Here is a 57,671-nt window from a genome sequence, read left to right as displayed (position 1 = left end):
GGGAATTATTGATTCTTCTCTGCAGGCCCACCTTACGACAGCAAAGAAGAACGGGGTGACACGCGCAGAGATGGCGGAGCTTCTGACTCATATCGCCTTCTACGCAGGCTGGCCCAATGCCTGGGGCGCGTTCCGTCTGGCAAAAGAGGTCTATGGGGATGACAATGAGGCAGAGGAGCATGGAGGCTTCTTCGGTATGGGCGAGCCGAACACCGCGTTTGCCCGGTATTTTATCGGCCAGAGCTACTTAAAGCCTCTCACAGACGGCTCCAAGACTGTATTTGTGGCCAACGTAACCTTTGAGCCGGGCTGCCGGAACAACTGGCATATCCATCACGCAAAGAAGGGCGGCGGACAGCTGCTGATCTGCGTGGACGGAGAAGGCTGGTATCAGGAAGAGGGCAAGCCGGCCCAGAGCCTGAAGCCGGGGGATGTAGTTACGATTCCGGCTGAGGTAAAGCACTGGCATGGAGCTAAGAAAGACAGCTGGTTCAGCCATCTGGCTGTCGAGGTTCCGGGCGAGGAGACATCCAATGAGTGGCTGGAAGCTGTAGACGATGAAGCGTACGCAGCCCTTGAAAAATAAGGGAAAATTAAGAGAAAAATAAGTTTTTCCGTCTTAAAACCGGTTGTGGATTCCACAGCCCCTGTGTTAAAATTATTATACAGAAGAGAATGTAGTACAGGGGTGACGGAAGACGCGGAACAGAAGAAAAAACAGAATAGAATCAGATTTTGCGCAGTTCCTGTCCCCTTTACAGGTGATTAAAAGCGTATCCGTTATCCACAGATGTACCTGCTGTATGTCTGTGGATAATGGCGTTTTTGGAGACATTTGCAGAAAAAAGGCCTGATTTCAGGCATCAGGCCGGGATAAACTAAAAAAGGGGGGACCGATATGAGGAACAGAGAAGAATACGGAAAAGACAGGAAATACAAGAAGTACAGGAAAGACAGAAGAAAGCCGGCAGTCTGGCATATGGCAGCGGCCGTGTTATTTGCGGCGGCACTGATTTTGCCTGCGGCTTTGGCAGAGACGGCCAGGGCGGCGGAGCTGGAACGGCCTGGTTCTGCCGTACAGTCAGATTCTGCCGCTCCGGCAGGAAGTGTTATACAGACCGGTACTGCTGTGCCGGTAACAAAGAATCTCAGCTATGGATACAGCGCGGCAGAGGCAGAGATTCCGATTAGCATAACCAATCACACAGAGACTGTCATGGAAATAAATAATATCAGCTGCATACTGACAGATGAAAACAGCTGTTTTTCTGTCCTTTCCGGACAGACCGGAAAGGAAGGGCAGACATTGACGGTTGCGCCCGGTTCCCAGGCGAATCTCTGCCTGGTCAGGTTCCTGACGGGTATGCCCGTCCGGACAGAGCCCTATTCTGCCGGTCTTCAGATAACGTATACAGACGGAAAGAACAGCAGCCAAACACAGAGCTATACGCTGAGCGTGACAGTGGGACAAAAAAGCATAGAAAGCTGCAGGATAGAGAACATTGAAAAACAGTATTATACCGGGGAAGAGATTCAGCCGTCAGTTCTCATATCCAACAATGGACAGGCATTGACAGCCGGACAGGATTATACGGCCGGGTATGTTTCAAACACAGATGTGGGCATGGGGCGGATGATCATAACGGGAAAAGGAAATTACAAGGGAAAGACGGAGAAATCCTTTGAGATTGTCTGGTATGACAAGCCTGTGGATGTCAGATTTAACGGAGAAACTCCTTCAGAAGCCTGGTATGAGGAAGATGTGCGCATTACTGCCAAAGGATGCACTGTTTCAGATTCACTGGCAGGAGCTTATGAGGAGTCTTATCTGATTACGGCGGAAGGAGAGCACAGCCTTTCTCTGTACTGTAAAACGCAGGAGGGTTATCTTACGGACGCGCAGCGCTTTGCAGTCAAAATTGATAAAAATGCTCCGGCTGTAACGAAAATGCAGATTTCCGGCATTACGAACCAGACGGCGTCAGTGAGTGTCACAGCGGAAGACACAGGCAGCGGAGTTTCCTGGTATTATCTGTACTGGTCGCCGGAAAAGCTGGAGACGGTAAATGCGGATACCATAAAAAACAGCAGCGGCACGATGAAGATCAGCGCTTCAGAAGCTGCGGCAGGCACAGCGGTCTTTTCCCTTCAGGGACTTTCCGAAGGAACCGTGTATTATCTTTATGCGGCGGTGGAAGACTCCTCAGGGAAACTCAGTGAGACTGAGACGGGCAGCTTCACCGCAAAGAAAACAGTTCCGGAGGAAGTTCTGGTTCTTAACGCTTCCGCTTCGGCAGATACCATTACAGTGAAAGCACTGGCGGATACAGAAGTATATGGAAGCGCAGCGTACTGCCTGCTGGATGCTTCCGGCCGGAATGTCGTAAGAGACTGGCAGGAGAGCAATGAATTTACCGGACTGACAGAGGGTACAGGCTATTATGTTCATGCGAAATATACAGGCTCAGACGCATATATGGAATCAAAAGCCGTCAGCGCGCAGGTTACGACGAAATACTGGGCTTTTGTGAAGGTTCCGGAAGGGCTTTCCGCCCGGTACGGACAGACTCTTAAGGAGGTGAAGCTTCCTGAGGGCTGGAGCTGGGCAGACAGCTCGGCGCCGGTTACAGTGGCAAACAGCGGGTATGAGGCAAGGTTTCCGGCAGATGCGGCTCAGTATGACTATTCCAGAATCGAAGGTTATGATGCCGATGCCGGATATGTGGCGCGTCTTCTGCCTGTAAAAGTGGAGCCGGCAGCGCCGGTGCTTACCTGGAAGGCAGGGAATACACAGACAGTAGTTTATAACGGAAAGGCAGCTGCGGTTGCGGCGCCTGAAGTGGCTCTGATAAACAATGAAGTCTTCCAGGGATCTGTCAGCTGGTCCTGGCGGAAGGCGTCTGACAGCAGCGGGAACTTTGCAGCGGGGCTCCCCTCAGAGCCCGGAACCTATGTGGTGCGGGCAAGTGTGGAAGCGGCTGGAAATTACAGCGCCGCCAGCGCAGATATGACGCTGATGATAGACTGGCTGCAGGGCGCTCCTGACGCGGTGCTTTCCGATCAAAACGGGAAGACGCTGTCTGCAGGCGCTTGGTGCGGGGAGGCTGTGCTGACAGCGCCGGAGGGATATGAAATCAGTTTCTCACCGTCCGGGCAGTATAGCGGCTCTGTCCGCAGCACAGGGGAGACCGGCAAAGACGGCGCGGCAGCCACCTATTATCTGAGGCAGAAAGCCGGCGGCGGAATCGCGCGGAAGACAGTAAATGTATATATTGACAGGACAGCGCCTGGAGGCAGCATCTCGGTGGGCGGAGCTGCATGGAGCGGAATGGTGCCGGAGGACAAATCCGAGCTTCGGATATCGGAACAGAAAGAGGTTACAATCAGCGCAGAGGATGGCCAGTCCGGTGTGAAGACGGTGGAGTACACCATAAGCGATAAAAAATGCAAAAGCCGGGACGAGATTCAGAAGCTTGGCGGCTGGCTGATTTATAATCCTGACGCAAAGCCGGATATTAAACAGAACGGCGCGAACTATGTCTATGTGAGGATTACGGATCACGCGGGGAATATGACCTGGCTGTCCGCGGGAAAGATTTTGTATGAGACTTCGTCTAAGAATACAGGCTCATCTGCGGGAACGTCTTCCGGAAGTTCTGGTTCCGGCAGTTCCGGAACTGCCGGCCAGTCCGGTCAGACCACTGTTTCCGGAACGGGAAGCGGCGGTTCAAAGAACAGCGGCACGAAAGGAAACACGGCGGTAAAGACACCGGAGAAAGGAACTCCTTATATTCACGGAAGGGAGAGCATAAGCGGCTGGGATGCCATCCGAAAAGAACTGGAGGACGCGAAACCCGGAGATACGGTGATCCTGACCATGAACGGAACGTCAACGGTTCCGGGAAATGTTCTATCAGTCATTAAGGGAAGAGACATCAGGCTGGTCCTGAATATGGAAGAGGAGATTGTCTGGACGATTGACGGGCGAAGCTTCACTACAGGAGAGATAGATGATATAGACTTCGCAGTGGATAGGGAGGCAGAGGCGATTCCGGCGGATTTGATTCAGGAGCTGGCCGGAGAGCGTGATACGCGTCAGCTAAGCCTGGCTTACGATGGAGAGTTTGGGTTTACCGCCGTCCTGACCATTCATTTGGACGAGAAAGATGCCGGACGTTACGCTAATCTGTTCAGCTTTCAGGAACAGAGCGGAGAACTGAAGTATCTGGACAGCGCAGAAATCGGAGAGAGCGGGGAGACAGAGTTTTCCTTTACTCATGCTTCCGATTACGCGATTGTTCTGGATGAAGAGCCCTTTGACGGCACGGCGCAGGAGACAGAGGAAGAAGAGGAGCTGATACTTCCCGAGAGAGAAGAGGAAAAAGGAAAGGAAAAGGATGTCCGGACAACAGTTCTTACTCTGGTGATTTGTGTGATTGCATTGGCAGCCGGAATCGGGATCTGCGTATGGCTGGTGCGAAAGTATAAAAAAGAAGAAACGGAGTAGAGCGGAAGCTTGTGGAAGGGCGCTGAAGGGAAAGGAAAGACTTTCTTAATATTTCTTAAAAGAATGTAATTCGCTGGACAGGGGAATGCTGTTTTTGATAGAATAAAGCAGCGCCGGGAGAACCGGCCCTAAAAGGAGGAGATTATGAGATTAAGAAAGCTTATCTGTATTCTTGGACTTGGCACTGTTCTTATGCTGGCTGCGGCCTGCGGAAGCAGTGATTCCGCAGACAGCGGCCAGACGCAGGAGAATGCAGCCACAGAGGAAAACACAGAAGGACAGGAAACCGCAGACACTACGGCGGAAGAAAGCGCCGGACAGGAGGAAGGCGCAGAACAGGAGACGGACGGAGAAGAAGCAGTCAGCGATGCTCCCATCAGAATTTACGGAACGATTACGGAAGCGGGAGAAGACACAATCACGGTAGATAATCAGTCGGACGCTTCCACTTCCGGGGAGATCATTCTGAATATCGATCCGGAAAATACTATTCTGGCAGACGCCCAGACGGGTCTTCCCATGACCCTTTCAGATATGGGGACGGGAAGTTTTGAGGCATATCTTGGACCGGTTATGACCATGTCCATTCCGCCTCACACTACGCCCTATGTAGTGATCGCCAATATTCCGGAGGACGGCACAGCGCCTCAGTACGCAGTGGCAGCCAGCGATCCGGTTCTGGAAGACGGTTCCTATACTCTGGAGGCCACAGACGGCAGAACCTATACGATTCCGGAAAATGTGGAAATCTCTCCCTTCCGTACCAGAAACATTGTGACGATGGCAGACCTGACCCAGGGCAGAGGAGCCTTAATCTGGCTGGATGAAAATGAGACAGCAGTGAGGGTCGTGCTTCTGGAAGGAGAGCCGGCACAGGAGACACAGGAATAAGAGGCGGAAGGAGCCATTACCAATGATACGCGCTGCATTTTTCGACATTGACGGCACGTTGATGGCCCATAATCTTGGGGCTGTCCCGGAGGACACCTTACAGGCGCTTCAGAGCCTGAAGAAAAAAGGAATCTATGTGTTCACCAGCACCGGGCGGCATATTCTGGAGCTGGATGAGCTGGGAATCAGCCCCCTTGGTTTTGACGGCCATGTACTTTTAAACGGGCAGCTCTGCCTGGACGGAGAACGGCGCGTGCTGGCGGCGGCTCCAGTACCGCAGGAAGATATCCGGAATGTACTGCCGTTTTTTGAAAAAAAAGAAATTCCCATGTCCTTTGTGGAAAAGGACATGATTTACGCCAGTTTCATTGACGACAGAGTGCGCACGGCTCAAAAGGCCATTTCCTCTGAGCTTCCCAGGCTTGGAAAGTGGCGGGGAGGCACCGTTTATCTGGTTAATGTCTTTGCGGACGATGACGCGGTGGGCAGGCTGATGGAACAGATGCCTCACTGCCGGGTGACCCGCTGGAACCCTTATGGAGTCGATATCATCGCGAAAGAGGGCGGCAAGGAAAAGGGAATGGAGCAGCTCCTGAAGCATTTTGGAATTTCCAGAGAAGAAACGATTGCCTTTGGAGATGGGGAAAATGATATGGAGATGCTGGAATATGCCGGAATCGGCGTCGCTATGGGAAACGCGGAGGAGAAAGTAAAACAATGCGCGGACTATGTAACAGGCGACACGGACAAAGGAGGAATTCCGTCGGCCCTGCGTCACTACGGAATTTTGTAAAATATCAGCCCTTTATGGACAGGACTAAACCGGTCCCTGTGAAGTAAGGGGAAAGGAACGAGAAAAAGAAAGAGAAAAAGAGGAGGTTCCTTCCGGGGTCTGTACCCTGGAAGGAACCTCCTCTTCGACATGAATTGGAATGAGGGGCATCTGTTCAGCAGGCCTGGATTTCAGAAGCGCCGGAATTTCCAAATGCTTTGACGATTTCCAGGTCAACCTGCTGCTCGCTAAGCTTTTCCGAAGATGAAAGCTCAAAATATACATAGCTTCCATTGGTGGTTTGCGCATAGCCGGCAGCCGTATATACGGTGCCCTCCGGCAGCTCCTTTGTGAAAAAGAGGTAGGTATGAGTGTCACGATCGATCCAGTCGCCGATGGAATATCTGATTCCTCTGTCTGTCAGTTCCACTACGTCTTCTGAAACGTAATCGGAAAGAACCTCATCCAGAATCCAGCGTTCCTTTTCCTCCAGATTCACATAAGTCAGGTTGACATCTGACTTTTCCTTTGCAGGAGCCGCTGTGGTGACAGCGGGTACGGTCATCTCCGCCTCGGGAACGGTGCCGGAAGAAACTTCCGCTTCTGCGGATACGGGATTCAGATACAGGGCCAGTGTAAACAGACCGGCGATAAAGATGATTGATAACTTTTTCATAACTCCACCTCTTTTATTCTGATAAACATTGGAAAATAAAAATCTCCAACGATCAGTTTCCCTTTCTTTTCTCTAAGTATACACAGAAAATGTTACAAAAATGTTTAGAAAAAGTTAGAGTTATATTATAAAATCTAAATTATCATTGAAGAATTCAGATAAATCAATAGATTTCCACAACATTCCCAGAAAGGTGACAAAATCCAACAATTATGGAAGAGAATGTATGACCCGATTACTGCTCTTCCCCTTGTCCTCTCCGGAAAGACAGCAGTCCGGTAAAGAGTATAAGGGCAAAGACACATCTTCGTATACAGGCTGCAGGAGCAAAAAAAGCGCTGGCCATGCCGAAAACGAATGGATGATGATGAAAAGAGAGCATTAGACAGGCGGAAAAGTCCGGTTTATAATAAAACCGGAAATTATCAGAAAGAGGTATTTTTCAGGAAAGGAATGGAGTGAAAAGAAAATGAAAACAACCGTGTTAGGAGTAAAAAGTCCATTGGAAGTCCGTTCTGTCGGGATTGTCGGGGCGGGATATAACGTCCGGCAGGAAAGCCTTTTGGAAAGATGAAAAAGCTTTTGCGTCTGCCTGACACAGGGCATACAGCCGGAAGCAGTGAAAGAGATGGTGTATCAGTCGACCGATTATGTGGGCATGGGACGGATGTGGCCGTTTCTGCAGACGACGAATGAGGTCTTTGCAGAGCGGGGCATCACGCTTCCGGCCAGCGGCAAAGCTGTAACCACCATGGAGGATCGGCTGGAAAAAGGCGCGCAGGCGCAGGCGGACATTTTTGGCCCGCAGATGAAAGAGGCCTGGAAAAACGGCCACATCAACCGCTGGCTCGCCGCCAACTGTTTTGGAGATTACTATACACGGACAGGTCTTGACCTGGCCCAGCGGGAGATGATTACGTTCTGCTTCCTGATGGCCCAGGGCGGCTGTGAACCGCAGCTGACTGCTCATGCTAAGGGAAATATGAATCTGGGAAATGATAAAGAGTTTTTGCTCCGCGTCGTCTCTCAGTGTCTGCCGTATATCGGATATCCGCGCAGCCTGAATGCAGTTACCTGTATCAATAAGGCGGCGGAATAAAACAGGCAGGCAGAAAGCTGGTCATAGAAAAAATGAAACAGAAAACAGAACACGACAGAGTCGATTCTGGGAAATGGAGAGAATAACCGTATGAAGCCAAAAGCAGCAGTAAAAATGATAGTTGATATTTTGATGACAGCAGCGCTCCTTTTCCTGATGGGATATCAGTTCTGGGGCGATGCTGCCCATGAATGGGCGGGAGCAGGAATGTTCGTCCTGTTCATTCTGCATCATATTTTGAACCGCGGCTGGTACAGAGCCCTGACAAAGGGAAGATATTCTCCGGTGCGGGTCTTTCAGCTTGTGATAAATTTGCTGCTGTTATTGGTCATGATGGGACAGATGGTAAGCGGAATCATTCTGTCGCGCTGTGTATTTTCGTTTTTGCCGATCAGCGGCGGAATGTCCTTTGCCCGTCTGCTTCATATGGCGGCCGCGTACTGGGGCTTTGTGCTGATGGCGCTTCATCTGGGGCTGCACTGGAACATGGTGTCCGGAAGACTTGGAAAGGTTCTGGGCCACTCCCGGAGTTCCCGGTGGAGAACCATTGCGGGAAGGACTGCCGGAATCGGACTTGCGGTCTATGGATTTTTCGCATTTATCAGCAGAGATTTACCGGACTATATGTTTCTTCGGACACAGTTCGTATTTATGGATTTCAGCGAACCGGTCGCTCTATTTTACCTGGATTATCTGGCCATGATGGGATTTTTCATTTTTGCCGCCCATTATCTTTCCAGAGGAATGAAGCATTATGAAGAAAAATATTGGGAATTCACTGGCACTGTATCCGACTCCCCTCGTCGTAGTGGGAACCATGGTAGAAGGAAAGCCGAACTGGGTGCTGGTAGGACATATCGGAATCATCGGACATGACAGGGTGATGGTAAGCCTGGCCGGAGCGCATTACAGCAACAGGGGAATCAAGGAGACAAAGAAGCTGTCTATCAATATCGTGGATGAGGCGCTTCTTCCGCTGGCGGACCGGGCCGGCTGCGTCAGCGGCGCAAAGGAAGACAAGTCTGACCTTTTTGACTATACGGTAGGAGATACGGGAGCCCCCTTGATGACTGCCGCTCCGGTGGTGATGGAGTGCAGCGTGGATGACGTCTATGAGACGAAAGGCTTCGAGAGTTTTATCTGTACGATTGATCACACCTTTGCGGAGGAGAGGGTGCTCACGCCGGAGGATAAGATCGATTACCGGGTACTGAAGCCGGTGCTGTTCGAGATGCCTACCTATGAGTATCTGAGGACAGGGGATGTGATTGGAAAATGCATGTCCTGGGGAAAGGGAAAGTAAAGCTGTAATTTTGCGAAAAATTACCTTTGAAAGCGGCTGAAACATTTTTATAAGACAGCTGTTTGCCATTTTCGGCGTACTTCCAGGGAAGTTGGCCGTTGACAACAATTTTTTATTCCGTTACTCTGAATACAGAGCTGCCGGCGGCTCTCATTTTGCAAAAAAGGAGAGCGAAAACATGATACAGGAAAGATTTGTGGGGAACCATTATGAATGCGGCTTCCGCTTTGGCTCCCTGCTGGCAGAGCGCGGAAATTTTATTTTGGAACAGATTCCCTTTTCTATTACGGAGGAGCGGCTGCAGTTCGCGGCAGCCTGCCTTCCGGTCTATAAGAAGTATTTTCCGAAGATTCTGGAGGAGATCCGGGGAATCGCGGAAGGGCAGAGGTGCCCGGCAGAGAGGCTCCAGGCGGTTCTGTTCAGCATGTATGCCATGCCTCCGGCCTGCCGATGCTCCTGCTTTGCGGTGTCGAACGGGGCAGAGATTCTGTTTGGCCGCAACAGCGATTTTCTGACGGAGCTTCAGGACAATAACCGGAATGTGCAGTATTGTTTTTCCGACGGTTCCCACGCTTTTTACGGAAATACCACATCTTTCGTTCAGATGGAGGACGGCGTCAATGAGAAAGGACTGGCCGCAGGCCTTACCTCGGTGTATCCGCCTTCTGGCGCTTCGGGTCCTCTGATTGCGCCGGGCATGAACGCGGGCCTTCTTCTGCGTTTCTTTCTGGAGAGATGCGCGTCGGTGGAAGAGGCGCTGGCCTGGCTGAAGCGGCTTCCGGTAAGCTCTGCCCAGACCTTTACGCTGGCAGATGCCGGAGGGAAGATAGCGGTGGCAGAGTGCTTTGCAGGCGGCCTGAAGGTGATACGTCCGGAAAAAGAAACGATGAGAAAACAGGCTTCTGTCTGCGCCACGAATCTTTTTCATTCCGAAGAATTGAAGCGGTTTAATGAGCCGGGAATCGATACCTGGGAAGCCGGGCCCCGCTATCAGACCATGCAGAGGGCGCTGGAGGCCGAGGCCGGAGAAATGGTACTCTCAGACGCCCTCGATTTACTTTCCGGCAGGAAAGGTTTTCTCTGTCAGTATGACAGGAGAACGGGAAAGGATACGGTCTGGTCGGTGGTGTATGATTTAAAGAGAAGGAAAATCTATGAGGCTTATGGGAATCCTTCCCGGTGTGAGTTCGTGGAAACAGCATTCTGAACAGTATTCAAAACGCAGCGAAGTATATTTCCATGCAGGGCTGTGTTCAGGGAGGATATCTTTATATTCCGGCGGATGAAAGCAGGAAAAGCACTGGGGAGAAATATCCGGCTATCGGAAGGAGCTGTGAAAAAGCGGCTCCTGCTTTTCTGTGTGCCCGGCGGGCACACGTTCTAACGGGTGAAAGTATAAGGCGGAAGCAGTCTCCTTTCTTTTGAATCAGATAAAAGAGAAGTGCCTTCCTTCCGTCATCGGTGATTCCTTTAACGATGTGGGCATGATCTGCCGGTTTCGCGGATATGCAATGACTGCAGCCAGCGAAGAGGTAAAGAAGTATGCGGCGAACAGCTTTGACAGTGTGGCTGATTGCATTGACTGTCTGAGAAGTTTTCCGGATTGACAAACTTTGAAATCTGTGATAGGATGGACACGATTTTAGGCGGAGAACATACGTGAGTACAGAAGAGGTAGTGAGTCAGAGACGGGGTGTCACCGGCTGAGAGCATTCCGCATGAGCCTTCTGGAAGTTTCAGTATGGGAGCCTTTCGGTGAAAAGCATTTACTGTGCGTTAAACCGGATGTCCGTGTAGCAGAAAGAATACACAAAAAGAGTGCAGAGTACAAAGAGAGAAGATACTCTGAAATAGGGTGGTACCGCGATTCACATCGTCCCTTGTTTTATGACAGGAGGACGGTGTTTTTTTATTTCACAGGAAACCTCCTGCAGGATAAGCTCGATTTGGAAAGGAGAATCGTAATGAAGGATAAAATCGAAAGTATTTTATCAGAAGTGAAAACCAGGATTGCTGCAGCGTCCAGCGAGAACGAGCTGCAGAATGTAAAAAGCGCGTACGTGGGAAAGCAGGGTTCTTTGAGCCTTTTAATGAAAGAGCTTCCGAAGCTTGACGTATCCTTACGTCCCGAGATGGGAAAGCTCTTGAATCAGGCCAAGAATGAGGTTACAGAACTGATCGACGCGAAAAGGCTGGAGCTGAAGCTGAAGGCTTCCGAGGTGTCTCCGGACTTCGACTGCTCTGTGCCGGGAATCATGCCTCAGAAAGGCGGACTTCATCCCATTACCCAGATGTGCTACGACTTAAATGACGCATTTCGTTCCATGGGATTTGAGATCTTCCAGGAGGATGACATTACAAGTGAACTGTACGCGTTTGATAAGCTGAATTTCCCGCCGAACCATCCGGCCCGGGAGAGCATGGATACCTACTGGCTGGAGGGGCATGACAGCGGAAGCACCAATGAAAAGCTCTGCCTGCGTCCTCATCTGACAGGTGGCAGCGTGCGCTATATGCAGACGCATAAGCCGCCCTATCGTTTTGTGTATCCGGGACGCGTATACCGTAATGAGACCACGGACGCCCATCATGAGAGAGCATTCTTCCAGTATGAGGCGCTGATCGTGGACAAAGATATCACCTTTACCTCAGGCAAGGTCATGATTAACAGTATCTTAAGCAAGGTATTCGGTACGGATGTGCCGGTCAGAATGCGTTCCGGCTTCTTCCCCTTCGTGGAGCCGGGCTTTGAGATTGATATGCAGTGCCAGGTCTGCGGCGGAAAGGGCTGCAGCGTCTGCAAGCATGTGGGCTGGATTGAGGTTATGCCGGGCGGTTCTCCCCATCCGAACGTACTCAGGGCAGCCGGACTTGACCCGGATGAATACACAGGCTTCTATGTAAACATCGGTCTGGACAGACTGGTCATGATGCGCTATGGTGTTGACGATGTAAGACTGTTTCACAGTGCGGATTTGAGATTCCTGAAGCAGTTCAGATAAGGAGAGAAGAAGATGAAGTTATCATTATCGTGGATAAAGGATTATGTACAGATCCCGGAGGATATGGATCTGAAAAAGCTGGCCTATGATCTGACCATGTCTACCGTAGAGGTGGAGGATGTGGAGTATCTGGCCCGCCGGTTTGACAATATGCTTGTGGGTGTCATCGAGAAAATAGAGCCCCATCCCAATGCGGATAAACTGAGAGTCTGCAAGGTAGATATCGGCGGCGGTGAGATCAAAGACATTGTCTGCGGTGGAATCAATCTGAAGGAAGGCATGCGCGTGGCAGTGTCCTGTCCCGGCGCTGTGGTGCGCTGGCACGGTGAAGGCGAGCCGGTGGTAATCAAGAACTCCAAGCTCCGCGGCGTGGAGTCCTACGGCATGATCTGCGCTTCCGATGAGATTGGGCTGGGCGAACTGTTTCCGGCTTCCCAGGAAGCGGAGATTCTCGACCTGTCCGCTTTCGAAGTTCCGGCAGGCACTTCCCTTGCAGACGCGCTGGATATGAACGACGTTCTGCTGGAGATTGACAACAAGTCCATGACGAACCGTCCGGACCTCTGGGGACATTATGGAATAGCGCGCGAGATTGCAGCTCTGTATGATCTGCCTCTGAAAAAGATCGAGCCCTATACAGCGGATGTGCAGTCAGATTTCAAAGTGGAGATCAATGATCCGGACAGATGCACCCGATACATCGGCGTGGAGATGTCCGGCGTGGAGGTAAAGCCTTCCCCCTATCAGATGCAGAACCGGATCTGGAAGGCAGGCATGCGCCCCATTAATGCGCTGGTAGATATTACAAACTACGTTATGCTGGCTACGGGAAATCCGACCCATGCCTTTGACGCAGACAATATTACCGATCATATCGTGGTGAGACACGCTGTGGAAGGCGAGAAGCTGATTCTCTTAAATGATCATGAGCTGACTCTCTGTGCGGACGATCTGGTTATCACAGATTCTGAGGGACCGGTGGCCCTGGCCGGTGTCATGGGTGGAGCCAAGGATTCCATTCTGCCTAAGACAAGGCGCGTGATTCTGGAGGTGGCCAACTTTGAGTCCACCGGAATCCGCCGGACGGCCCTCCGCTACGATACCCGTACCGAGGCTTCTTCCAGATATGAAAAGGCTGTAGATCCCGAGAGGTGCGAGCAGGCGCTGGCCCTTTCCATGCAGTATTTTCAGGAGCTGTACCCGGAGCTGACGGTAACCGGATTCTGTGACAAGTACGTAAAGAAGCTGGAAAGAGCCCAGATCGATGTAAGTCTGGCCTGGCTTGCGAAGCGCCTTGGAAAGAATTTGTCAAACGAAGTGATTCAGAAGAAGCTGGAGCTGCTGGGCTTTGACGTGGAAATCAGCGGCGATAACATGCATGTGACCGCGCCCACCTGGCGTTCCACCGGCGATATTTCCATCAAGGACGACGTGATGGAAGAGGTAGCCAGACTGTACGGTTATGATAATTTTGAGGCGACTTCCTTCACCACCACCTTTGAGGGAGCCATCAACCAGAAAGACCAGGATTTGCTGAGAAGAATTAAGGAGTATCTGGCGATCCGCTGCGGCATGCAGGAGGTTTATACCTATCCCTGGATGAACGATGTATTTGTGAACGCGGTTCTGCAGAGCACAGAAGGCGTCCTGAGACTGTCTACGCCGCCTGCTCCGGACCTGAGCTATATCCGTTCCTCTCTGCTTCCGAATCTCTGCGAGGCAGTCGTAAAAAACGAGCGCTATTTCAACGATTTCGCAATCTTTGAAGAGGCGCAGGTGTTCTTTGACCGGAACTATACGGCCGCTTATGATGAGACAGAGCTTCTTCCGGAGCAGAAGAGACATATCGGTGCGGCTTTCGCCAGCAGCGTAAAGGACATCACAGAGCTGTTCCGCGAGGCAAAGGGCGTGCTGGAGTATATGCCCCGTTATACCCATATGGAAGGCTTTGAGTTCCGGAAGGAGGAAAAGCCGGTCTGGGCGGACAATGTGGTATGGATGAACATTTTCCGCGGCGGCGAGAAGATTGGAGACATGGGACTGGTGGCAAAGAAGGTTTCCATGGACTGCGGTATCAAGAATCTTTCCGTCATGCTTTTCGAGCTGGATGTGACAAAACTGGTTCCGCTGAAGTCCAGAACGAACAGGTTCACCCATCTTGCAGAGTATCCGGAGACTGATTATGATATTTCCATGCTCTTTGATTCTGACGCCGCATGGGCGGATATCTATGACGCGATCATGGGTCAGAAGAAGGCGAGCGCGCTCCTGAAGGACGCGGCTTTTGTGGATGAATACAGAGGAAAGCAGATCCCGGCGGGCAAAAAATCTGTGACCGTCCGGCTGACCATCGGCTCTTCCGAGAAGACTCTGACTTCTCAGGAGATAGAAAGCGCCGCAAACCAAGTGATGAAGAAGCTTGGAAAGAAGATGGGCGCGGAGCTGAGAACACAGTAAGAAAGAGAAGCGTTTCTCAAAATATGAAATTTCATAGTATGTAATGTTCATAATATGCAATTTCAGATTTGAAAAAATCAGTGCATGTGGAAGTCGTGATTCAGATGATCCTTTGCAGAAATAAGGCAAAAATGTAAGGATAAACCACAAGACCCTGTGGCCTTCCTGCAAAAATCGAGGCAAAAATGGAGCAAAAAACAGCCATTTTTGACCTCGATTTTTTTAAGCTGCTGATATCGATACAGAAAAGCAATATCCATCCATGATAACAATACTTTTGGATATCAGAACAGGAAAATGCTGGATATATCCAAAAACAGCAGCCATCGACCATTTTGTGAAAATTCAAAAAATTATTTAAGAAAACAGGCAGTTTTCAAACACACAGGCTTATGATAGAATGAAAAAAAGAGAAACGATGAAAATCTGGTTACAGAGGGGGGTGCCGGGTTGAAAAGGATCAGATGTTTGGGATGGTATCAAAAAGGAATCTTGCTTCTGATGGCAGTCATGGTTTCAGTATTTGCAGTGGTCTATGCCGTGACCATTGCCAGAGTGGGCTTTGCATATGGGGACACTATTCTTGTTTCCAATCAGGAAAACGACAGTACGATATATTCCGGGAAAATTCATGGAGTGCAGGCCAGTTTTACTGTATATACAGACAAAACGGTGGAGTTCCGCTGCGGAGACAAGTTTTACGGCCCTTATACGGCCAGGGAGGATTCATCTGCCATTCCGGATACCGATGAACGGGGAGAACCGCCAGCCGGAGAGTCTGTAAGCGGTGTGGAGCTTCGCTGCGGAGAGGAAATCATATTCCGCGGATGCGTCGTGGATTACGGAAGCAGCAGCTGGCTGTACAATGAGGATGGAAGCCTGGCGGAGATCGGTATGTTGGCTATAAGTGGCGATGGGGTTATTTGGGATGAAAATGGGAATGTAATCGACGTAATGGAGCCCTCTGTTTCTACCATACTTGACTTGATGGCCGGTCCGGAATTGACCCATAAGGGGGAGTGGCTCCTGTGGTTTGGCGGCACATGTATCTGCATTCTCACTGCGTTTTCTATCTTGTTTGCGGACGAGCTGTTCCGCTGGAATATGGCCTTTCAGATTCGGAATGCAGACCAGGCAGAGCCGTCTGACTGGGAGATTGCAAGCAGGTATATTTTCTGGACAGGGATGCCGCTTTTGGCATTGTTTGTATTTATCGAGGGTCTTCAATGACTCGATTTGAAGATGTATGCGCGCTGTTTATCAGGAAGGAGGAATGGCGGCATTGTTTCGCCAGGGAAGGAGCATGCCATGCTTGAAAGAACACCGGATGCAGAACAGATGACAGCTTTGGTTGGAGTACCTTTATATGAGGTCTGGAATCGGTTATGCGTTTTGATTGATGAAAAATATGATATGGAGCGTCTGTGGAACAACGGCGGCAAAGCATGGACCTATGAATATAAATACCGCCGGGGCGGCAAAACTCTGTGCGCATTATATGCAAGAGAAAACTGCATAGGATTTATGATTATCCTGGGAAAAGAGGAACGTATTAAATTTGAAAAGGACAGAGAAAGCTATTCAAAGGAAGTTCAAATCATTTATGATGAAAGCAGGACCTACCATGACGGAAAATGGATGATGTTTGAACCGGAGGACACGTCTCTGTTCGATGATTTTATCAGACTGCTGAATATTAAAAGAAAGCCGAATCGGAAATAACAGCTTCCATTTGCGCAGTGTTAAAAAATCCAGAAAAATCATTCAAAAGAGTACACAAGCGTACATACAGTGAAGGTAAAACACATGAAGAAAAGAACGGTCATTGGTATTTTGTTATATTTATCTGGCATTGTTTTCTGTTTGCTATTTCTAATTCATCGACGGTGAGTGGGAGTCCCATACACTTGCAGTATGTTCAGCGGGTAATTATTTGCAGCATTGCAGTTGTTTTTATTGGAATGGCGCCGTTTGTCTATAAAAGCAAAACAACTGTTGGAATACTCATCAAGTTCGCAATAGCAGTATTGCTGGTTTATTGCATTTTTGCATTTAAAGGATTTGAGGATAATAGAATTGCCACGCTTCCGGTATTTGGAGGAGAGAACCTAAGCTGTGTCATGGACAGTTTTTATATACGAGGTCTGGAATCGGTTATGCGATTTGATTGCTGAAAAATATATTTAAAAGAGTACGTTTAAAAAGTACATAAGAGTATATACAGGGGGAATATGAGTATGAAAAAAATCAAGAGAAAGCAAGTGGCTATCATCGGCGGAGGACTGTTTATGGTGGGGTTTCTGCTGATTCTGCTGGGAGCCTTGCTGAAGCAGTTTTGGCTGGTTACGATTGCGCTTCTTGTATTGTTGGCGGAAATTATCTTTCTTGTAGTTTTTAACCGCTGTCCGCATTGCGAGCGCTACGTTGGCGCAGGCACTTACTGTCCCTATTGCGGAAAAAGGCTGGATGAATAGCCTTTGCTGTAAAAATACGGCATATGGGAAGTTCCTCCCTGAGATCCCCCTTTACCGCTTATCGGGAAGCCTGCCGGCGCTGCTTCCGGTACTCGGAGGGCAGAACCTGGGCCACATCCCGGAAGGACTTCGTAAATTTTCCCTGGGTCTCATAGCCTACCCGGGCCGCGATCGAGGAGATGCTCTCGTCCGTCTCCCGCAGGAGCCTCATGGCTTCCCGAATCCGGTATTCCTTCATATAGGAAGCAATGGGAAGACCGTAGACGGCCTTGAACACCTCCTTGAGAGAAGAGGTGTTGATCAGATACTGGCGGGACAGCTCCTCAATGGTAAAACGGCAGGACAGATCCTTAGTCAGCTGGTCGTGAATCTGCCGGATCAGTTCTGTCTGCTCTGAATGGTACTTGGTGACGGTCTTCTGATCTGGAACATACCGGCCGAGAAACAGAAGAAGCTCCTGGATCTTCAGCTGGAAATAGGGAAGCCGCAGAGCTTCCGGCAGGTCGTAGAGGGGCAGAAAGATGCCCTCTGTCTCAGGACAGGAGGAGATAAAGATGGATTTCTGCGGCTTGCAGTATGCTTCTCGCAGCTTCCGGATATCAATGACAGTGTCGGAAAGCACTCCGGGAAGGCAGTCAGCCAGCGTCTCCAGGTCCATGGAGACAGAAATTCCTTCATAATATTTCATCGGGTAGGTCATTACGGAATCCGCGCAGCAGACGGCGCTGTGGCAGGAAAGGTCGCCAGAGCCCAGATAGACGGAGGTGCCGTTTTTCATATTCCAGCCCACGCGTCCCGCGCGGCAGTGGCCCACCTCCAGAACGGCGGGAGAGGCGGGATGTCGGAACGCTGCCTGCTCGGAAAGAAAGCAGAGCAGAGAGAGCTGGATACCGGGATAGACCTGATAGACAGAGACCCTTCCCTTCCCGTCTGCGCTGACAGAGAGCGTTCTGGCCAGACGTCCGGATTCCCGGTTCGGGCCGGGATATTCCTTAAGCTCCAGAGAATGATCTGGAATCTCTTTTAAAGCCTGTGCAATTCTGCAGATATCCTCATTTCTCATTTCTGAAAATGCTCCTTTACCCGGTTATTTGGAAGGACAGGTGATCTTCACCAGATCCTCGATGGCGTGATGAAGAAGCTCCACCTGCTCTGTGTCGGCAGCTTTGTAATAGACCTCTTTTCCTTCCCGGCGGCTCACAATAAGCCCTCCGGCCTTCAGCTGCTTCAGATGATGGGATACAGCCGGGCTGCTCATGTCCACAAGGGCGGACAGATTGATGACGCATTCCTCGCAGTGGCAGAGTATCCAGAAAATGCGGATGCGGCTTCCGTCACCCAGCTGCTTGAAAATGTCCGATACGGTCTGAAAATCAGCGATTTCTGGCATATGGTCAAAGCTCTGCAGGGTGTTCTGGCCGTGATCATGGGGCAGAATTTTGTCGCTCATGGTAAATGCCTCCTTTTTCTTGTAAGGGTATTTTATCACGCATTTGTCCAAACGGAAATATTTTTTGTCCATTTGGAAGAAGATGATTTTAGACATTGACTTTCTACGAAAATAAGTATATATTGTAATTAACGATTAAACAATCATTTAATTGATAAAATGATAAAGTGAAAGAGAGGAAATGGGATATGAAAAAGACTTACAAGATCGATGTAGACTGCGCCAACTGTGCAAATAAGATGGAGGAAGCCGCAAAGAAGACTCCTGGTGTAAAGGACGCGACAGTAAACTTTATGGCTTTGAAGATGATTGTGGAGTTTGAGGAAGGCCAGGAGGCAAAGAGCGTCATGCAGGAGGTCCGGAAGAACTGCAAGAAGGTAGAGGACGACTGCGAGATCTTTCTTTAAATACTAATTATTGAATGCAAAAATGAGAAACGCATATGAGTCGGGGAGATTTTTGACTAGAGAGGTGAGACAAGGATGAGCAGGAAGCAAAAAAAGATGCTGATCCGCGTGCTGATAGCTGCGGTTCTGTTGATTGCTCTGCAGTTTATTCCCACAGACGGGGCACTGAGACTGATTTTATATCTGATTCCTTATCTGGTGATTGGCTATGACATACTGCTGAAAGCCCTGAAAGGAATCAAAAACTGTCAGGTCTTCGATGAGAGTTTCCTGATGGCGGTGGCTACGATTGGCGCCATCGCGCTGGCTCTTCATGAGCAGAGCGGTGATTACACGGAAGCGGTGGCCGTTATGCTGTTTTATCAGATTGGCGAGCTGTTCCAGAGCTATGCGGTAGGAAAGAGCCGCCGCAACATCAGCGACCTGATGGATATCCGTCCGGACTACGCCAATGTGGAACGGGACGGCAGGCTGGAGCAGGTGGACCCGGATGAAGTGGAAATCGGCACGGTAATTGTGGTGCAGCCGGGAGAAAAGGTACCCATCGATGGCATTGTGCTGGAGGGTGCTTCGTCGCTGAATACCAGCGCGCTGACAGGCGAGAGCCTTCCGCGGGATGTAAAGGAAGGAGACGAAATCATCAGCGGCTGCATCAATATGAGCGGCCTTTTGAAAATCCGGACTACCAAAGAGTTCGGGGAGTCCACTGTTTCCAAGATTCTGGATCTGGTGGAGAATGCCAGCTCCCGCAAGTCCAAATCAGAGGAATTCATCGCCAAGTTTGCGCGGGTCTATACGCCGGCTGTCTGCTATGCGGCCCTGGCCCTGGCGGTTCTGCCGCCGCTGGTGCGGATGCTTGGCCTGGGACTTCCGGCTGACTGGGACAACTGGATCGGCCGTGCCCTGACCTTCCTGGTTATCAGCTGCCCCTGCGCGCTGGTGATCAGCATTCCCTTAAGCTTTTTCGCAGGTATCGGCGGAGCCAGCGCTGCCGGAGTGCTGGTGAAGGGTTCCAACTATATGGAAACTCTTTCTAAAACAAAGGTTGTGGTGTTTGACAAGACGGGTACGCTGACCCGGGGAGTTTTTGAGGTAAACGGAATTCATCACAGTGAGCTGGAAGACGAAAAGCTTCTGGAGTACGCGGCTCTGGCTGAGAGCGCTTCTTCCCACCCTATCAGCAAAAGTATCCAGAAGGCATATGGTAAGGAAATAGACCGTTCCCGCGTGACGGATATCCGGGAAATCAGCGGAGGCGGCGTGACGGCAAAGGTAGATGGCATCGAAGTGGCAGCCGGCAACGATAAGCTGATGAAGCAGCTGGGAATTGAGTACATTTCCTGCCGCAGCGTGGGGACGATCGTACACATGGCCATAAACGGCTCCTATGCGGGCCATATCGTGATTTCCGATGTGGTAAAACCCCATTCCAGAGAGGCGGTCCAGGCCCTGAAGGCGGCGGGAATTCGAAAAACGGTCATGCTGACCGGAGACAGGCGCCAGGTGGCGGAAAAGGTAGCCGCTGATCTGGGTGTCGACGAGGTCTGCAGCGAGCTGCTGCCTGCCGATAAGGTGGAAAAGGTAGAGGAGCTGATTCAGAAGAAATCTGAGAAAGAAAAGCTGGCCTTTGTAGGCGACGGCATCAATGACGCTCCGGTTCTGAGCCGGGCAGATATCGGTATCGCCATGGGCGCCATGGGTTCTGATGCGGCTATCGAGGCTGCGGATGTGGTTCTGATGGATGACGATCCGCTGAAGATTGCCAAAGCCATTAAGATTTCCCGAAAATGCCTGCGCATCGTGTACCAGAACATTGTGTTTGCCATTGGCATCAAGCTTCTGTTTCTGGCGCTGGGAGCCCTGGGAATCGCGAATATGTGGATGGCGATCTTCGCGGATGTGGGCGTTATGATTATCGCGGTGCTCAATGCGATTCGGGCGCTGTTTGTGAAGAAGCTGTAAGAGCGGAGACTGCATTTCTAGTTTTTGGTGTTTTCCTCTTTTCCGAGCTCTGATAAAAACTGTTCAGGGGAAAAGACGGGAAGGGAGGACAATTTGTAATCCTTCAGATTTCTGGTTACAATACAGTCAGCACCAATGCGGCAGGCGGTCTGCACCATGATGGCATCTTCATAATCCGTCATGGGAGAATCCAGAGCAAGTTCGCAGTCGGCAGAAAAGGTATCCTTTACTTCCAGAAGAGTGAAAAGAATATGAACCAGTCGGCGTACTTCCTCTTCGTTGTGGATACTCCGCCGCAGGATGTAATAAATATCGGTGATGGATTTCGCAGTTAAAAAGCCGGTGCATCTACGGTTGGAGACGGAAAGAAGGATTTCCATGGCTGCCTGATAAAAGGGCTCCCGTTTTTGGAGAATATCCACAATAACACAGGTGTCGATTAAGGCTTTCATATTTTGGAACTCCTTTCTTCCTGTGCTTCTTCTACGGTAATATCAGAAGGAATGACGCCAAGAAGTGATTTTGCCATTTCCACCCGGTCTGCATTGGGGTTGGAAAGTTTTGCTACCACCTTGCCGTTTCGAGTGATAAAGATATCCTCGTTCTCTGCAAGCTTTAAATATTTGCCAAGATTCGATTTTAATTCTGTGGCAGTGATTGACATGGATTGCACCTCCTTATGATTGTGAACGATAAGGTTACAATATTATTGTACTCAAATCGGACGAATTTATCAACTGATTCGTCCGATTTTTTCCCTTGTATAATTGTATAACAGGAACAAATGGATTCCTGCTCCCGGTTTAAAGCGCATAATATTTTCCCAAACCAGCCATACTGTTCCCAAAAAGCAAAGGAGCGGTACAAGAAATGATTGAATCAGACACCATAAAGCTGCTGAGGGAGTGTGACGCAGGAATTAAAATGGGGGTATCGTCCCTGGACGAGGTCCTTGATTACGTTCACGATGAAAAACTGGAAGAGGCGCTGAAGGAATACAGAGAGGAACACAATGAACTACAGAGTGAGATCCTGACTCTTCTGGAAAAATACCAGGATGACGGCAAAGAGCCGAATCCCATCGCAAAAAGCATGTCCTGGGTGAAGACAAACGCAAAGCTGGTGATGGATGAGTCCGATCATACCATTGCCGATTTGGTAACAGATGGCTGCAATATGGGTGTGAAATCCCTGAACCGATATCTGAACCAGTATAAGGCTGCGGATGAAAAGACAAAGAATATTACGAAAAAGCTGATCCGGCTGGAGGAAAAGCTGACAGCAGAGGTTCAGAAGTTTCTATGATTTTATCCTGAATATGTTTTATTTTATAACATATTTCTGAAAAGTGCGGCAGAGCCGAAGTGCGGCAGAGCGGAAAGCTCTGCCGTATTTCTCTTTACAGAGAAGACCTGGGTGATTGCAGCTTTGAATATTTCCAATATGGATACGCAGGAAGACAGACGAAAGAGCATGATTTTGCCGGATTATGCTTTTCAAGCTGCGTACGGATGTGATAAAATGAAAAAAAGCTGTACAGCAGCAAAGCGGGGGGATACACATGAAAAGAAGATGGTTTTTGCTATGCGGTCTGACTGCAGCGGTACTGTCGGCAGCAGCCTGCCAGCCTGAAGAGGACGAAAGCGAAGAAGACACATTTCAGGAGTTCACAGAACAGAAGAGTGCGGAGAAGTCCACAGAAGAGGAGCCCTATGCGTTCTATCTGTTTTCGGAGGAGCTTGCCATGACTGTGGACGGACGCAGCTTTCTGGCGGAGGACGCGCCGGAAAATGCGGCGGAGGAAGCGGTTTTTTCTGAATGGCTTGCAGAGTTTCTGCAAGATCCGAAGCTGTACCTGGAAGGCTGTCCGGAGAGCAGAATAGAGGTTCCGGAGGTAAAGAACAAGCTGGGGAATTATGAGCAAGACCGCTATCAGATCGATGAATTTGTACTGCATGAATTGGAAACGGTTACGGTGGAAGAACTGACTGAGGCAGGAGAGAATGACAGAGTGCACCCGGATGAGACGGCAGAACAGTATGCTCTGACAGAAACCCTGGTGATCCGGGCAGACTGGACAGAAGAGAGGGAAGAACCTGTGAATTATGGAAATGGCTCCCACAGCCGTTATTATGTCTGTGGAAGAACCGAAGAAGATCCGGTGTGGCGGATCTATGAATGGGGATTTATGTAATAAGGAGGGGACAAAAAGATGAAAAGACCGATAAGAGCGGGAATTGTAGGAGCAGGGATGACAGTGCCCTGGTTTCTGGAGGCGGCGGCTCAGATTCCGGAGATGGAAATAGGGGCCCTGTTTGCCAGAAAAGAGGAGAAGCGGAAAGAGCTCTGTGAAAAATACCAGGTTCCGGTGTCCTGCGGCAGCTATGAGAAATTGCTGGCAGATGAATCGCTGGATGTATTGTACCTGCCGCTTCCGAACCATCTGCACTACAGTTTTACAAAACGTGCTCTTGAGGCCGGAAAGCATGTAATTCTGGAGAAACCGTTTACCGTCACTTACGCGGAAGCAAAGGAGCTTGCGGAGCTGGCGGAAGCAAAAAACCTGATTCTTTTTGAGGCGATTACCAATCAGTACAATCCCAATTATGAAAAGGTCCGGGAACTGCTTCCCAAAGTAGGAGATGTCAAAATCGTCCAGCTGAACTACTCCCAGTATTCCAGCCGTTACGATGCATTCAAGCAGGGAATCGTAGCGCCTGTTTTTGATGCGGAAAAGGCGGGCGGAGCGCTGATGGATCTGAATGTTTACAACATCCATTTTGTAACCGGATTGTTTGGAGAGCCGAAAGCGGTTCATTATTACCCGAATATGGAGCGGGGAGTGGACACCTCCGGAATTCTGGTGATGGAATATCCTTCTTTCCAGTGTGTCTGCATCGCTGCAAAGGACTGCGGAGCGCCCCTGTCTGTAAATATTGAAGGTGACAAGGGCTGCATTTTCAGCCATTCCAATGCGGGACGGTTTGAGGAGTTTTCCTTCCAGGAAAACAAAAAAGAGAGCGAACACTTCTCACTGATACAGGAGGATGGCCCCATCTTTTATGATGAACTGCGCGCTTTCACAGACTATTGGGTAAAGGACGACAGAGAAGCCTTTCGTCAGCGTCTCGCGCAGAGCCTGGTCGTCATGAAGGTCCTTGATCAGGCCAGAGGCATCAAGTAGAAAGCGGTTAGAAAGAAGGGCCTTAAATTCAGAGTAGTCAGAAAATCAAAACAGAGACATTCCAGGTAATACGCAAGGAGAAAGCGAACAGCCCCGGGATTTCTGATATTCCAGTGTCCGGCTCTCCGCGTACAGGCGTATGATTCAGACGGACTTTAGTCCGCTCGGAAGCATACGCCTGTACGCGGGGTGTCCGAACACAGAATACAGAAATCCCGGGGCGTCCCTTTCATCCATCCTTTTTACTCTTTTACATTTTTACAATTCCCGGTAATAGGGGCAGATATCTTCATAATGGCCATCCTTCATGAGAAAGCCTCCGGGTATCACGCCGAGCTGTATGAAGCCCAGGCGCTCATAGAGATGTCTTGCGTGGATGTTGGTCCGTACCACGGCGTTGAACTGGAGAATCCGGAAGCCGTGAGCCTTTCCCTGGACCAGGCAGTCCAGCACCAGCTTTTCACCGATATGCAGCCCGCGGGCTTCTCTGCTTACCGCGTAGCTGGCATTGCAGATGTGGCCGCAGCGGCCCACATTATTGGGATGAAGAATATAGAGGCCGAGGACCTGTCCGCTCTCTGTGTCTTCGGCTACGCCGCAATATGTCTGTTCCGCGAAAAATGCGGCGCCGGACGATTTGTCCAGAAGCTCTGTCTGCGGGAAGGCGGCGCCATCCTCCACGACTTCATTCCAGATGCGGTTCATGGTCTTAAGATCTGTTTCCCGGTATGCGCGTATCTGTATTTTCATAATGCTAATCCTTCCTTTTGCCTGGCCAGGCAGTCCGCCTGTGGCTGCCGGTTTTCAGTATAGCGCTGCGAAAAAGAGCCGTCAATGCCGGGAGAAAATCTTTGTGATTTTTTTCTTTACCGCGGCTTCAAAAAGGTATAGAATAAACTCGGAGAAAAAGCGGAAGAGGAGGGCGTTATGTTTTTTTCGATTCACGAGAAAGAGATTCGGGAGATTACATTGGATCAGCTGGAGGAACATGACATCTGCGTCGGTTATCTTACGCTGGACGAGCTGCGGAAATGCTATAAGGAACTGGGCCTTTCAGAGGTGGCTGTGAAGGACTGCATGACTGACTTTACGCATTTTCGAACAAGCATCGACGTGTACGATGAATTCAGCTTCGGCATGATTAATATTGTGGATATTCTTAACTTAAGCAGCAGAAGAAACCGGATCGGATTCTTTATCAAGAAAAACCTGTTTATTGTTGTAAAAATCATAGATAAGGGCGACAGTATCCGTCAGATGTTTCTGGACGCCATTGGAAGATTCCGCCAGAACGCCACGATGGAAAAGGTGATATACGGCGTTCTGGAACGCCTTCTTTCCAGTGGAAACAGGGGACTTGTCATGACAGAACGCCAGATCATTGCCATGGAGCGGGAGGTCGTAGGCGGAAAGACGGACAGAGAACTGAATACAGAGATTTTTGAGCTGCGCAACCGTCTGTCTACGCTGAAGAATTATTATGAGCAGCTGATTGATATCGGGGAGACGCTGCAGGAGAACGAGAACGATCTTTTCGAGGAAGAGGATCTGCGGTACTTCAAGATTTTTACTGATAAGTCAGAGCGTTTGAGCAACAATACCCAGCTTCTCTGCGACAACCTGATCCATCTGAGAGAGGCTCTGGACGCCACCCTGAATTACAATTTGAATAACACTATGAAACTCTTTACAATGGTGACCATTATCTTCCAGCCTCTGACGCTGATTGTAGGCTGGTACGGGATGAATTTTAAAAACATGCCGGAGCTGGGATGGAGATTTGGTTATCTCTATGTAATTATTCTGAGCATTCTGGTGGTAGGAGGAATTCTCTATTATTTTAAGAAAAAGAAATATATGTAAGGAAATGAGAAGAAGATGAAGACGAGTGATTTTTATTATGATCTTCCCCAGGAGCTGATTGCCCAGGACCCTCTGGAGGATCGAAGCAGCTCCAGGCTTCTGGTGCTTGATCGGAAGACGGGAGAGATGGAGCACAGGGTGTTCCGTGATATTACAGAATATCTGAGACCGGGGGACTGCCTGGTGGTCAATAATACGAAGGTGATTCCGGCCAGGCTTTTGGGAGTCAAGGAAGATACGGGAGCGGGAATCGAGATTCTGCTGCTGAAGCGTAAGGCGGATAATGTCTGGGAGACATTGGTGAAACCTGGAAAGAAGGCCAGACCGGGCGCGCGGATTGTGTTTGGAGACGGTATTCTGAAAGGAGAGGTACTGGAAGTCGTGGATGAGGGCAACCGCCTGATTCGCTTTGAATATGAGGGAATTTTTGAGGAAATTCTGGACAGGCTCGGACAGATGCCCCTGCCGCCCTACATTACTCATCAGCTGAAGGATAAGAACCGGTATCAGACGGTCTACGCGGAGCACGATGGTTCTGCGGCCGCGCCCACGGCGGGGCTTCATTTTACGCCGGAGCTTCTGGAAGAAATCCAGGCCAAGGGCGTGAGGCTGGCGCATGTAACCCTCCATGTGGGGCTTGGTACTTTCCGCCCGGTGAAGGTGGAAGATGTGAGCCAGCATCATATGCATTCGGAATATTATGTGGTGGAAGAGGAGCAGGCCAGGCTTATCAATGATACCAGAGCGGCCGGAGGACGGGTGATCTGCGTGGGAACTACCAGCTGCCGCACGCTGGAATCTGCCGCGGATGAAGATGGAATTCTGCGGGCCGGAAGCGGCTGGACAGATATCTTTATCTATCCGGGATACAGGTTTAAGATCATGGACGCTCTGATTACGAACTTTCACCTTCCGGAATCCACGCTGCTGATGCTGGTATCAGCTTTTGCGGACAAAGAGAAGATTATGAAAGCATATGAGGAGGCAGTAAGGCAGAGGTACCGCTTCTTTTCATTTGGCGACGCCATGTTTATAAAGTAGGCGAACTCGGATGGCAGGGAGCGGAAGGGCCGCTGTTTTTGAAAGGTTATAAGGAGGAATGTAAGATGCAGCAGATAAAATTGATTGCCCTCGACCTGGACGGAACTGCTCTGAATGATAAAAGCCATCTTCCGGATTATACGAGGGAGGTGCTGGAGCAGGCCGCGGAGACAGGCATCCGCCTGGTTATTGCCAGCGGCCGGGCCTACAGCTCTCTTCCGGAGGAGGTCCTGAATTTGAAGGGGCTTGCTTATGCAATTACCTCCAATGGGGCGGCCACCTATGACATGAAGAAAAAAGAGAGAAGCTTTGCTTTTCCCATGGAAGAGAATAAAGTGGAAGCACTGCTGGACCTCCTGAACGAAGAGCCTGAGACAGCCATAGAAGTATTCTGGGAAGGAAATCCGTATGCCTCCCGTGATTTTCTGGATCATCCGACGGCATATGGAGCTCCGGAACGGGCGGTCCCCTACCTTCAGAGGACGCGCACGCCCGTGCCTGATATTCTGGCGTTCGTCCGGAATCACAGAAAGGAGCTGGACGCCCTGGATCTGATTTGCCAGGGGCCTCTGGATAAGGTGGAGTGGTTTGATAAGATTAACCGGGTGGGAGGACTTTATATGACCTCTTCCACTCATTACCGGCTGGAGCTGTCCAGCTTGAAGAGCGGAAAAGGGGCGGCCCTTCGGGAAGCGGCCGCCCGTCTGAATGTCTGTCCGGATGAGATCATTGCCTTTGGCAATGCGGACAACGATATTGATATGCTGCGCTTTGCCGGAATCGGCGTGGCGGTGGCGAACAGTCCGGAAAACGTAAAGCGTGAGGCGGACCGCGTCGCTCCGCCCAATACCGAGGAAGGCGTAGCTCAGGTTCTGGAAGAGATTCTGTTTAAGTCCTGATAAAAGGCGGGATAGGAAATATTGACGCATTCGGCATCCTGAATTTCGGTTTCTCCGTCTGCATTCAGGGCGGCGACGGCAAAGGACATGGCAATCCGGTGGTCGAGATGACTGTCTATGGCGGCTCCCCGCAAGGGGCGGCCGCCTTCTATGATCAGGCCGTCGTCCGTGGCGGTCACCCGGGCGCCCATAGCCGTAAGATTTTCCGCCATGACGTCGATGCGGTTGGATTCCTTGACTTTCAGTTCCGCGGCGTCCCGAATGATGGTGGTCCCTTCCGCGAAGCAGGCCATCACCGCAATGACAGGCAGCTCATCGATCAGCGTCGGGATCAGGCTGCCTTCGATCACACAGCCTTTCAGGGAAGAACTGCGGACCAGAAGATCGGCGGAGGGCTCCCCGTCCGTTATTTCATGGGGAAGAACAGTCAGATCCGCATTCATCATGCGGCAGACGCGTAAGATACCGTCTCTGGTAGGATTTGTCCCCACATTCCGGATCAGAAGCTCGGAATCCGGCGTGATGCAGGCGGCGGCGATAAAGTAGGCTGCGGAAGAGATATCTCCGGGCACAATGATTTTCTGTCCATTTAAGAAAGCGCCGGGCTGGATTGTGGCGGTAGTCCCTTCTGTCTGAACATCCGCGCCAAACTGCCGGAGCATCAGCTCGGAATGATTGCGGGACAGAGCGGGCTCTGTGACGCTGGTGGGGCCGTCTGCATAGAGGCCGGCCAGCAGGATCGCGGATTTTACCTGGGCGGAAGCCACTTTTGTCGTATAATGGATGCCGTGGAGGGACTGTCCCTGAATGTGCAGGGGAGCGCAGCCGTTCCCGTGAAGGCTTGTGATGGATGCGCCCATCTGCGTCAGCGGTTCGATGATACGCTTCATGGGCCGTTTCTGAATAGAGGCGTCTCCTGTCAGAGTGGTTTCAAAGCTCTGGCCGCTTAAAATACCCGAAATCAGCCGGGTGGTAGTCCCGCTGTTCCCTGCGTCCAGAATCTGGGCGGGAGCGGAGAGACCGCGCAGCCCCTTTCCGTGGATGATGATCTGTTCCCGGAGCTCTTCAATCTGAATTCCGAGGCGCCGGAAACAGTCTATGGTGGAGAGACAGTCGGCTCCTCTCAGAAAATTTTCCACGGTCGTCGTTCCCTGCGCCAGGGAGCCGAACATGACGGCCCGGTGGGAAATGGATTTGTCTCCGGGGACGGTGATTTCTCCCCGTATATTCTTGACACGCGTGAATTTCATAAATGTTCTCCTTTATTCCCGCGAGCACTGAGCCGGGCGGCCGCTGCGGGGATTTGATTTTGTATTCTGATTTTATATCCTTTTCACCGGCCGCTGCGGATTTTGTCCGCAGGAAGCTTTTGGCGATCCTATTACCGTTCGTAGATGGTGTAGCGGTATTTCCGGAGCAGAGCCACGGCTTTCTGATAAGCCTCTTCATCGTAAAGCTCTACCCGGAGGACGGCTTCCTCGAATTCACGGTTATGGATGATGCCGATATTTTTAAGGCTGATGCCTCCGGAGGCCAGAATAGTGGCCAGCGTGGCGATGCCGCCTGCTTCGTCCACCATGTCGCAGTAAAAGGCGTATACTTTTTTCAGTGGACCTGCAGAAGTATCGGGAATGGAATTCCGGTAATCCCGGGCGGCGGCAAAGAAGCTGTGAATTCCCTTGGAATCCTTTTCTTCCAGCTGCCGGTGGAGCGCCTCCAGCTGTCCCTGGTAATGCTCCAGCGCTTTCAGAATGTTTGAGGAATTTGTCATGCAGACCTGTTCCCACATCTCCGGCGAAGAGGAGGCGATCCGGGTAATATCTTTAAAGCCTCCTGCAGCTATCTGCTTCATCAGCTCCTGGGGACTGTCCAGATCTTTGACCAGTTCCACCAGGGAAGAAGCGATCAGATGAGGAAGATGGCTGACGCAGGCAGTGATAAAATCGTGCTGCCGGTAATCCAGCACAAGAGGGAGAGCCTTCAGGGAAGCCGTAAAGGCAGTGAATTGTTCCACTGTGCCGGCGGGAACCTTTTCTCCCGGAGTAATGATGTAATATGCATTTTCAATCAGATGGGGCTTCGCATTTTCATAACCGGTCTTTTCGGAACCTGCCATGGGATGCCCGCCGATAAATCGATCTGTCAGTCCGAGGGCCCGGACCTTTTCATGGATATCTGTTTTGGTGCTTCCTACATCGGTCAGAAGGCAGGTGTCCGGAAGGAAGGTTTTCAGTTTCTCGAGATAGCGGGCGTTGGTAGATACGGGGGCGCACAGATAGATGAGATCGCAGGAGGCGAATGCTTCATCTACGGCCTCGCAGGCCTGATCCACCGTTCCTTCCCGGACGGCTGCCTCAAGGGTATCCCGGCTTCGCATGTAGGCCAGAATCCGGATCTCCGGGTAGTACATTTTGATTGCTTTGGCCAGGGAACCGCCTATCAGTCCCAGCCCGATAAAACCAACTGTTTCTATCTTCATGTCCATACTCCTTTTAAGCTGCAAATGAAAGGGCGGCTGTTCCGCCGGATAATCCGGACAGGAATTTCCGCGCTCTGTTCTTCTGAGTTTCTAGTTTAAAGTTTTTCGGAGAAAATGTCAATGCTTTCTTGCTTTAAAGTAAAAAAGTAAAAAATGGTACAAAAAACAAAATGGAAATCTTGTCAAAATTGTATAAAAGGCTTGAACTTTACTGTGAATTTTAGTAGAATATAGCCATGGCGATCGAACTGCTTTTCCGGCTGATGTTGTATGCTTTGGCAAAGAGCACGTTTTGGACCGTAATATCAAGTAATCGGAGGAAGAGGCATGAGTATTTACACAACTGACAAGATTCGCAATGTAGTTCTTCTGGGCCATGGCGGCTGCGGAAAGACCAGTCTGGTAGAAGCGATGGCGTACGCGTCCGGGCTGACCACCCGCATCGGCAAGGTAGCGGATGGAAATACAATCAGCGATTATGATAAGGAAGAGATTAAGAGAAAGTTCTCAATTACTACTTCTGTAGTTCCTATTATCTGGGAAGGCTGCAAGATCAATGTGCTGGACGCGCCTGGATATTTTGACTTTGTAGGCGAGGCGGAAGAAGCGGTATCAGCGGCAGACGCGGCGATTATCGTTGTATCCGGAAAGGCCGGCGTAGAAGTGGGAACCCAGAAGGCCTGGGAGCTCTGCGAGAAGTATAAGCTTCCGAGAATGTTCTTTGTATCCGAGATGGATGTGGACCATGCGTCCTTCCGCCAGGTGGTAGAGGATCTGACGGAGATGTATGGAAAGAAGATTGCGCCCTTCTATCAGCCCATCCGTGAAAATGAGAAGTTCGTGGGATACATCAATGTGTGCAAGATGGAAGGCCGCCGCTTTACGGATATCGGAAAGCGCGAGCCCTGTCCGATTCCTGAATATTCCAAGGAAAATCTGGCTATCTGCCGGGAAGCTCTGATGGACGCTGTGGCCGAGACTTCGGAGGAATTCATGGAGAGATATTTCAACGGCGAGGAATTCACCTTTGGAGAGATCCGCGCGGCCATGAAATTCAATGTATGCGACGGCGACATCATTCCGGTATCCATGGGCTCCAGTACGGAGATCCGCAATATCCACAATCTGCTGAATGATATCGTAGAACTGTTCCCGAGCCCGGATAAGAAGGCATGCAATGGAATCAATATGAAGACCAACGAGATCTTCGAGGCGAATTATGATTTCTCCAAATCCAAATCCGCGTATGTATTCAAGACCATTGTAGACCCCTTTATCGGAAAATATTCTCTGATCAAGGTTTCCTCAGGCGTCATCAAATCTGACGATACCCTGTACAACCAGGAGCGGGAGACAGAGGAAAAGCTGAGCAAGCTTTATATCATGCAGGGAAATAAGCCGATTGAGGTCACTGAACTGCATGCGGGAGATATCGGAGCCATCGGAAAACTGACCAGCACAAGAACGGGAGATACCCTGTCTACAAAGGCTGTCCCGGTGCTCTATGGAAAGACAGAGATTTCCAAACCCTATACATACAAGCGTTACAGAACCAAGAACAAAGGAGACGAGGATAAGGTATCTCAGGCTCTGGCCAGAATGATGGAAGAGGATCTGACTCTGAAGAGCGTGAATGATTCTGAGAACCGGCAGACGCTGCTCTACGGTATGGGGGATCAGCATCTGGATGTGGTAGTCAGCAAGCTGGCCGACAAGTTTAAGGTAGAGGTCGAGCTGGAACGTCCGAAGGTGGCTTTCCGCGAGACGATCCGCAAGAAAGCGGACGTGGATTCCAAATATAAGAAGCAGTCGGGCGGACACGGACAGTACGGACATGTAAAGATGACCTTTGAGCCCTCCGGCGATCTGGAGACTCCCTATGTATTCGAGCAGATCGTAGTGGGCGGCGCCGTTCCGAAGAACTACTTCCCGGCAGTGGAAAAGGGAATTCAGGAATCTGTGACGAAGGGCCCGCTGGCCGGATATCCGGTAGTCGGCGTAAAAGCTGTGCTGTACGATGGTTCCTATCATCCGGTAGACTCTTCTGAGATGGCTTTCAAGACGGCGACCATTCAGGCGTTCAAGAAGGGCTTCATGGAAGCGAATCCCGTTCTTCTGGAGCCGATTGTGACCATGACGGTGACGGTTCCGGATAAATATACCGGCGATGTCATGGGCGATCTGAACAAGCGCCGCGGCCGTGTGCTGGGCATGAATCCGGTGACAGGCGGAAAGCAGGAGGTTGTGGCTGACGTGCCGATGACAGAGATCTTCGGATATTCCACAGACCTGCGTTCCATGACCGGAGGAAGCGGTGAATTTTCCTATGAATTCGCGCGCTATGAGCAGGCTCCGTCTGACGTACAGGAAAAAGAAGTGGCTGCGAGAGCTGCAGAGAACGAATAAAAGCTGAATATTTTACGGCTTGTAAAAACCGCCGCATTAGCGTAAAATACCCTTGTGTGAATGAAGGAGGATATACGCAATGCGGCGGTTATTGTATTTTTTGAGGGATTACCGGAAGGAAAGCATTCTGGGACCTCTGTTCAAGCTCCTGGAGGCCAGCTTTGAGCTTCTGGTGCCTCTGGTGGTGGCGGATATTATCGATGTGGGAATTGCGCACAGAGACTCCGCCTATGTGCTCGGCAGAGGCGGAATTCTGATTCTGCTGGGGCTTATCGGCCTGGCAAGCTCCATTACGGCTCAGTATTTTGCGGCGAAAGCGGCGGTAGGCTGCAGCACCCAGATGCGGGGAGCCCTGTTCCGCCATCTGAACAGTTTTTCTTATAAGGAGCTGGATACCATCGGAACGTCTACTCTGATTACCCGCATTACCAGCGATATCAATCAGGTGCAGACAGGCGTGAATCTGGTGCTCCGTCTGTTCCTGCGTTCTCCTTTTATCGTATTCGGCGCCATGGTTATGGCGTTTACCATTGATGTGCGATCAGCTCTTATCTTTCTGGGCGTGATTCCCGTCCTTTTCCTGGTAGTTTTCGGTATTATGGGGCTTACGATTCCTGTCTACCGGAAGGTGCAGGGACAGCTGGACCGGGTGCTTCTCCATGTGCGGGAAAATCTGTCCGGCGTCCGTGTGGTGCGGGCTTTTAACCGCCAAAGCGATGAGCAGGAGACCTTCCATGCGGACAGCGCGGCGTTGATGAAGACGCAGCTCTTTGTGGGAAAGATTTCAGCCCTTTTAAATCCTCTTACCTATGCGATTATCAACGCGGCGGTGATTCTCCTGGTCTGGACCGGAGGAAAGCAGGTGGACAGCGGAATTCTGACCCAGGGCCAGGTGGTGGCTCTCGTCAATTACATGTCTCAGATCCTGGTGGAGCTTATCAAACTGGCGAATCTGATTGTCAATATAACCCGTTCTCTTGCAAGCCTGTCCAGAATCAACAGCGTATTTGAACAGGAGGCCGGCATGCGGGAAGGAACATATACGGGAGCCGTACCTGGTTCAGAGGAGACTGCTTACACGGGAATGGGAAATGAGGCGGAAAGCTGCAGGGCGGCAGTGCCTTGCGTAGAATTCCGGGATGTGAGCATGATTTATCAGGAGGGCGCCGAGGCGGCGCTGGAGCATGTAAGCTTCCAGGCCTGGCCGGGTGAGACCATCGGCGTCATCGGAGGAACCGGCTCCGGAAAATCTACCCTGGTGAATCTGATCCCGAGATTTTATGATGCCTCAGAGGGCAGCGTACTGGTGGACGGCGTGGATGTGCGGGATTATGAGCTTCAGGCCCTTCGCCGGAGAATCGGTGTGGTGCCGCAGAAAGCGGTGCTTTTTTCCGGCACGATCCGGGAGAACCTGCGCTGGGGAAAGAAAGACGCTTCAGATGCAGAGCTTCTGGAAGCCCTTGGGACGGCCCAGGGACTGGAAATTGTGGAAAAGAAAGAGAACGGCCTTGATGAAGAAATTCTGCAGGGAGGACGCAATCTGTCCGGCGGCCAGAGACAGCGGCTTACCATAGCCCGGGCGCTGGTAAGGAACCCTGAGATCCTGATTCTTGACGACAGCGCTTCCGCTCTGGATTTTGCCACAGACGCCAGACTCAGAAAGGCCCTCCGGGAGAGAAAAAAGAGCGCGGCAGTCTTTCTGGTATCCCAGAGGGCGGCCACAGTCCGGCAGGCGGATAAAATCATTGTGCTTGACGATGGAGAAGTGGCGGGAATCGGAACGCATGAAGCTCTGTTCCAAAGCTGTGAGGTATACCGGGAGATTTGTCTGTCCCAGGCGTCTGCAGAGGAGGAAAAGGCCCATGAAGCATAAATCGACATTAAAGAGAATTCTTCATTATATTGCGGGCTACAGCCTGTATCTGGCAGCTTCTCTGATTTTTGCGGTGCTGACGGTGGCGCTGACACTGTACGCTCCGGTGCTGACCGGAGAGGCTGTCGACTATATGCTTGGAAAAGGAAGCGTGGATTTTGGAGCGCTTGCCGCCCTTCTGGCGCGGCTTGGCATTGTAATAGGGGCAACTTCTCTGTTTCAGTGGCTTATGAATCTGTGCAACAACCATATGACCTACCGGGTGGTCATGGATGTGAGGACCGAAGCTTTCGACCATATGCAGGATCTGCCGTTAAGTTATATCGACAGCCACCCGCAGGGAGACATCGTAAGCCGTCTGATTGCAGACATCGATCAGTTTTCCGACGGCCTTCTGATGGGATTTACCCAGCTCTTTACCGGCGTGATGACGATTCTCGGGACGCTTCTTTTCATGCTGTCTGTCAATGTGGGAATTACGCTGGTGGTGGTCTGCGTGACTCCGGTATCTTTTCTTGTGGCAAGCTTTATTGCCAAAAGCACCTATAAAATGTTCCGGCTTCAGTCAGAAACAAGGGGCGAACTGACCGGTCTCATTGACGAAATGGTAGGAAACCAGAAGATTGTCAAAGCCTTTGGCTACGAGCAGGAGTCAGTATCCCGCTTTGACAGGATCAACAAGCGGCTGGAAAAACACAGTCTGCGGGCGATCTTCTTTTCCTCCATCACCAATCCGGCTACCCGTTTTGTCAACAGCCTGGTCTATGCGGGCGTAGGCGTGGCGGGAGCTTTTGCGGTGATCCGGGGAGCGCTGAGCGTCGGCCAGCTGTCCTGCTTCCTGAGTTACGCAAATCAGTATACGAAGCCTTTCAATGAGATATCCGGCGTAGTGACAGAGCTGCAGAACGCCCTTACCTGCGCGGCCCGAGTCTTTGAGTTTATCGATCAGGAGCCCATGACGCCGGATCAGACAGAAGGGCTCAGAATAGAAAAGGCAGAAGGCCGGGTAGATCTGGCAGACGTGGAATTTTCCTATACAAAGGAGCGTCCGCTGATTCAGGATCTGAATCTTCATGTGGAGCCGGGCCAGAGGATTGCCATTGTAGGCCCCACCGGCTGCGGAAAGAGCACGCTGATCAACCTGCTTATGCGCTTTTATGATGTGGACAGCGGCCGGATCGCGGTAGATGGCTGCGATATCCGGGAGCTGACCAGACAGAATCTGCGGGAGCAGTACGGCATGGTTCTTCAGGAGACCTGGCTGAAATCCGCAACTGTCCGGGAAAATATTGCTTACGGAAGACCGGACGCCACAGAGGAAGAGGTGACAGAAGCCGCAAAGGCGGCTTATGCCCACAGCTTTATCCGGCGTCTGCCAAAGGGATACGATACGGTACTTTCCGAGGATGGCGGCAGCCTGTCTCAGGGACAGAAGCAGCTTCTGTGCATTGCCCGGGTTATGCTCTGCCTGCCGCCCATGCTGATTCTTGATGAGGCCACGTCTTCCATCGATACCCGTACGGAGCTGAAGATTCAGAATGCCTTTGCGAAAATGATGGAAGGCAGAACCAGCTTTATCGTGGCGCACCGCCTGTCTACGATCAAAGAGGCGGACCGGATTCTGGTCATGCGGGACGGGCAGATCATTGAGCAGGGAACCCATGAGAGCCTGCTTGAGAAAAATGGTTTTTACGCAGAGTTGTACAACAGCCAGTGGTCAGTTTAGCCGTTATGATTCACAGTCCTGATTCAGACAGGGAAACAGGTGCTTGCGTGCCGGCGCGGCACATCTGTTTCCCTGTCTGAATCGGCTGTGAATCGTAACGTTTAGGGTGGTATTTGACTTGACAAATCAGCCCTGTATGATTATGATAAAATGCAGTGAGAGTCCGTCAAAACGGACTTTGCCGGCGGGCAGGAAAAGGAAAGCGGCGCCTGAAGCCTTCCAGTTTGCAGCCTGCGGGAATAATGAAGAGGAGTGTAATGAAAATGGCAGTACCCTTTAACCACCGCGCGGTGGAAGAGAAATGGCGTAAGAGATGGGAAGAGCATCCGGTAAACGTGGATGACGGAAAGAAGCCGAAATACTATTGCCTGGACATGTTCCCCTATCCGTCCGGAAACGGACTTCATGTGGGACACTGGAGAGGCTATGTGATCAGTGATGTATGGAGCCGCTATAAGCTGATGCAGGGACATTATATCATTCATCCCATGGGCTGGGATGCGTTCGGGCTTCCTGCTGAAAACTATGCGATTAAGATGGGAATTCATCCCGCGGTTTCCACGGCAGAGAATATAAAGAATATCAAGAAGCAGATCAACGATATCGCAGCTCTCTACGACTGGGATATGGAAGTCAATACGACCGATCCGAAGTTCTATAAGTGGACCCAGTGGATCTTCGTGCAGATGTTCAAGAAAGGGCTGGCGTATGAGAAGGAGTTCCCTATCAACTGGTGTCCTTCCTGTAAGACGGGTCTTGCCAATGAAGAGGTGGTAAACGGCGTCTGCGAGCGCTGCGGAACTCCTGTGACCAAGAAGAATCTGCGCCAGTGGATGCTGAAGATTACGGCTTATGCGGACCGTCTTCTGAATGATCTGGACAAGCTGGACTGGCCGGAAAAGGTAAAGAAGATGCAGACCGACTGGATCGGAAAATCCTACGGCGCCGAGGTAGAGTTCCCGGTAGACGGAAGCGATAAGAAGATCACGGTATACACCACCAGACCGGACACCCTGTACGGCGCTACCTTTATGGTTCTTGCCCCCGAACATGCGCTTGCAAAAGAACTGGCCACAGATGAGACGAGAGCAGCCGTAGAGGATTATATCTTCAAATCCTCCATGCGTTCCAATGTGGACCGTGTACAGGACAAGGAGAAGACCGGCGTCTTCACCGGAAGCTACTGCATCAATCCCATGAACGGAGCGAAGGTTCCCATCTGGCTGTCTGATTATGTTTTGGCTGATTACGGTACGGGAGCCATCATGTGCGTGCCGGCTCACGACGACCGTGACTTTGAGTTCGCAAAGAAATTCGATCTCCCGATTATCCAGGTTATCGCAAAGGATGGAAAAGAGATTGAAAATATGACAGAGGCCTATACCGAGGCCAGCGGAACCATGATTAATTCCGGAGACTGGAACGGCATGGAGTCCGCAGTCCTGAAAAGGGAAGCGCCCCACATCATCGAGAAGATGGGCGTCGGAAAGAAGACGGTAAACTACAAACTGCGTGACTGGGTATTCTCCCGTCAGCGTTACTGGGGCGAGCCGATCCCGATCATCCACTGCCCGCACTGCGGCAATGTGCCGGTGCCGGAGGATCAGCTTCCTCTGGAGCTCCCGGAGGTGGAGAGCTATCAGCCCACAGGAACAGGCGAATCTCCGCTGGCAGCTATTGACAGCTGGGTAAATACCACCTGTCCGGTCTGCGGCGCTCCCGCCAAGAGAGAGACGAACACCATGCCCCAGTGGGCTGGTTCTTCCTGGTATTTCCTCCGCTATGTGGACAACCACAATGACAAGGAGCTGGTAAGCCGTGAGAAGGCAGACAAGTATCTGCCGGTGGATATGTATATCGGCGGCGTGGAGCATGCGGTGCTGCATCTGCTCTATTCCCGTTTCTATACCAAGTTCCTGCATGATATCGGAGTGATTGATTTTGACGAGCCCTTCACAAAGCTGTTCAACCAGGGTATGATCACCGGAAAGAACGGCATCAAGATGAGCAAGTCCAAGGGCAACGTGGTATCTCCGGACGATCTGATTCGTGATTACGGCTGCGATTCCTTAAGAATGTACGAGCTGTTCGTGGGACCGCCCGAGCTGGACGCAGAGTGGGATGACCGCGGAATCGATGGCGTATCCCGTTTCCTCAAGCGTTTCTGGAACCTGGTTCTGGACAATAAGGATAAGGGAACAAAAGAGACGCCGGAGAGCGTGAAGCTGCGCCACAAGCTGGTATATGACATCACCAGCCGTCTGAACAGCTTCAGCCTGAATACGGTTATCTCCGGATTCATGGAATATAACAACAAGATGATTGATCTGGCAAAGCGTCAGGGCGGCATCGACAAAGAGACCCTGGAGACAGCCGTAACCCTGCTGGCGCCTTTCGCTCCCCATGTGGCAGAAGAGCTCTGGGAGCAGCTGGGCCATAACGAGACCGTCTTCGGACATGGCTGGCCGGATGCGGACGAGGAGGCCATGAAGGACGACGAGATCGAGATCGCCGTTCAGGTCAACGGAAAGACGAGAGGTACGGTGACGATCTCCACCAGCATTTCCAAGGAGGACGCTCTTGCGGCAGGAAAAGCCGCTGTGCCGGAATGGCTGAAGGGAACTATTGTAAAAGAGATTTACGTGCCCGGAAGAATCCTGAATTTTGTAGTGAAATAAGGTATAAAGGCTGTAAAGTGTCATAAAAACGGCGCGGATAGTGGAGACATTATCTGCGCCGTTTTTCAAAAAGAGCTGTGAATTCCCAGAAGATATGATAAGATATCTGCAGGAAGAGAGCAGATGGAGGAAAATTCCATGCAGCAATATTTAAATGAGACGCCGTTACTTAATTTCTCTGCATCCAATATCCAGAGCCTGATAATGGAGAGAAACTGGAAAGAACTGGATGAATATGAGCGCACAAAAGCGATTTACGAATTTGTTCGTGATGAAATCCGGTTTGGCTATAATATAGATGATCATATTCCGGCTTCCAGGGTGCTTGCAGATGGTTATGGACAGTGTAATACAAAAGGAATTCTGTTTATGGCACTGCTCCGCGGAGTGCTTATCCCCTGCAGGATTCATGGCTTTACAATTGACAAAAAACTGCAGAAAGGAGCCATGACAGGCATTGTATATAAAAATGCTCCTCAACATATTTTTCACAGCTGGGTGGAAGTATATTTAGAAAGGGTATGGTATGAGCTGGAAGGCTTTATATTGGATAAGCAATATCTGGCGCGGCTGCAAAGCATCCATGCGGACTGTCAGGGCCCCTTTTGCGGTTATGGTGTTGCTGTAAAGGATTTTCGTAATCCAGTTATTGAGTTTGAAAGAAATAATACTTATATTCAAAGTGAAGGAATTACGCGTGATTTCGGAATATATGACTGCCCGGATGATTTGCTTCAAGAGCATCACCAGGAAATGTCCGGATTAAAAATTTTTTTGTACAGATATCTGGGAAGACATTTGATGAATTGCAATATCAAAAAAATAAGAGATTCCAAATAATAAATTATATTGTACAGGAGAGAAAATATGCAGCCGATTTTTACGTTGCAATATGGAGAATTTGCAGTAGCAGATTATTTATCAAATCATATCAGAAACGCTTCTGTATTTATTCCCTCGTCTGCGCAGGAAAAGGGGATAGATTTGTTGTTGTACAGATTTGACAATGGTATGAATTTGATTAATACCATACAGGTAAAGACATCCAGGACATATTATAACAAAAATCCCAAATATCAGGGTACATTATGGTTTAACAGATTTGAACCCCAGGACAATGCGGACTGGTTTATTTTTGTAGGAATCTATGCGGATTTTCCTGAAAAAGTGGATGCATCCAGCCGCAATTTCAAGTGGGATACCATTATGCTGGCTTTTAAAAACAAAGAGATGAAGCAGTTTATGGAAGATGTCAGGCTAAAGTCAGATAACGAAAAAAAGGATAAGATGTTTGGGTTCGGTTTTAATGGCAGGACGGAAATAAGGCAGACAAGAGGATATTCGGAAGAGCGCGATATGACACGGTATCTTATTGAAAACAGGAACAGTGAAATTGAAAATTCGTTTCGATAATGACCGTAATGGTGCTTAAATGAATCAGTGAATAAAATAAGATTTGATGGAGGAAACATCATGTATGAACTGATACAGATTTCGGAACACGATTATTACATACAGAGCCCGGCAAAAATCGGACTGGTAAAGCTGAACGATACGGAAGTCTGCCTGATTGACAGCGGGAATGACAAGGACGCGGGCCGGAAGGTCAGAAAGATTCTGGATGAACATGAATGGACGCTGAAAGCTGTCTATAATACGCATTCCAATGCGGATCACATCGGCGGCAATAAGTATCTGCAGGGACAGACGGGCTGTAAAATTTATGCGCCTGGAATTGAGTGTGATTTTACCAGGCATCCGATTCTGGAGCCTTCCTTGCTGTATGGCGGCTATCCATGCAAAGACCTGAGGCATAAGTTCCTGCTGGCTCAGGAGAGCGGAGCAGAATATCTGACGAAAGAGACGCTGCCGGAAGGTTTTGAACTGCTTCCGCTGCCGGGGCATTTCTTTGATATGGCGGGTTTCCGGACGCCGGATGATAACGTATATCTGGCAGACTGCCTTTCCAGCCGGGAGACTCTGGAAAAATATCAGATCGGTTTTATCTATGATGTGGCGGCTTATCTGAATACGCTGGAAAAGGTAAAGACGCTGAAAGCCAGGCTCTTTGTGCCTGCCCATGCGGAAGCGGCGGAGGATATCACAGAACTGGCTCAGTACAATATTGACAAAGTAAATGAGATAGCGGATAAAATCGTAAGCCTCTGTAAGGAACCTCTTGGTTTTGAAGTGATTCTGCAGCGCCTGTTCACAGAATACGGCCTTGTCATGAATTTCGAGCAGTACGTTCTTGTGGGAAGCACAGTCCGTTCCTATCTGGCCTGGCTGAAAGACACAGGAAGACTGAACGCAGTATTTGAAAAGAATCTCCTGCTCTGGGAGAAGATATAAGAAAAGAGGGGGAGCCGGAAGACAAAGCTTCAGGAACAAACAGGAAGAAAGCAGGATTCCGGCGGTGTGCATTATGAGTGAAGAAAGAAATGAAAAAACAGAACAAAATGAATCAGAGCTGAAAGACCTTGTGCCCCAACTGGAGGAGCGTTTTCGGGTAACTGTCTGGAACCGCCTGCTGATGCTGGCCCGGTGGCTGATTTTTGCGGCGCTTACAGGGGTGATTCTGGGACTTGTGGGAACTGCCTTTGGAAAAGGCGTAGAGCTGGCTACGGAGCTTCGCGCGGCCCATTCATGGATTCTGTTTGGCCTTCCCATAGCAGGACTGGTGATCGTCTGGATGTACCACTGGGAGAGAAAACAGGAGAGAAGCAGTACCAATATGGTGCTGGATGCGATTCACGCGGAGAGGGAGATTCCCCTGAAGACGGCTCCGCTTATCTTTGCGGCGACGATTCTGACCCACCTGTTCGGAGGCTCTGCGGGACGTGAGGGAGCGGCTCTGCAGCTGGGCGGAAGCATCGGAAATTTTCTCGGAAAAGTCTTACGGATCGATGAAAACGACAGACGCGTCATGATTATGTGCGGCATGAGCGCGGCCTTTTCCGCGCTGTTTGGCACGCCCATGGCGGCCGCAGTCTTTTCCATGGAGGTTGTGAGCGTCGGAATCATGTATTACGCGGCTCTGGTCCCCTGCGTAGCAGCATCCTATACGGCTTACGGGGTAGCCTGCCGCTTCGGTCTGACCGGAGAACGTTTTTCTCTCGGTATTCTGCCCGATTTCACTTTACTGAGCGCCGGAAAAATCCTGATTCTCGGGCTTTGCTGCGCGGCGGTCAGCATTCTTTTCTGCGTGGCGCTGCATAAAACAGAAGAACTGTTTGCGGAAAAAGTCAGGAATGCCTATCTGCGGGCTGTGGTATCCGGCTGCCTGCTGATCGTTTTGACCCTGCTCCTTGGAACCACGGACTATCTGGGAACAGGTATGCAGATTGTAGAGCAGGCGGTAGTAGAGGGCCGGGCCTTCTGGGGCGCGTTTCTTCTGAAAATCCTGTTCACGGCAGTCACGCTGTCCGGAGGCTTCAAGGGCGGCGAGATTGTCCCCTCCTTCTTTGTAGGAGCGACCTTTGGCTGCATCTTTGGCCAGTTGTTTCACATCTCGCCCTCTCTTGCGGCGGCCTGCGGAATGGCCGCGGTGTTCTGCGGCGTCACAAACAGCCCGATTTCCTCCCTGCTTATCAGTCTGGAGATGTTTGGATTTGAGGGCGCGCCTTTCTTTTTCCTGGCGATTGCGGTCAGCTATATGCAGTCCGGTTATTACGGCCTGTACCGCAGCCAGAAAATTATGTATTCGAAAGTGAAGACAAAATTTATCAACCGGAATGCCAAGGAATAACCGGCCGGCTGCAGCGGGCCTGCTGCGGTGACAGACGCAGATTCGTCCGCGGAGACGTGAGCCTGCTGCGGAGAAAGACCCAGATTCGGCTGCAGAGACAGTGAGAGCCGGCCATTCCCGAAAGAAACCCTCTGAGGACGCCGGTACTTAGCCGCCCGGGGAGCTTTTTCCCCGGGCGGCTTATGTATCCGCTGCGTCCGAGGGGAGCGCAAGCGCGTTTCTGCCGGGAATGGCCGGCTCGTATTATTTCATAAAGCTCTTCGCCAGCTGCACCATCTGTTCCATACGCGCCACTTCTTCCGCAGATTTTCCCTGCTTCAGCGCCTCAAAAAGCTGGTTGAATTCATCCTGGGTCATCTGATGATCGGATTGCCGTGCCGCGTTCATAAGTTTCTGAAAATCATTTGGATTCATTCCTTCACTCCCTTCCGGCGGAGACTGAGAAAAAGCATCCGGACTTTCGGAAACATCCGGGTTTTCGGAAGCAGACGGGTCTGCCTGCATACCTGCCTGAAATTCGGACATCATATTGGAATACTGGATGTAGGTCGTGATCATTTCCATAATCCGTATGATGGAGTCGATTTTCCGGTTCAGTTCGTTACATTTTTTCTGAACATCATAAAGTATCTTGTAGCCGTCATTTCCCAGGCTCATACAGTCTCCTCCCATTCCCTACAGTATATGTGCAAAAGCATGGAGTATGAATATAATATAAGGACAAAAAAGCAGGAGAAGATAGAATGAATCGATTGATTATAGAAGAGACAAGCGTGTATGAGCTGGATGAGGAATGTGTGCGGGAGAAGGAACGGGAGAGAAAAAACAGTCAGGAAAGCATGGAAAAGGAAGAGGTTTCTCAGTCCGGTGAAGATAACCTTCATTGACAGCTGGAAAAAATGCAGTTAAAAAAACGGGAGGGCGCCGAAAATTCGGCGCCCTCCGCACAGGCTCCGGCTGTCCGGGGTAAAAGAAAAAAGGACGGAAAGCCTTTTTATCCGCTCCGGGCCGGATGGCTTAAGACAGACGGCAGACTAGCATCCGCAGCCGCCGTTTCCGCCGAAGAAGCCGCCATTTCCGCCGCAGCCGCCGCAGCAGCACAGCAGAAGGATAATCCACAGACAGCTGTTGTCGCCGTAGCCGCCGTTTCCGCCGAACCAGCCGCTGTTTCCGCCGCAGCAGGAAGACAGCAGAAGAAGCCAGATCAGGGTATTGCAGCAGCTGTTGTTGCCATTGTCGGAGCAGCCACATCCGCAGTTTGCAGCAGTTAAATCACTCATGAGAATTTCCTCCAGAAAAAATAATTATTTACAATGTCATAGTATGTGGGGAGCGGAAATGTGTGAATCGATCCGAACACAGGAAATCTGCAGCCGGCGGTAAATTTATGCCGGCTGTCTGCTTACAAGAAATTTACTTGTATAACCGAAGATTTTGTGAGAAAATAAAAAACAGAAATTATCACCGGACAGGATGCCTGTGGGAGAAACGGGAATTCCTGACCCGGAAAAGGAAGGAAGCGTAATTATGCCTGCAGTATATGCGCATTATAAATTTGGCAAAGAAGTGTACAGGGCTCTGCCTCAGGATATCCGGCAGCTTGTAAAGGAAAATGCTCCGGCTTACTGGCTGGGGCTTCACGGCCCGGATCTTCTTTTTTATTACCGTGCTCTGGGGAAAAACAGGGTAAATCAGCTGGGAGTGCGGATGCACAGGGAATCGGCCCGTTTCTTTTTTGAAAAGGGACGGAAGGTCTACCAGAAGCGGCCGAGCTATGTTCTTTTATCCTATCTCTGTGGTTTCCTGTGCCATTTTATGCTGGACAGTGAGTGTCATCCCTATATCAGCCGGTATATGGAAGAACATAAGCTGGGACATCTGGAGATAGAGACGGATTTTGACCGGATGCTGCTGGAAGAGGATGGCCGCAATCCGGTAACCCATAATTGTACGCGCCATCTGATCCGGGATCTGGACACGGAGGAGGCCATTGCCTCTGTGCTGGAAGGCGTTACGCCTGAAGAGGTGGATGAGTGTATCATCGGTTTTCACCGCGTTATACGTCTCTTTCAGTGCCCTGGAAAAGGAAAGGCCTGTTTCCTGAGGGGATTTTTTACGCTGATTGGACAGAAAAAAGGTCTTGGAGGTCTGGTGGCGGATGGAAGACCCAATGAAAAGTGCGGCGAGAGCCGGAAAGCTCTGGAGGACCGGATGAAAAACGCGGTCCGGATGACGGCTGAGGAGATCGAGAAGTATGTCCGGGCCGTGGAATCGGACGAGCCCTTAAGCATCCGGCTGAACAGAGATTTTGAATAGTGCTTTTCGTGAAGGGCAGCAGTTGCCGGCAGAAAAGAAGCTGAAAACGGGAGAATAATGTTATGAATCAGAAACTGACGAAACTGGAGAAACGATGGATTTTATACGATGTGGGAAATTCGGCTTTTGTGCTTCTTACTTCCACAATCATTCCCATTTACTATAAGAATATCGCGTCGGCGAGCGGAATTTCCGATTCCGATTCCACAGCCTTCTTTGGCTACGCTACGTCTCTTGTGACGATCCTTGTGGCGGTCTTGGGGCCGGTGCTTGGAACGCTGGCGGATACAAAGGGATTTAAAAAGCCGGTGTTTACTTTTTTCGTGATGATGGGCGTGCTGGGATGCGCGGGCCTTGCGCTCCCGGCGACCTGGGTGGCCTTTCTGGCGGTCTATGTGCTGGCCAAGACGGGACTCAATGCCAGCCTGGTATTTTATGACGCGATGCTGCCGGATGTAACGACAGATGAACGGATGGATGTGGTGTCGGCCCAGGGATATGCCTGGGGCTATATCGGAAGCTGTATTCCCTTTATCGTCAGCCTTGTGTTCGTGCTCTGCTCGGATATGATTGGAATTTCAGGCGGAACAGCCATGGCTGCTGCTTTTCTGCTGAATGCGGCCTGGTGGTTTCTTGTGACGCTGCCGCTGCTGAAAAGCTATGAGCAGAAGCATTATGTGGAGCGCACGCCCCATCCGGTACGGGACAGTTTCGGAAGGCTTGCGAAGGTTTTCTCAGAGGTGCGCCAGAATCCGGCGATCTGGTTCTTCCTGCTGGCCTTCTTCTTCTACATTGACGGTGTATATACGATTATTGATATGGCTACTTCTTATGGAAAAGATGTGGGAATCAGCGACACGAATCTTCTGCTGGCGCTGCTTCTGACCCAGGTGGTAGCTTTTCCATGTTCGATCCTGGTAGGGCATCTGTCCAAAAAGCTGCGCAATACCACGCTGATTCAGATTTCCATCGGCGGATATTTCTGCATTGTTCTCTTCGCGCTGCAGATGGATAAAGCCTGGGAATTCTGGTTCCTGGCTGTCTGTGTGGCGGTGTTCCAGGGAGCGATCCAGTCTCTGTCCCGGTCCTATTTTGCCAGAATCGTGCCGAAGGAGAAATCTACGGAGTTTTTCGGATTTTTCGATATTTTCGGCAAGGGCGCGGCTTTTATGGGAACGATGCTTATGGGAATTTCTACCCAGCTTTTTGATACCTCAAGGGCGGGAGTGGCTCTTCTTGCGGTTATGTTTGCCATCGGTTTTGTCCTGTTTCGAATGGCAGTCAGAAAGGTGGAAGCATAGTATAATAGAAAAACGAAAAAGGAGTTTTTCTGTTATGAATCGTGTGCGAGAGCTCGTGGGAGCTTCCCGTGCGTATGAGCAGGGTATCTATGGAGCCGGGATCGGCGTGGCGGTGCTGGATTCCGGCGTAAATGAGAGACATCCGGATCTGCGTGGCAGACTGGTTTATTCGTATAATTATCTGACGGCTTCGCCAGAGAGCGTGGATGACTGTGGTCATGGCACGCACATCTGCGGAATCATAGGAGGAACGGGAGTGGCATCCGGCGGCAGGTATCAGGGACTTGCGCCGCGGTGTCATTTTCTTTCTCTGAAGGTGCTGGACAAAGACGGAAATGGAAACAGCGGAACGCTGGTTCAGGCTTTGTACTGGCTGATCGACCACGGAAAAGAATATGATGTGCGGATTGTCAATATTTCTGCGGGCAGCACAGAGATCCGGGGAAGAAAAAGAACCGGCCTTCTGAAAGCGGTGGAGGACACCTGGGACGCCGGCTTTATCGTCTGCGCGGCTGCCGGAAACCAGGGTCCGGCCCGTTCCAGCATTACAGTTCCCGGGACCAGTCCCAGGATCATAACGGTGGGTTCGTCGGACGATGGCCGGGCAGTAAGGCTTATGGGAGTCAGAAAAGCAAATTATTCCGGGAGAGGCCCTACGTCGGCCTGTGTCTGCAAGCCGGATGTGACGGCTCCGGGAGCTTATATCCGATCCTGCAGCGCTGATTTTGAGAAACCGGGCAGGGGATTTTACACGGATAAATCGGGGACTTCCATGGCTACCCCTGTAGTTTCGGGAAGTCTGGCCCTGCTCTTATCCAGGGAAAGGCAGCTGACGGGAAAGGAAGTAAAACTGAGGCTGCGAACTGCCTGCCGGGATCTGGGACTTCCCCGGAATCAGCAGGGCTGGGGACAGATCTGGGTGCCGGGCCTGCTCTTCCCGGAATGAAATGGAAGGGAAGGCATATGCTGTTAGAAACAGATAAAAAGGAAGCAGCATGGCATTAAACTGCAGAGAACAGATGGTATCGGAAGAATATGTGGACTTTATCTGGCAGTCCAGCTGGAGTGAGGAGGAGCTGCGCAGAGTGTTTCCGGATACCTGCTGGCAGATCATCAATAATTATTACACGGCTTTTTACGCGGACAGCAGTTTTCTGCGTCCGGGCTATGACACGGAATATGGATATGAGGTATTCCCGGCGCTTTATACGCCGCTGCAGAATGAAAGCCTGGAAGCAGCCAACATCCTCCAGCTGCAGAATCAGCCCGTACTGCAGCTGAAGGGAGAAGGCGTTCTGGTGGGAATGATAGATACGGGGATTGATTATACCAACGCCTGTTTCCGGGATCTGGCGGGGAAAAGCAGAATCCGGGAGCTCTGGGATCAGACCGATCAGAGCGGAACAACGCCGGAAGGGATTGGATACGGAACGGTATATACGCAGGAGGAGCTGAACCGGGCCCTGGAAAATGCGGAGCCGTTTTCCATTGTTCCGAGCCGTGACGATTCAGGACACGGGACGAAGCTGGCAGCCATTGCCGCGGGGAGTGAGAACCTGGAGACGGGCTGGATCGGCGCGGCACCGCTTTCAGAACTGGCAGTGGTAAAGCTGAAGCCTGCGAAGCGTTATCTGAAAGAGTATTTTATGGTTCCGGAAGAGGCGGAGGCCTACCAGGAAAATGATATTATGCTTGGAGTCCGCTATCTTCATGAGCTGGCTCTGCGGGAGCGCAGGCCCCTTGTTATCTGCCTGGGCCTTGGAACCAATATGGGAGGCCATGCGGGGACCTCTCCCCTGTCTTTTTATCTTAATACCATAGCATCTGTGGCCGGCAGATGTATTGTGATTGCCGGAGGAAACGAGGCAAACCAGGGCCATCATTTTTACGGAACCCTGAACCGGGGAGAAGAGTACCAGGATGTGGAACTGCGTGTGGCGGAGGATGAGGCCGGTCTGATGATGGAGCTCTGGAGCAATACGCCGGATGTATTTTCGGTTTCCCTGATTTCCCCTTCGGGCGAGGAGGTCCCCCGCGTCACCTCCGGTATGAGAAATCTGAGATTTGACTTTCTTTTTGAGAAAACCATCGTCAATGTGAATTTTCAATCTCTCGATCCCTACAGCGGGGATCAGCTGATCGCGATCCGCATGTCAGAGCCTACGCCGGGAATCTGGCGCCTGCGGGTGTATGGGGAGACGGTCATCGATGGAATCTATAATATCTGGCTTCCTGTGACCGGCTTTCTGTCGGCGGGAACCGTGTTTCTGGACTCAAATCCGGATATTACACTGACAGAGCCTGCCAATACGGAGATACCCATCACGGCGGCCGCCTACCGGCCTCAGAATGAAAGTATTTACATTGATTCCAGCAGAGGCTATACGAGAAAGGGCAGGATCAAGCCGGATCTGGCGGCTCCGGGGGTGGAGGCTTCCACGTATGGGCCGGGCAATACGCTGACAACCATGACGGGAACGAGCGCCGCGGCCGCGGTGACGGCAGGAGCCGCGGCGCTGATGCTGGAATGGGGAATTGTCCGGGAACGGCGGCTGACCATGGGAACGCTGGAAATCAAACAGCTGATGATCCGGGGAGCTGCGCGCAGCCTTTCCCAGCTGTATCCCAACCGGATCTGGGGATATGGAACACTGGATTTGTATGCGGCCTTTTCGGCTCTCGGCCGCTTTTAAACCGGAGTCCGAGCGGGGCAGAGGCAGGCGGGAAAAGGGAACATCCGATGATTTTGTCCTGAATGACTTGCGAAGAAGTCTTTGATCGACTATAATAAGACACAAAGCGCCGCGCAGGGTATGGCGGCAATGCTTGCAAGATATTGAATTGAGGAGGACGACATGGATAAGATAAAGATGACGACACCGCTGGTGGAGATGGATGGAGATGAGATGACAAGAATTCTCTGGAAGATGATCAAGGATGAGCTTCTGCTTCCGTTTGTGGATCTGAAGACAGAGTATTATGACCTGGGACTGGAGCACCGGAATGCTACAAACGATCAGGTGACTATCGATTCTGCGGAGGCTACCAAGAAGTACGGTGTCGCCGTAAAGTGCGCGACGATCACGCCCAATGCGGCCCGTATGGAAGAGTATGATTTGAAGGAGATGTGGAAGAGCCCCAACGGAACCATCCGCGCAATTCTGGACGGCACCGTGTTCCGTGTCCCGATTATCGTTAAGGGGATCGAGCCCTATGTGAAAACCTGGAAGAAGCCGATTACGGTAGCCCGTCACGCTTATGGCGATATTTACAAGGCTACTGAGATGCGGATACCGGGTCCCGGAAAGTGCGAACTGGTCTTTACGGGAGAAGACGGAACGGAGATTCGTGAGACTGTTCATGATTTCAAAGAGGGCGGCATCGCCCAGGGAATCCACAATCTGACCAGTTCCATTGAAAGCTTTGCGAGAAGCTGTTTCTCCTATGCCGTTTCTCAGAAGCAGGATCTCTGGTTTGCCACCAAGGATACTATCTCCAAAAAGTATGATCACTATTTTAAAGATGTATTCCAGGAGATTTATGAGAAGGAGTACAAAGAGGAGTTTGAGAAGCTTGGCATTGAATATTTCTATACGCTGATTGACGATGCGGTGGCCCGTGTCATCAAGTCTGAAGGAGGATATATCTGGGCCTGCAAGAACTATGACGGCGATGTGATGAGCGATCTGATTGCTACGGCCTTTGGTTCTCTGGCCATGATGACCTCTGTGCTGGTATCCCCCCATGGATATTATGAGTATGAGGCGGCTCATGGAACAGTGCAGCGCCATTATTATAAGCACCTGAAGGGAGAGGAGACCTCCACGAACTCCATGGCTACTATTTTTGCCTGGTCCGGAGCTCTGAGAAAGAGAGGAGAGCTGGATGGAAATCAGGCGCTGATGGATTTTGCGGATAAGCTGGAGCAGGCCTCTGTGAAGACGATCGAGGATGGAAAGATGACAAAGGATCTGGCGCTGATTACTACGCTTCCGAATCCGGTTGTCCTTTCCAGCGAGGGCTTTATCCGTGAAGTGCGTAAGACCTTAGAGGAACTGCTGAATGTTATTTAATTCCAACGCGTTTTATCTGTTTCTGCCAATTGTATTTCTGGTATACTGGCTGACGCCCCGGCGGTTCCGGTGGGGCGTCCTGCTGGTGTCCAGTTATTATTTTTATATGAGCGCAGACGCCCAGTATGTACTGCTTCTTCTGCTGACTACGGCTGTATCCTACGGCACGGCCCTGGGAATACAGCACACAGAGAGCAGAAGTAAGAAAAAATTCTGCATGGGCGCGGCTCTCCTGGTCTGCCTTGGACTTCTGTTTTTCTTTAAATACTCCAATTTCTTAAGTGGTACCGTGACGGCTCTGCTGAAAAGTATCTCCCTGCCTGTCAGCGAGGTGACGCTGGAACTGGTGCTTCCGGTTGGAATTTCTTTTTATATTTTTCAGTCGCTGGGCTATGTGATTGACGTCTATAAAGGAAAGACCCGGGCGTGTGCGCACTTTGGGAAATATGCCGCATTCGTCTCTTTTTTCCCGCTTCTTCTGGCAGGTCCCATCGAGAGGGCGGAACATCTGCTGCCCCAGCTTGAGAAAGAACACAGTTTCAACTGTGACAGAGCCATTGAAGGGGCGAAGCTGATAGCCTGGGGATATTTTAAAAAGATTGCCATTGCAGATGTGGTAGTGTCTCTGGTAGACGTGGTGTATGACAATGTTACAGTTTACACGGGGCTTGCTCTTGGAGTGGCCACTTTTTTCTATGCGTTTCAGGTCTACTGTGATTTCTCCGGATATTCGGACATTGCCCGGGGCGTGGCGAAGCTTCTGGATATTGAGCTGATGACAAACTTTAAGAGCCCGTATTTCGCGGCTTCACTGAAAGAATTCTGGAGCAGATGGCACATTTCTCTGTCCACCTGGTTCCGGGATTACGTCTATATTCCCCTGGGCGGGAGCCGAAGAGGAGAGTGGAGAACCCAGCGCAACCTGCTGATTACCTTTCTTGTCAGCGGGCTTTGGCACGGAGCCAGCTGGACCTATGTGATCTGGGGGGGACTTCACGGCCTGGGCCAGATTGTGGAAAAGATGTGGAACCGGCGTTTTCCGCCGAAGAAGGAACGGCGCAGCGTCATCCGCGTTCTGATCGTATTCTGTTTTGTCTGCGTTGCCTGGATTTTTTTCCGTGCCAGCACCTTTTCCGACGCGGTCTATGTGCTGACCCATCTTTTTGAGGGCGTGGGAAATCCTGTTTCCTATGTTAAGGCAGGGTATGAGGCTTTTCGTACAGCCGGCCTGATGCAGAGCACGGATCTGAAGCTTGCCCTCCTCTGGATTGCGGTGCTTTTGGCGCATGATTTTATTGAACTGAAGCAGAGTGCCTGGGCATGGCTGGGACGCTTCCGGAAACCAATCCGCTATGTGTTCTATTTTGCGCTGCTGTTCGTGGTGCTTTACAGCCGTCAGCTGGGCGAATACGAGTTTGTATATTTTCAGTTTTGAACCTGTACAGCCGTGCAGAAAAAGATGGAGGCGTTCCCCGGCAGATTTATCTGGCGGGGGACGCATACGGATTTTTCTATAGGGCGCTCAGCCCAAGCCATGGCTTTTTACAGAAAGCCATGGCTTGCACGGCTGTACAGTTCAAGATATGGCGGAAACAGCCGTGCAGAAAAAGACTAAATTTATTTATCAGAGCGAGAATCAGAGAAATATATGAAAAAATTTTTAAGAAAAATCTGTCCGTTTATTCTGTTTATTCTTGTACTGGAGCTTGCGATCCCGATTGCGGTGGACCCGTACAATGTTTTTCACTGGAAGGAGATACGGGATAACGGCGTAGAGCCCAACAGTAATTACATCAAGATGCAGTATGTCCTTCACAATCCGGACAAGTTTGATTCCTTCCTCTTCGGTTCTTCCCGGACGGGCTTTATCAATGTGGACCGGATTCCCGAAGGGAAGTGGTACAATATGTCCTATTCGGAGGGACTGCCGGAAGAGCATCTGGATAATCTGAAGGAACTGATTGAAAATGGAATTATCCCGAAAAATGTCATGATTGGCGTAGACAATATTTCTGCGTTTGTGGACCCGGACCTGCACCAGAATCAGTTTTACCGGATTCCCTATCCAAGAGGAAACAAGCTGGGATTTTATGCGAATTATTTCAGTATTAAGGGTGTGATCCTGTCTCTTGATGTGATCCTGAATTATGAGCCCACAGATCCGGATTATGTGGAACGATATTATGCCAATGGCTGCACGGTCCGGGACCCTTCTCTGGGCGGAACCTGGGAGGGAGACGCTCCCTACTGGGACGATTACTACAGGGATTATATGAGCTATGCTATTGATGACATGAAGGAGATCTCGGCGCTCTGTGAAGAATACGGGATCAATCTGATTGTGTTTACCAATCCCATCTATTACCGGACCTATCAGCAGTCCAAGTTTTACGGCTATGACAATTTCCTGTTCTGGCTTTCCGGAGCATCCGGGGGCGGATATTATAACTTCAGCGGGGAAAGCGCGATCACCATGGACCGCAGGTATTACTATGAATCCAGCCATTATACGGAAGAGCTGGGAGATATGATTATCGACCGGATATTTTATGGAAAGACAGATGAAAGCCTGGAAAGCCAGGGTTTTGGCATGTATGTGACGGACGACAATATAGAAGAATTTAAAACAGCGCTGGCCAATCACTGAGCCAGCGCTTCCCATTGTTCATATAGGGTTTCCAGACGTTTTTTCAGTTCCTCCTGCTCCTGGTGGAGCTTCTGACATTCTGCCACATTGGTATAGATATCTTCATGGGTCATGAGTTCGTTGATTTCTTCATCCCGGCTTTCCAGCTGGAAGATCTCTTCTTCGGTCTTTTTCAGATCATTTTCACGCTTCCGCTGTCTGGCCTGCTCTTCCTTCTGCTGCTTCCAGTCCAGTTTGGCAGCCGAAGGCTCTTCTTCCTGAGCTGCTTTGCTCTCCACAGAAGAGGAAGGGGTAAGAATGTCATGCTTTTCCAGATAGTAATCGTAATTTCCGATATAGTTTACCAGGACGCCTCCGGTCAAATCGAGAATTCTGGTGGCGGTGGTATTGATGAAATACCGGTCGTGGGAGACGTAAAGCACGGTGCCTGTATAGCGGTTTAAGGCCTGCTCCAGAATTTCCTTGGAAACAATGTCCAGGTGGTTGGTAGGCTCGTCCAGAATCAGAAAATTAGCCTCGGACAGCATCAGCTTTGCCAGGGATACCCGTCCCCTTTCTCCTCCGCTTAAATCGGCGATACGCTTAAAGACATCATCTCCGGTAAACAGAAAAGCGGCCAGTGTGCTGCGGATGGTGGTATTGTCCAGATCCGGGTAGGCGTCGGAAATTTCTTCAAAAAGGGTCTTTTCCGGATGGAGTACATGGTGCTCCTGATCGTAGTATCCGATCTGCACTCTGGCGCCCAGCGTAAAGGAACCGCTGTCCGCGTCCAGAAGACCGTTCAGGATTTTCAGAATGGTAGTCTTTCCGGTGCCGTTATTTCCGATCAGGGCCACCCGTTCCCCGCGCTTGATAGAAAAATTCAGGTCGGAGAACAGTTGCAGGGGTCCGAAGGCTTTGGACAGGTGCTCTACAGTCAGCACATCGTTTCCGCTTGTGATCTTGGGTTCCAGGGTGATGTGCATCTCGGAGCGTACCTCTGTGGGCTTTTCCAGGATCTCCATTTTGTCCAGCATCTTTTCCCGGCTTTCCGCGCGGCGGATGGATTTCTCCCGGTTAAAGGATTTCAGCTTCGCGATGACCTCCTCCTGGTGCTTGATCTCGCGCTGCTGATTCAGCCAGGCATTCATCCGCGCTTCCCGGAGCTGGGCTTTTTTGGCGGCGTAATCGGAGTAATTTCCCTGGAACACCGTCACCTCTCCTGCGTCGATTTCAATAATCTTCGTGGCGATCCGGTTCAGAAAATACCGGTCATGCGCCACCACCAGAACGGCTCCGTCATAGTTTAAAAGGAAGGTTTCCAGCCAGGCGATGGAATTCATGTCCAGGTGGTTGGTGGGCTCGTCCAGCAGAATGAGATCCGGCCGGGAGAGCAGAAGCTTGCCCAGAGACACCCGGGTTTTCTGGCCCCCGGAAAGGGTGCTGACCTGTTTGCCGAAATCCTCTTCCTCAAAACCCAGGCCCTTCAGAACCCCGGACACTTCACTTTTGCAGGCGTATCCGTTCTTCTGTTCAAATTCATGGCTGAGACGGGTATACTGGGCCAGAGCGTTTTCAAGCTCTCCGCCGGAAAGTTCTTTCATCCGGAGTTCCAGAGTGTGCATGTCCCGTTCCAGATCGAGCACATCCTGCTTTACGGTCAGAAGCTCTTCATAAATGGTGTTTTCGCTTTCCAGATCCTGATGCTGGGCCAGGTAACCGAGAGTCTTGCCCTTTGACAGCACGGCTTCCCCGGAATCGGCCTCCAGATCGCCCACGATGATTTTCAGGAGAGTGGACTTTCCGGCTCCGTTGATGCCGACGATGGCGGCTTTCTCCCTGTCTTCTATATGAAAGGACGCGTTTTTCAGGATTACGTCCGTTCCGAATGTTTTGCTGATGTTCTGGCATAATAGTATCATAAATCTTACCTCTGTATGTCTTTTCCCGCTGTTTCGGGCTTCTGCCGGTTCCTGATATACACGAAGCCGGCAGATTCTATTATAGCGAAAAACAGGCACAGGAACAAGAGAAATCTTTGTGAAGAATTCCGCAAAGTCGTTGACAATATTTTCACTAATCGCTTATAATAAATACAGATTATCCCTGGCCGCCGGAGGCGGTTTTGCCGGCCGGCCGGAGAGGAATATACTTGATTGAAGGACGTGTGGAATGAAAGACGAACGTATCACGGAAGAAAGAGAGATTTCGAAGGCCGTCATCAAGCGGCTTCCGCGCTATTACCGTTATCTGGGAGAACTGATGGAAAGCGGAGTGGAGCGGATTTCCTCCGGAGAACTGAGCACAAGAATGAGCGTCACGGCATCTCAGATTCGCCAGGATCTGAATAATTTCGGAGGATTTGGACAGCAGGGTTATGGATATAACGTAAAATACCTGTACGAAGAGATCGGGAAAATTCTGGGGCTCGACAAGAAGCATAACATGATCATAGTAGGCGGCGGCAACCTGGGACAGGCTCTGGCCAACTACGTGGATTTCGAAAAGCAGGGCTTTTACATCCGGGGAATTTTCGACGTGAATCCGGTTCTGAAAGGCTTAAGCGTCCGGGGAATTCAGATTCATATGCTGGATGATCTGGAGAGCTTTATCCGGGATGAAGAGATTCAGATCGCGGCGCTGACACTGCCGAAATCAAAAGCGGAGGAGATGACGGAGCTTCTGGTAAAGTATGGAATCAAGGCGATTTGGAACTTTGCGCATATCGATCTGCAGGTTCCGCCGGATGTACTGGTAGAAAATGTACATCTGTCAGAAAGTCTGATGCAGCTGTCTTATAATATCACCAGATATGAGAAAGAGCATCCCCGTTCGGAATAAAAGAATAGAAAAAGGGACTGCCGCAGGCCACGGGATTCGGTTTTACCGGCCAAAGTTTCTGGCGGCAGTCTTTTTCCGTTTTGAAAGAATTTTATGGAAAGATTTCACTTAAATGAAAAACACATATATTATAGGTAGGAGCCAAAATCATGAAAAAATATCAACGCGCAGCGGCTTATGTGGATCTGGATGCCATAGAAGAAAATTTTGAAGCTATGAAAAGGACGCTTCCGGCAGGCACACAGATGGCGGCGGTGGTGAAAGCAAATGGATACGGACACGGCGCGGTGCCGATTGCCCGGCTGATGGAGCCAAAAGACTATATCTGGGGCTTCGCGGCGGCGACAATAGAGGAAGCCCTCCAGCTCCGCGGCTACGGAATCAGAAAACCTGTGCTGGTGCTGGGCTATGTGTTCCCGGAGTCTTACCCGGAGCTGGCGGCGGAAGATATCCGGACGGCGGTATTCCGGATGGATATGGCAGAAGAGCTGTCAAAAGAGGCGGTGCGCCAGAATAAGAGGGTCCATATTCATATCAAGCTGGATACGGGAATGAGCAGGATAGGCTTTCCGGATACGGAAGAGAGCCTGGAAGCGGTCTGCCAGATACAGAAGCTGCCGGGGCTGGAGCTGGAAGGACTTTTCACGCATTTCGCCAGGGCCGACGAGGCCGATAAGACCTGGGCGGACCGGCAGCTTGCCCGTTTTCTGAAATTCCGGGATGCCCTTGAGGAGAGAGGCGTGCATATTCCCATCTGCCACTGCGCCAACAGCGCGGCCATCATTGATATGCCGGAGAGCAGCCTGAACCTGGTGCGGGCAGGCATCGCGCTGTACGGCCTGTATCCTTCCGGCGAGGTGAAAAAAGAGCGGGTGGCGCTTAAAGCTGCCATGGAGCTGAAAAGCCATATTGTCCACGTCAAGGAGATTCCGGCGGGTACGCAGGTAAGCTACGGCGGCCTTTATACTGCTCCGGAGCCCCGGCGCATTGCCACGATTCCTGTAGGGTACGGCGACGGATATCCCAGAAGTCTTTCGGACAGGGGATGCGTACTGATCGCGGGAAAGAGGGCGCCTATCCGGGGAAGAGTCTGTATGGATCAGTTTATGGTGGACGTGACAGAGATTCCGGAGGCCAGGCCGGGTATGGAGGTTACGCTGTTCGGCACAGACGGAGGAGAGATACTTTCCATGGATGAGCTGGCGGAGCTTTCCGGCCGTTTTAATTATGAGTTTGCCTGTGATATTTCCGGAAGAGTTCCGAGAATCTATCTGAGACATGGAGAGATCACGGAGACTGCGGAAGAGATCTGGACCTCCCGTCCGGCCGGGGCGTAAGGGAGAACCCCGCGCGAATCTGTATACATGTGAAGATTTTGGAAATACTTCAGATAGGGCTGCCGGCGGCAGCCGTAGGATTTTCAGGATCGGAGCGTGAAAAGATTTGGTAATCAGACGGGGAGATATTTATTATGCGGATCTTCGTCCGGTAGTAGGTTCAGAGCAGGGCGGCGTGCGCCCGGTTCTTGTGATACAGAATGATACGGGGAACCGCCACAGCCCAACGGTGATTGTGGCGGCTATCACATCAAAGATGAATAAGGCGAAGCTTCCCACC

Annotated in this window: 50 protein-coding genes and 2 pseudogenes (2 of these 52 only partly in view); 41 read left to right on the top strand and 11 right to left on the bottom strand. The window is 50.8% G+C overall.

Annotation, left to right across the window (positions count from 1 at the left end; genetic code table 11):
* The 4 genes from B5E82_RS05525 to B5E82_RS05510 form a co-directional block, all read left to right on the top strand.
* Positions 1 to 586, top strand: the 3' portion of a protein-coding gene (locus tag B5E82_RS05525; protein ID WP_087306567.1) for a carboxymuconolactone decarboxylase family protein. It extends 158 nt beyond the left edge of the window; 586 of the gene's 744 nt are visible here — the last part of the coding sequence; the start codon falls outside the window, past its left edge; the stop codon is at positions 584 to 586.
* A 312-nt stretch (positions 587 to 898) separates the two neighbouring features.
* Positions 899 to 4,507: a hypothetical protein gene (locus B5E82_RS05520; protein WP_087306566.1), complete on the top strand. Its 3,609-nt coding sequence runs from the start codon at positions 899 to 901 to the stop codon at positions 4,505 to 4,507.
* Positions 4,508 to 4,651: 144 nt separating this feature from the next.
* Positions 4,652 to 5,398 (top strand): hypothetical protein, encoded by a 747-nt coding sequence (locus B5E82_RS05515; RefSeq protein WP_087306565.1) that lies wholly within the window; start codon positions 4,652 to 4,654, stop codon positions 5,396 to 5,398.
* 22 nt (positions 5,399 to 5,420) lie between these two features.
* Complete coding sequence (locus B5E82_RS05510; RefSeq protein WP_087306564.1) at positions 5,421 to 6,191, top strand: Cof-type HAD-IIB family hydrolase; 771 nt, start codon at positions 5,421 to 5,423, stop codon at positions 6,189 to 6,191.
* 154 nt (positions 6,192 to 6,345) lie between these two features.
* On the opposite strand, the gene B5E82_RS05505 is transcribed toward B5E82_RS05510, so the two are convergent.
* Complete coding sequence (locus B5E82_RS05505; RefSeq protein WP_087306563.1) at positions 6,346 to 6,846, bottom strand: hypothetical protein; 501 nt, start codon at positions 6,844 to 6,846, stop codon at positions 6,346 to 6,348.
* 601 nt (positions 6,847 to 7,447) lie between these two features.
* Here B5E82_RS05505 and B5E82_RS05500 point away from each other — a divergent pair.
* From B5E82_RS05500 to B5E82_RS05445, 10 genes and pseudogenes are all read left to right on the top strand, one after another.
* Positions 7,448 to 7,945 (top strand): annotated as a pseudogene (locus B5E82_RS05500) (carboxymuconolactone decarboxylase family protein); the annotation flags it as partial.
* Between the two features lie 90 nt (positions 7,946 to 8,035).
* Complete coding sequence (locus B5E82_RS05495) at positions 8,036 to 8,821, top strand: DUF4405 domain-containing protein (protein WP_087306561.1); 786 nt, start codon at positions 8,036 to 8,038, stop codon at positions 8,819 to 8,821.
* Positions 8,763 to 9,248 (top strand): flavin reductase family protein, encoded by a 486-nt coding sequence (locus B5E82_RS05490; protein ID WP_087306560.1) that lies wholly within the window; start codon positions 8,763 to 8,765, stop codon positions 9,246 to 9,248. The genes B5E82_RS05495 and B5E82_RS05490 overlap by 59 nt, the downstream gene beginning before the upstream one ends.
* A 178-nt stretch (positions 9,249 to 9,426) precedes the next feature.
* The gene (locus tag B5E82_RS05485) at positions 9,427 to 10,455 is read left to right on the top strand and encodes a C45 family autoproteolytic acyltransferase/hydolase (protein ID WP_087306559.1); all 1,029 of its coding nucleotides are present in this window, start codon (positions 9,427 to 9,429) and stop codon (positions 10,453 to 10,455) included.
* Positions 10,456 to 10,657: 202 nt separating this feature from the next.
* A pseudogene (locus B5E82_RS05475) lies at positions 10,658 to 10,855 on the top strand (HAD hydrolase family protein); the annotation flags it as partial.
* A gap of 357 nt (positions 10,856 to 11,212) precedes the next feature.
* Positions 11,213 to 12,250 (top strand): phenylalanine--tRNA ligase subunit alpha, encoded by a 1,038-nt coding sequence (locus tag B5E82_RS05470; protein WP_087165946.1) that lies wholly within the window; start codon positions 11,213 to 11,215, stop codon positions 12,248 to 12,250.
* Positions 12,251 to 12,262: 12 nt separating this feature from the next.
* Positions 12,263 to 14,707, top strand: coding sequence for a phenylalanine--tRNA ligase subunit beta (gene pheT, locus B5E82_RS05465; protein WP_087306556.1), 2,445 nt, complete (start codon positions 12,263 to 12,265; stop codon positions 14,705 to 14,707).
* Between the two features lie 450 nt (positions 14,708 to 15,157).
* Entirely contained in the window at positions 15,158 to 15,937 is a 780-nt protein-coding gene (locus B5E82_RS05460) for a hypothetical protein (RefSeq protein WP_140393091.1), read from the top strand.
* Between the two features lie 78 nt (positions 15,938 to 16,015).
* Positions 16,016 to 16,429, top strand: coding sequence for a DUF3788 domain-containing protein (locus B5E82_RS05455; RefSeq protein WP_087306554.1), 414 nt, complete (start codon positions 16,016 to 16,018; stop codon positions 16,427 to 16,429).
* A 515-nt stretch (positions 16,430 to 16,944) separates the two neighbouring features.
* Positions 16,945 to 17,181: a hypothetical protein gene (locus B5E82_RS05445; RefSeq protein WP_087306552.1), complete on the top strand. Its 237-nt coding sequence runs from the start codon at positions 16,945 to 16,947 to the stop codon at positions 17,179 to 17,181.
* A 58-nt stretch (positions 17,182 to 17,239) separates the two neighbouring features.
* Here the strand turns inward: B5E82_RS05445 and B5E82_RS05440 are convergent, their stop codons facing one another.
* Both B5E82_RS05440 and B5E82_RS05435 read right to left on the bottom strand, forming a co-directional pair.
* On the bottom strand, positions 17,240 to 18,244 hold the full coding sequence (locus tag B5E82_RS05440) for a helix-turn-helix domain-containing protein (protein WP_087306551.1): 1,005 nt from the start codon (positions 18,242 to 18,244) through the stop codon (positions 17,240 to 17,242).
* Positions 18,245 to 18,268: 24 nt separating this feature from the next.
* The gene (locus B5E82_RS05435) at positions 18,269 to 18,631 is read right to left on the bottom strand and encodes an ArsR/SmtB family transcription factor (protein WP_087306550.1); all 363 of its coding nucleotides are present in this window, start codon (positions 18,629 to 18,631) and stop codon (positions 18,269 to 18,271) included.
* Between the two features lie 188 nt (positions 18,632 to 18,819).
* On the opposite strand from B5E82_RS05435, the gene B5E82_RS05430 reads away from it, so the two are divergent.
* Both B5E82_RS05430 and B5E82_RS05425 read left to right on the top strand, forming a co-directional pair.
* Positions 18,820 to 19,038, top strand: a complete 219-nt coding sequence (locus B5E82_RS05430; protein ID WP_087165882.1) for a cation transporter — start codon at positions 18,820 to 18,822, stop codon at positions 19,036 to 19,038.
* Positions 19,039 to 19,113: 75 nt separating this feature from the next.
* On the top strand, positions 19,114 to 21,000 hold the full coding sequence (locus B5E82_RS05425; protein WP_087306549.1) for a heavy metal translocating P-type ATPase: 1,887 nt from the start codon (positions 19,114 to 19,116) through the stop codon (positions 20,998 to 21,000).
* Positions 21,001 to 21,017: 17 nt separating this feature from the next.
* Here B5E82_RS05425 and B5E82_RS05420 read toward each other — a convergent pair whose 3' ends face one another.
* Positions 21,018 to 21,452 carry a PIN domain-containing protein gene (locus B5E82_RS05420; RefSeq protein ID WP_087306548.1) on the bottom strand — a complete coding sequence of 145 codons (435 nt, stop codon included), beginning with the start codon at positions 21,450 to 21,452 and terminating at the stop codon, positions 21,018 to 21,020.
* Positions 21,449 to 21,664 (bottom strand): type II toxin-antitoxin system Phd/YefM family antitoxin, encoded by a 216-nt coding sequence (locus B5E82_RS05415; protein WP_087306547.1) that lies wholly within the window; start codon positions 21,662 to 21,664, stop codon positions 21,449 to 21,451. Before B5E82_RS05415 ends, B5E82_RS05420 begins: the two co-directional genes overlap by 4 nt.
* A gap of 206 nt (positions 21,665 to 21,870) precedes the next feature.
* On the opposite strand from B5E82_RS05415, the gene B5E82_RS05410 reads away from it, so the two are divergent.
* The 3 genes from B5E82_RS05410 to B5E82_RS05400 all read left to right on the top strand — a co-directional run bounded on the left by B5E82_RS05410 (position 21,871) and on the right by B5E82_RS05400 (position 24,184).
* On the top strand, positions 21,871 to 22,305 hold the full coding sequence (locus B5E82_RS05410) for a hypothetical protein (RefSeq protein ID WP_087306546.1): 435 nt from the start codon (positions 21,871 to 21,873) through the stop codon (positions 22,303 to 22,305).
* Between the two features lie 256 nt (positions 22,306 to 22,561).
* Entirely contained in the window at positions 22,562 to 23,194 is a 633-nt protein-coding gene (locus tag B5E82_RS05405) for a hypothetical protein (RefSeq protein WP_087306545.1), read from the top strand.
* An 18-nt stretch (positions 23,195 to 23,212) separates the two neighbouring features.
* Entirely contained in the window at positions 23,213 to 24,184 is a 972-nt protein-coding gene (locus tag B5E82_RS05400) for a Gfo/Idh/MocA family protein (protein ID WP_087306544.1), read from the top strand.
* Between the two features lie 258 nt (positions 24,185 to 24,442).
* Here B5E82_RS05400 and B5E82_RS05395 read toward each other — a convergent pair whose 3' ends face one another.
* Positions 24,443 to 24,934 carry a GNAT family N-acetyltransferase gene (locus B5E82_RS05395; protein WP_087306543.1) on the bottom strand — a complete coding sequence of 164 codons (492 nt, stop codon included), beginning with the start codon at positions 24,932 to 24,934 and terminating at the stop codon, positions 24,443 to 24,445.
* Between the two features lie 177 nt (positions 24,935 to 25,111).
* Between B5E82_RS05395 and B5E82_RS05390 the strand changes: the two genes are divergently transcribed.
* From B5E82_RS05390 to B5E82_RS05380, 3 genes are all read left to right on the top strand, one after another.
* Complete coding sequence (locus tag B5E82_RS05390; protein WP_087306542.1) at positions 25,112 to 26,047, top strand: magnesium transporter CorA family protein; 936 nt, start codon at positions 25,112 to 25,114, stop codon at positions 26,045 to 26,047.
* A 15-nt stretch (positions 26,048 to 26,062) separates the two neighbouring features.
* The gene (queA, locus tag B5E82_RS05385; protein ID WP_087306541.1) at positions 26,063 to 27,088 is read left to right on the top strand and encodes a tRNA preQ1(34) S-adenosylmethionine ribosyltransferase-isomerase QueA; all 1,026 of its coding nucleotides are present in this window, start codon (positions 26,063 to 26,065) and stop codon (positions 27,086 to 27,088) included.
* Positions 27,089 to 27,153: 65 nt separating this feature from the next.
* The gene (locus tag B5E82_RS05380) at positions 27,154 to 27,987 is read left to right on the top strand and encodes a Cof-type HAD-IIB family hydrolase (RefSeq protein ID WP_087306540.1); all 834 of its coding nucleotides are present in this window, start codon (positions 27,154 to 27,156) and stop codon (positions 27,985 to 27,987) included.
* On the opposite strand, the gene aroA is transcribed toward B5E82_RS05380, so the two are convergent.
* On the bottom strand, positions 27,954 to 29,237 hold the full coding sequence (gene aroA / locus B5E82_RS05375; RefSeq protein ID WP_087306539.1) for a 3-phosphoshikimate 1-carboxyvinyltransferase: 1,284 nt from the start codon (positions 29,235 to 29,237) through the stop codon (positions 27,954 to 27,956). The genes B5E82_RS05380 and aroA overlap by 34 nt on opposite strands.
* A 131-nt stretch (positions 29,238 to 29,368) precedes the next feature.
* Entirely contained in the window at positions 29,369 to 30,466 is a 1,098-nt protein-coding gene (locus B5E82_RS05370; protein WP_087306538.1) for a prephenate dehydrogenase, read from the bottom strand.
* Positions 30,467 to 30,793: 327 nt separating this feature from the next.
* On the opposite strand from B5E82_RS05370, the gene B5E82_RS05365 reads away from it, so the two are divergent.
* The 8 genes from B5E82_RS05365 (at position 30,794) to B5E82_RS05330 (ending at position 42,897) form a co-directional block, all read left to right on the top strand.
* Positions 30,794 to 32,872, top strand: a complete 2,079-nt coding sequence (locus B5E82_RS05365; protein ID WP_087306536.1) for an elongation factor G — start codon at positions 30,794 to 30,796, stop codon at positions 32,870 to 32,872.
* A 79-nt stretch (positions 32,873 to 32,951) separates the two neighbouring features.
* Complete coding sequence (locus B5E82_RS05360) at positions 32,952 to 34,745, top strand: ABC transporter ATP-binding protein (RefSeq protein WP_087306535.1); 1,794 nt, start codon at positions 32,952 to 32,954, stop codon at positions 34,743 to 34,745.
* A complete protein-coding gene (locus B5E82_RS05355) occupies positions 34,735 to 36,471 on the top strand; it encodes an ABC transporter ATP-binding protein (protein WP_087306533.1) in 1,737 nt (578 codons plus the stop codon). Before B5E82_RS05360 ends, B5E82_RS05355 begins: the two co-directional genes overlap by 11 nt.
* 263 nt (positions 36,472 to 36,734) lie before the next feature.
* Positions 36,735 to 39,149, top strand: a complete 2,415-nt coding sequence (gene leuS, locus B5E82_RS05350; protein ID WP_087306582.1) for a leucine--tRNA ligase — start codon at positions 36,735 to 36,737, stop codon at positions 39,147 to 39,149.
* A gap of 123 nt (positions 39,150 to 39,272) precedes the next feature.
* A complete protein-coding gene (locus B5E82_RS05345; protein ID WP_330398277.1) occupies positions 39,273 to 39,989 on the top strand; it encodes a transglutaminase family protein in 717 nt (238 codons plus the stop codon).
* Between the two features lie 27 nt (positions 39,990 to 40,016).
* Entirely contained in the window at positions 40,017 to 40,562 is a 546-nt protein-coding gene (locus tag B5E82_RS05340; protein WP_087306531.1) for a hypothetical protein, read from the top strand.
* A 60-nt stretch (positions 40,563 to 40,622) separates the two neighbouring features.
* On the top strand, positions 40,623 to 41,501 hold the full coding sequence (locus B5E82_RS05335) for an MBL fold metallo-hydrolase (protein ID WP_087306529.1): 879 nt from the start codon (positions 40,623 to 40,625) through the stop codon (positions 41,499 to 41,501).
* Positions 41,502 to 41,574: 73 nt separating this feature from the next.
* Positions 41,575 to 42,897: a chloride channel protein gene (locus tag B5E82_RS05330; RefSeq protein ID WP_087306580.1), complete on the top strand. Its 1,323-nt coding sequence runs from the start codon at positions 41,575 to 41,577 to the stop codon at positions 42,895 to 42,897.
* Between the two features lie 243 nt (positions 42,898 to 43,140).
* Here the strand turns inward: B5E82_RS05330 and B5E82_RS05325 are convergent, their stop codons facing one another.
* Positions 43,141 to 43,554, bottom strand: a complete 414-nt coding sequence (locus B5E82_RS05325; protein WP_087306528.1) for a hypothetical protein — start codon at positions 43,552 to 43,554, stop codon at positions 43,141 to 43,143.
* An 86-nt stretch (positions 43,555 to 43,640) separates the two neighbouring features.
* On the opposite strand from B5E82_RS05325, the gene B5E82_RS18090 reads away from it, so the two are divergent.
* Positions 43,641 to 43,784 (top strand): hypothetical protein, encoded by a 144-nt coding sequence (locus tag B5E82_RS18090; RefSeq protein ID WP_162610713.1) that lies wholly within the window; start codon positions 43,641 to 43,643, stop codon positions 43,782 to 43,784.
* Positions 43,785 to 43,931: 147 nt separating this feature from the next.
* Here B5E82_RS18090 and B5E82_RS05320 read toward each other — a convergent pair whose 3' ends face one another.
* On the bottom strand, positions 43,932 to 44,177 hold the full coding sequence (locus tag B5E82_RS05320; protein WP_087306526.1) for a chorion class high-cysteine HCB protein 13: 246 nt from the start codon (positions 44,175 to 44,177) through the stop codon (positions 43,932 to 43,934).
* Between the two features lie 247 nt (positions 44,178 to 44,424).
* On the opposite strand from B5E82_RS05320, the gene B5E82_RS05315 reads away from it, so the two are divergent.
* The 7 genes from B5E82_RS05315 to B5E82_RS05285 all read left to right on the top strand — a co-directional run bounded on the left by B5E82_RS05315 (position 44,425) and on the right by B5E82_RS05285 (position 53,234).
* Positions 44,425 to 45,213: a zinc dependent phospholipase C family protein gene (locus tag B5E82_RS05315; RefSeq protein WP_162610712.1), complete on the top strand. Its 789-nt coding sequence runs from the start codon at positions 44,425 to 44,427 to the stop codon at positions 45,211 to 45,213.
* A 62-nt stretch (positions 45,214 to 45,275) separates the two neighbouring features.
* Complete coding sequence (locus tag B5E82_RS05310) at positions 45,276 to 46,514, top strand: MFS transporter (protein ID WP_087306522.1); 1,239 nt, start codon at positions 45,276 to 45,278, stop codon at positions 46,512 to 46,514.
* Positions 46,515 to 46,548: 34 nt separating this feature from the next.
* Positions 46,549 to 47,460, top strand: a complete 912-nt coding sequence (locus B5E82_RS05305; RefSeq protein ID WP_087306520.1) for a S8 family peptidase — start codon at positions 46,549 to 46,551, stop codon at positions 47,458 to 47,460.
* Positions 47,461 to 47,509: 49 nt separating this feature from the next.
* Positions 47,510 to 49,207, top strand: coding sequence for a S8 family peptidase (locus B5E82_RS05300; RefSeq protein ID WP_087306518.1), 1,698 nt, complete (start codon positions 47,510 to 47,512; stop codon positions 49,205 to 49,207).
* A gap of 162 nt (positions 49,208 to 49,369) precedes the next feature.
* Complete coding sequence (locus B5E82_RS05295; RefSeq protein WP_087306516.1) at positions 49,370 to 50,587, top strand: NADP-dependent isocitrate dehydrogenase; 1,218 nt, start codon at positions 49,370 to 49,372, stop codon at positions 50,585 to 50,587.
* Positions 50,577 to 52,022: an MBOAT family O-acyltransferase gene (locus B5E82_RS05290; protein WP_087306515.1), complete on the top strand. Its 1,446-nt coding sequence runs from the start codon at positions 50,577 to 50,579 to the stop codon at positions 52,020 to 52,022. The genes B5E82_RS05295 and B5E82_RS05290 overlap by 11 nt, the downstream gene beginning before the upstream one ends.
* 213 nt (positions 52,023 to 52,235) lie before the next feature.
* On the top strand, positions 52,236 to 53,234 hold the full coding sequence (locus B5E82_RS05285; RefSeq protein WP_087306513.1) for a hypothetical protein: 999 nt from the start codon (positions 52,236 to 52,238) through the stop codon (positions 53,232 to 53,234).
* Here B5E82_RS05285 and B5E82_RS05280 read toward each other — a convergent pair.
* Positions 53,228 to 55,135 carry an ABC-F family ATP-binding cassette domain-containing protein gene (locus B5E82_RS05280; protein ID WP_087306511.1) on the bottom strand — a complete coding sequence of 636 codons (1,908 nt, stop codon included), beginning with the start codon at positions 55,133 to 55,135 and terminating at the stop codon, positions 53,228 to 53,230. The genes B5E82_RS05285 and B5E82_RS05280 overlap by 7 nt on opposite strands.
* A 250-nt stretch (positions 55,136 to 55,385) precedes the next feature.
* On the opposite strand from B5E82_RS05280, the gene B5E82_RS05275 reads away from it, so the two are divergent.
* The 3 genes from B5E82_RS05275 to B5E82_RS05265 all read left to right on the top strand — a co-directional run.
* Positions 55,386 to 56,054: a redox-sensing transcriptional repressor Rex gene (locus tag B5E82_RS05275; RefSeq protein WP_087306509.1), complete on the top strand. Its 669-nt coding sequence runs from the start codon at positions 55,386 to 55,388 to the stop codon at positions 56,052 to 56,054.
* 149 nt (positions 56,055 to 56,203) lie between these two features.
* On the top strand, positions 56,204 to 57,391 hold the full coding sequence (alr, locus tag B5E82_RS05270) for an alanine racemase (protein ID WP_087306507.1): 1,188 nt from the start codon (positions 56,204 to 56,206) through the stop codon (positions 57,389 to 57,391).
* 106 nt (positions 57,392 to 57,497) lie between these two features.
* Positions 57,498 to 57,671: the start of a type II toxin-antitoxin system PemK/MazF family toxin gene (locus B5E82_RS05265; RefSeq protein ID WP_087306505.1), read on the top strand. Its footprint extends 174 nt past the window's final position; only the first 174 of its 348 coding nucleotides appear in the window; its start codon is at positions 57,498 to 57,500; its stop codon lies beyond the right edge, outside the window.

It is taken from the genome of Lachnoclostridium sp. An138, assembly GCF_002160765.1.
In the GTDB taxonomy this organism is placed as follows: Bacteria; Bacillota; Clostridia; order Lachnospirales; family Lachnospiraceae; genus Laedolimicola; species Laedolimicola faecalis.
Note: the sequence above shows the minus strand (reverse complement) of the source record. Positions and strands in the feature narration are given on the sequence as shown.

Coding starts and splice junctions, on each gene's coding strand:
- B5E82_RS05520 (WP_087306566.1), top strand. CDS start 899: ATGAGGAACAGAGAAGAATACGGAAAAGACAGGAAATACAAGAAGTAC.
- B5E82_RS05515 (WP_087306565.1), top strand. CDS start 4,652: ATGAGATTAAGAAAGCTTATCTGTATTCTTGGACTTGGCACTGTTCTT.
- B5E82_RS05510 (WP_087306564.1), top strand. CDS start 5,421: ATGATACGCGCTGCATTTTTCGACATTGACGGCACGTTGATGGCCCAT.
- B5E82_RS05505 (WP_087306563.1), bottom strand. CDS start 6,846: ATGAAAAAGTTATCAATCATCTTTATCGCCGGTCTGTTTACACTGGCC.
- B5E82_RS05495 (WP_087306561.1), top strand. CDS start 8,036: ATGAAGCCAAAAGCAGCAGTAAAAATGATAGTTGATATTTTGATGACA.
- B5E82_RS05490 (WP_087306560.1), top strand. CDS start 8,763: ATGGTAGAAGGAAAGCCGAACTGGGTGCTGGTAGGACATATCGGAATC.
- B5E82_RS05485 (WP_087306559.1), top strand. CDS start 9,427: ATGATACAGGAAAGATTTGTGGGGAACCATTATGAATGCGGCTTCCGC.
- B5E82_RS05470 (WP_087165946.1), top strand. CDS start 11,213: ATGAAGGATAAAATCGAAAGTATTTTATCAGAAGTGAAAACCAGGATT.
- pheT (WP_087306556.1), top strand. CDS start 12,263: ATGAAGTTATCATTATCGTGGATAAAGGATTATGTACAGATCCCGGAG.
- B5E82_RS05455 (WP_087306554.1), top strand. CDS start 16,016: ATGCTTGAAAGAACACCGGATGCAGAACAGATGACAGCTTTGGTTGGA.
- B5E82_RS05445 (WP_087306552.1), top strand. CDS start 16,945: ATGAAAAAAATCAAGAGAAAGCAAGTGGCTATCATCGGCGGAGGACTG.
- B5E82_RS05440 (WP_087306551.1), bottom strand. CDS start 18,244: ATGAGAAATGAGGATATCTGCAGAATTGCACAGGCTTTAAAAGAGATT.
- B5E82_RS05435 (WP_087306550.1), bottom strand. CDS start 18,631: ATGAGCGACAAAATTCTGCCCCATGATCACGGCCAGAACACCCTGCAG.
- B5E82_RS05430 (WP_087165882.1), top strand. CDS start 18,820: ATGAAAAAGACTTACAAGATCGATGTAGACTGCGCCAACTGTGCAAAT.
- B5E82_RS05425 (WP_087306549.1), top strand. CDS start 19,114: ATGAGCAGGAAGCAAAAAAAGATGCTGATCCGCGTGCTGATAGCTGCG.
- B5E82_RS05420 (WP_087306548.1), bottom strand. CDS start 21,452: ATGAAAGCCTTAATCGACACCTGTGTTATTGTGGATATTCTCCAAAAA.
- B5E82_RS05415 (WP_087306547.1), bottom strand. CDS start 21,664: ATGTCAATCACTGCCACAGAATTAAAATCGAATCTTGGCAAATATTTA.
- B5E82_RS05410 (WP_087306546.1), top strand. CDS start 21,871: ATGATTGAATCAGACACCATAAAGCTGCTGAGGGAGTGTGACGCAGGA.
- B5E82_RS05405 (WP_087306545.1), top strand. CDS start 22,562: ATGAAAAGAAGATGGTTTTTGCTATGCGGTCTGACTGCAGCGGTACTG.
- B5E82_RS05400 (WP_087306544.1), top strand. CDS start 23,213: ATGAAAAGACCGATAAGAGCGGGAATTGTAGGAGCAGGGATGACAGTG.
- B5E82_RS05395 (WP_087306543.1), bottom strand. CDS start 24,934: ATGAAAATACAGATACGCGCATACCGGGAAACAGATCTTAAGACCATG.
- B5E82_RS05390 (WP_087306542.1), top strand. CDS start 25,112: ATGTTTTTTTCGATTCACGAGAAAGAGATTCGGGAGATTACATTGGAT.
- queA (WP_087306541.1), top strand. CDS start 26,063: ATGAAGACGAGTGATTTTTATTATGATCTTCCCCAGGAGCTGATTGCC.
- B5E82_RS05380 (WP_087306540.1), top strand. CDS start 27,154: ATGCAGCAGATAAAATTGATTGCCCTCGACCTGGACGGAACTGCTCTG.
- aroA (WP_087306539.1), bottom strand. CDS start 29,237: ATGAAATTCACGCGTGTCAAGAATATACGGGGAGAAATCACCGTCCCC.
- B5E82_RS05370 (WP_087306538.1), bottom strand. CDS start 30,466: ATGAAGATAGAAACAGTTGGTTTTATCGGGCTGGGACTGATAGGCGGT.
- B5E82_RS05365 (WP_087306536.1), top strand. CDS start 30,794: ATGAGTATTTACACAACTGACAAGATTCGCAATGTAGTTCTTCTGGGC.
- B5E82_RS05360 (WP_087306535.1), top strand. CDS start 32,952: ATGCGGCGGTTATTGTATTTTTTGAGGGATTACCGGAAGGAAAGCATT.
- B5E82_RS05355 (WP_087306533.1), top strand. CDS start 34,735: ATGAAGCATAAATCGACATTAAAGAGAATTCTTCATTATATTGCGGGC.
- leuS (WP_087306582.1), top strand. CDS start 36,735: ATGGCAGTACCCTTTAACCACCGCGCGGTGGAAGAGAAATGGCGTAAG.
- B5E82_RS05345 (WP_330398277.1), top strand. CDS start 39,273: ATGGAGGAAAATTCCATGCAGCAATATTTAAATGAGACGCCGTTACTT.
- B5E82_RS05340 (WP_087306531.1), top strand. CDS start 40,017: ATGCAGCCGATTTTTACGTTGCAATATGGAGAATTTGCAGTAGCAGAT.
- B5E82_RS05335 (WP_087306529.1), top strand. CDS start 40,623: ATGTATGAACTGATACAGATTTCGGAACACGATTATTACATACAGAGC.
- B5E82_RS05330 (WP_087306580.1), top strand. CDS start 41,575: ATGAGTGAAGAAAGAAATGAAAAAACAGAACAAAATGAATCAGAGCTG.
- B5E82_RS05325 (WP_087306528.1), bottom strand. CDS start 43,554: ATGAGCCTGGGAAATGACGGCTACAAGATACTTTATGATGTTCAGAAA.
- B5E82_RS18090 (WP_162610713.1), top strand. CDS start 43,641: ATGAATCGATTGATTATAGAAGAGACAAGCGTGTATGAGCTGGATGAG.
- B5E82_RS05320 (WP_087306526.1), bottom strand. CDS start 44,177: ATGAGTGATTTAACTGCTGCAAACTGCGGATGTGGCTGCTCCGACAAT.
- B5E82_RS05315 (WP_162610712.1), top strand. CDS start 44,425: ATGCCTGCAGTATATGCGCATTATAAATTTGGCAAAGAAGTGTACAGG.
- B5E82_RS05310 (WP_087306522.1), top strand. CDS start 45,276: ATGAATCAGAAACTGACGAAACTGGAGAAACGATGGATTTTATACGAT.
- B5E82_RS05305 (WP_087306520.1), top strand. CDS start 46,549: ATGAATCGTGTGCGAGAGCTCGTGGGAGCTTCCCGTGCGTATGAGCAG.
- B5E82_RS05300 (WP_087306518.1), top strand. CDS start 47,510: ATGGCATTAAACTGCAGAGAACAGATGGTATCGGAAGAATATGTGGAC.
- B5E82_RS05295 (WP_087306516.1), top strand. CDS start 49,370: ATGGATAAGATAAAGATGACGACACCGCTGGTGGAGATGGATGGAGAT.
- B5E82_RS05290 (WP_087306515.1), top strand. CDS start 50,577: ATGTTATTTAATTCCAACGCGTTTTATCTGTTTCTGCCAATTGTATTT.
- B5E82_RS05285 (WP_087306513.1), top strand. CDS start 52,236: ATGAAAAAATTTTTAAGAAAAATCTGTCCGTTTATTCTGTTTATTCTT.
- B5E82_RS05280 (WP_087306511.1), bottom strand. CDS start 55,135: ATGATACTATTATGCCAGAACATCAGCAAAACATTCGGAACGGACGTA.
- B5E82_RS05275 (WP_087306509.1), top strand. CDS start 55,386: ATGAAAGACGAACGTATCACGGAAGAAAGAGAGATTTCGAAGGCCGTC.
- alr (WP_087306507.1), top strand. CDS start 56,204: ATGAAAAAATATCAACGCGCAGCGGCTTATGTGGATCTGGATGCCATA.